This is a genomic window from Halomonas sp. GXIMD04776 (assembly GCF_049808615.1).
Taxonomy (GTDB): Bacteria; Pseudomonadota; Gammaproteobacteria; order Pseudomonadales; family Halomonadaceae; genus Modicisalibacter.
Window position 1 is genome coordinate 55,575 of the sequence record NZ_JBNCAN010000009.1, and the last position, 57,293, is coordinate 112,867.

The 57,293-nt window shown below is 58.5% G+C and carries 53 protein-coding genes (2 of these 53 cut by a window edge); 42 read left to right on the plus strand and 11 right to left on the minus strand.

Features of this window, described 5'->3' with window-relative positions:
* From ACPF7Z_RS07805 to ACPF7Z_RS07855, 11 genes are all read left to right on the plus strand, one after another.
* Positions 1-944, plus strand: partial view of a type I secretion system permease/ATPase gene (locus ACPF7Z_RS07805; RefSeq protein WP_425192708.1) — the 3' portion only. It extends 841 nt beyond the left edge of the window; the window shows 944 of its 1,785 coding nt (coding positions 842-1,785); its start codon lies off the left edge, out of view; it ends in the stop codon at positions 942-944.
* Positions 941-2,344, plus strand: a complete 1,404-nt coding sequence (locus ACPF7Z_RS07810; RefSeq protein ID WP_425192709.1) for an HlyD family type I secretion periplasmic adaptor subunit — start codon at positions 941-943, stop codon at positions 2,342-2,344. Before ACPF7Z_RS07805 ends, ACPF7Z_RS07810 begins: the two co-directional genes overlap by 4 nt.
* A gap of 4 nt (positions 2,345-2,348) precedes the next feature.
* Positions 2,349-3,866 (plus strand): TolC family outer membrane protein, encoded by a 1,518-nt coding sequence (locus ACPF7Z_RS07815; protein ID WP_425192710.1) that lies wholly within the window; start codon positions 2,349-2,351, stop codon positions 3,864-3,866.
* 112 nt (positions 3,867-3,978) lie between these two features.
* Positions 3,979-5,535, plus strand: coding sequence for a M14 family zinc carboxypeptidase (locus ACPF7Z_RS07820; RefSeq protein WP_425192711.1), 1,557 nt, complete (start codon positions 3,979-3,981; stop codon positions 5,533-5,535).
* A 162-nt stretch (positions 5,536-5,697) separates the two neighbouring features.
* Positions 5,698-5,961 (plus strand): DUF6506 family protein, encoded by a 264-nt coding sequence (locus tag ACPF7Z_RS07825; protein ID WP_425192712.1) that lies wholly within the window; start codon positions 5,698-5,700, stop codon positions 5,959-5,961.
* Between the two features lie 133 nt (positions 5,962-6,094).
* Entirely contained in the window at positions 6,095-6,886 is a 792-nt protein-coding gene (locus tag ACPF7Z_RS07830; protein WP_425192713.1) for a FadR/GntR family transcriptional regulator, read from the plus strand.
* Positions 6,887-6,899: 13 nt separating this feature from the next.
* Positions 6,900-7,916: a TRAP transporter substrate-binding protein gene (locus ACPF7Z_RS07835; protein WP_425192714.1), complete on the plus strand. Its 1,017-nt coding sequence runs from the start codon at positions 6,900-6,902 to the stop codon at positions 7,914-7,916.
* A 169-nt stretch (positions 7,917-8,085) separates the two neighbouring features.
* Positions 8,086-8,715, plus strand: a complete 630-nt coding sequence (locus ACPF7Z_RS07840) for a TRAP transporter small permease subunit (protein ID WP_425192715.1) — start codon at positions 8,086-8,088, stop codon at positions 8,713-8,715.
* On the plus strand, positions 8,715-10,016 hold the full coding sequence (locus ACPF7Z_RS07845; protein WP_425192716.1) for a TRAP transporter large permease: 1,302 nt from the start codon (positions 8,715-8,717) through the stop codon (positions 10,014-10,016). Before ACPF7Z_RS07840 ends, ACPF7Z_RS07845 begins: the two co-directional genes overlap by 1 nt.
* A gap of 15 nt (positions 10,017-10,031) precedes the next feature.
* Positions 10,032-10,718, plus strand: coding sequence for a 2-dehydro-3-deoxy-6-phosphogalactonate aldolase (locus tag ACPF7Z_RS07850; RefSeq protein ID WP_425192717.1), 687 nt, complete (start codon positions 10,032-10,034; stop codon positions 10,716-10,718).
* Positions 10,715-11,644 carry a 2-dehydro-3-deoxygalactonokinase gene (locus ACPF7Z_RS07855; RefSeq protein ID WP_425192718.1) on the plus strand — a complete coding sequence of 310 codons (930 nt, stop codon included), beginning with the start codon at positions 10,715-10,717 and terminating at the stop codon, positions 11,642-11,644. The genes ACPF7Z_RS07850 and ACPF7Z_RS07855 overlap by 4 nt, the downstream gene beginning before the upstream one ends.
* Here the strand turns inward: ACPF7Z_RS07855 and ACPF7Z_RS07860 are convergent.
* Together ACPF7Z_RS07860 and ACPF7Z_RS07865 are read right to left on the minus strand one after the other, a co-directional pair.
* Positions 11,637-12,152 (minus strand): gluconokinase, encoded by a 516-nt coding sequence (locus tag ACPF7Z_RS07860; protein WP_425192719.1) that lies wholly within the window; start codon positions 12,150-12,152, stop codon positions 11,637-11,639. The two genes, ACPF7Z_RS07855 and ACPF7Z_RS07860, sit on opposite strands and share 8 nt — an antisense overlap.
* Before the next feature lie 255 nt (positions 12,153-12,407).
* Positions 12,408-12,656 (minus strand): GlsB/YeaQ/YmgE family stress response membrane protein, encoded by a 249-nt coding sequence (locus ACPF7Z_RS07865; protein WP_425192720.1) that lies wholly within the window; start codon positions 12,654-12,656, stop codon positions 12,408-12,410.
* A 134-nt stretch (positions 12,657-12,790) separates the two neighbouring features.
* On the opposite strand from ACPF7Z_RS07865, the gene nrdR reads away from it, so the two are divergent.
* The 12 genes from nrdR (at position 12,791) to ACPF7Z_RS07925 (ending at position 26,801) form a co-directional block, all read left to right on the plus strand.
* Complete coding sequence (gene nrdR / locus ACPF7Z_RS07870) at positions 12,791-13,273, plus strand: transcriptional regulator NrdR (protein WP_425192721.1); 483 nt, start codon at positions 12,791-12,793, stop codon at positions 13,271-13,273.
* Between the two features lie 3 nt (positions 13,274-13,276).
* Positions 13,277-14,407: a bifunctional diaminohydroxyphosphoribosylaminopyrimidine deaminase/5-amino-6-(5-phosphoribosylamino)uracil reductase RibD gene (ribD, locus tag ACPF7Z_RS07875; RefSeq protein WP_425192722.1), complete on the plus strand. Its 1,131-nt coding sequence runs from the start codon at positions 13,277-13,279 to the stop codon at positions 14,405-14,407.
* A gap of 165 nt (positions 14,408-14,572) precedes the next feature.
* Entirely contained in the window at positions 14,573-15,772 is a 1,200-nt protein-coding gene (gene ribBA / locus ACPF7Z_RS07880) for a bifunctional 3,4-dihydroxy-2-butanone-4-phosphate synthase/GTP cyclohydrolase II (RefSeq protein WP_425192723.1), read from the plus strand.
* A 23-nt stretch (positions 15,773-15,795) separates the two neighbouring features.
* Entirely contained in the window at positions 15,796-16,278 is a 483-nt protein-coding gene (gene ribE, locus ACPF7Z_RS07885; RefSeq protein WP_425192724.1) for a 6,7-dimethyl-8-ribityllumazine synthase, read from the plus strand.
* Positions 16,275-16,775 (plus strand): transcription antitermination factor NusB, encoded by a 501-nt coding sequence (gene nusB, locus ACPF7Z_RS07890; RefSeq protein WP_425192725.1) that lies wholly within the window; start codon positions 16,275-16,277, stop codon positions 16,773-16,775. The genes ribE and nusB overlap by 4 nt, the downstream gene beginning before the upstream one ends.
* Positions 16,759-17,742, plus strand: a complete 984-nt coding sequence (gene thiL / locus ACPF7Z_RS07895) for a thiamine-phosphate kinase (protein WP_425192726.1) — start codon at positions 16,759-16,761, stop codon at positions 17,740-17,742. Before nusB ends, thiL begins: the two co-directional genes overlap by 17 nt.
* Positions 17,739-18,212: a phosphatidylglycerophosphatase A family protein gene (locus ACPF7Z_RS07900; protein ID WP_425192727.1), complete on the plus strand. Its 474-nt coding sequence runs from the start codon at positions 17,739-17,741 to the stop codon at positions 18,210-18,212. The genes thiL and ACPF7Z_RS07900 overlap by 4 nt, the downstream gene beginning before the upstream one ends.
* Before the next feature lie 19 nt (positions 18,213-18,231).
* Positions 18,232-19,536, plus strand: a complete 1,305-nt coding sequence (locus tag ACPF7Z_RS07905) for a DUF945 family protein (protein ID WP_425192728.1) — start codon at positions 18,232-18,234, stop codon at positions 19,534-19,536.
* A 103-nt stretch (positions 19,537-19,639) separates the two neighbouring features.
* A complete protein-coding gene (gene lon / locus ACPF7Z_RS07910) occupies positions 19,640-22,084 on the plus strand; it encodes an endopeptidase La (RefSeq protein WP_425192729.1) in 2,445 nt (814 codons plus the stop codon).
* 411 nt (positions 22,085-22,495) lie between these two features.
* Complete coding sequence (locus ACPF7Z_RS07915; RefSeq protein WP_425192730.1) at positions 22,496-23,896, plus strand: hypothetical protein; 1,401 nt, start codon at positions 22,496-22,498, stop codon at positions 23,894-23,896.
* A 207-nt stretch (positions 23,897-24,103) separates the two neighbouring features.
* The gene (locus ACPF7Z_RS07920) at positions 24,104-25,054 is read left to right on the plus strand and encodes a phosphoribosyltransferase (protein WP_425192731.1); all 951 of its coding nucleotides are present in this window, start codon (positions 24,104-24,106) and stop codon (positions 25,052-25,054) included.
* A 670-nt stretch (positions 25,055-25,724) separates the two neighbouring features.
* On the plus strand, positions 25,725-26,801 hold the full coding sequence (locus ACPF7Z_RS07925; protein ID WP_425192732.1) for an oxidoreductase: 1,077 nt from the start codon (positions 25,725-25,727) through the stop codon (positions 26,799-26,801).
* Positions 26,802-26,915: 114 nt separating this feature from the next.
* Here ACPF7Z_RS07925 and ACPF7Z_RS07930 read toward each other — a convergent pair whose 3' ends face one another.
* Together ACPF7Z_RS07930 and nudE are read right to left on the minus strand one after the other, a co-directional pair.
* Positions 26,916-27,242: a hypothetical protein gene (locus ACPF7Z_RS07930; protein WP_425192733.1), complete on the minus strand. Its 327-nt coding sequence runs from the start codon at positions 27,240-27,242 to the stop codon at positions 26,916-26,918.
* 115 nt (positions 27,243-27,357) lie between these two features.
* Positions 27,358-27,936 (minus strand): ADP compounds hydrolase NudE, encoded by a 579-nt coding sequence (gene nudE / locus ACPF7Z_RS07935; RefSeq protein ID WP_425192734.1) that lies wholly within the window; start codon positions 27,934-27,936, stop codon positions 27,358-27,360.
* A gap of 112 nt (positions 27,937-28,048) precedes the next feature.
* On the opposite strand from nudE, the gene ACPF7Z_RS07940 reads away from it, so the two are divergent.
* From ACPF7Z_RS07940 to msrB, 4 genes are all read left to right on the plus strand, one after another.
* Positions 28,049-28,438: an RNA-binding S4 domain-containing protein gene (locus ACPF7Z_RS07940; protein ID WP_425192735.1), complete on the plus strand. Its 390-nt coding sequence runs from the start codon at positions 28,049-28,051 to the stop codon at positions 28,436-28,438.
* A gap of 48 nt (positions 28,439-28,486) precedes the next feature.
* Positions 28,487-29,362, plus strand: a complete 876-nt coding sequence (gene hslO / locus ACPF7Z_RS07945; RefSeq protein ID WP_425192736.1) for an Hsp33 family molecular chaperone HslO — start codon at positions 28,487-28,489, stop codon at positions 29,360-29,362.
* Positions 29,363-29,606: 244 nt separating this feature from the next.
* The gene (locus ACPF7Z_RS07950; RefSeq protein WP_425192737.1) at positions 29,607-31,190 is read left to right on the plus strand and encodes a phosphoenolpyruvate carboxykinase; all 1,584 of its coding nucleotides are present in this window, start codon (positions 29,607-29,609) and stop codon (positions 31,188-31,190) included.
* Between the two features lie 131 nt (positions 31,191-31,321).
* Positions 31,322-31,819, plus strand: coding sequence for a peptide-methionine (R)-S-oxide reductase MsrB (gene msrB / locus ACPF7Z_RS07955; RefSeq protein WP_425192738.1), 498 nt, complete (start codon positions 31,322-31,324; stop codon positions 31,817-31,819).
* Between the two features lie 94 nt (positions 31,820-31,913).
* On the opposite strand, the gene ACPF7Z_RS07960 is transcribed toward msrB, so the two are convergent.
* A complete protein-coding gene (locus tag ACPF7Z_RS07960) occupies positions 31,914-33,599 on the minus strand; it encodes a methyl-accepting chemotaxis protein (protein ID WP_425192739.1) in 1,686 nt (561 codons plus the stop codon).
* Positions 33,600-33,847: 248 nt separating this feature from the next.
* Here ACPF7Z_RS07960 and ACPF7Z_RS07965 point away from each other — a divergent pair, with 248 nt between their 5' ends.
* The 4 genes from ACPF7Z_RS07965 to rsd all read left to right on the plus strand — a co-directional run bounded on the left by ACPF7Z_RS07965 (position 33,848) and on the right by rsd (position 39,188).
* Positions 33,848-36,223 carry a Tex family protein gene (locus ACPF7Z_RS07965; RefSeq protein ID WP_425192740.1) on the plus strand — a complete coding sequence of 792 codons (2,376 nt, stop codon included), beginning with the start codon at positions 33,848-33,850 and terminating at the stop codon, positions 36,221-36,223.
* 159 nt (positions 36,224-36,382) lie between these two features.
* On the plus strand, positions 36,383-37,948 hold the full coding sequence (gshA, locus tag ACPF7Z_RS07970; RefSeq protein ID WP_425192787.1) for a glutamate--cysteine ligase: 1,566 nt from the start codon (positions 36,383-36,385) through the stop codon (positions 37,946-37,948).
* A 15-nt stretch (positions 37,949-37,963) separates the two neighbouring features.
* Positions 37,964-38,497, plus strand: a complete 534-nt coding sequence (locus ACPF7Z_RS07975) for a disulfide bond formation protein B (RefSeq protein ID WP_425192741.1) — start codon at positions 37,964-37,966, stop codon at positions 38,495-38,497.
* A 187-nt stretch (positions 38,498-38,684) separates the two neighbouring features.
* Positions 38,685-39,188 carry a sigma D regulator gene (gene rsd / locus ACPF7Z_RS07980; protein ID WP_425192742.1) on the plus strand — a complete coding sequence of 168 codons (504 nt, stop codon included), beginning with the start codon at positions 38,685-38,687 and terminating at the stop codon, positions 39,186-39,188.
* A gap of 135 nt (positions 39,189-39,323) precedes the next feature.
* On the opposite strand, the gene ACPF7Z_RS07985 is transcribed toward rsd, so the two are convergent.
* The 3 genes from ACPF7Z_RS07985 to ACPF7Z_RS07995 all read right to left on the minus strand — a co-directional run bounded on the left by ACPF7Z_RS07985 (position 39,324) and on the right by ACPF7Z_RS07995 (position 44,309).
* Positions 39,324-42,407 (minus strand): efflux RND transporter permease subunit, encoded by a 3,084-nt coding sequence (locus ACPF7Z_RS07985; protein ID WP_425192743.1) that lies wholly within the window; start codon positions 42,405-42,407, stop codon positions 39,324-39,326.
* Between the two features lies 1 nt (position 42,408).
* On the minus strand, positions 42,409-43,497 hold the full coding sequence (locus ACPF7Z_RS07990; RefSeq protein WP_425192744.1) for an efflux RND transporter periplasmic adaptor subunit: 1,089 nt from the start codon (positions 43,495-43,497) through the stop codon (positions 42,409-42,411).
* A gap of 158 nt (positions 43,498-43,655) precedes the next feature.
* A complete protein-coding gene (locus tag ACPF7Z_RS07995) occupies positions 43,656-44,309 on the minus strand; it encodes an HAD family hydrolase (protein WP_425192745.1) in 654 nt (217 codons plus the stop codon).
* A 156-nt stretch (positions 44,310-44,465) separates the two neighbouring features.
* On the opposite strand from ACPF7Z_RS07995, the gene ACPF7Z_RS08000 reads away from it, so the two are divergent.
* Both ACPF7Z_RS08000 and ptsP read left to right on the plus strand, forming a co-directional pair.
* On the plus strand, positions 44,466-44,975 hold the full coding sequence (locus ACPF7Z_RS08000; protein WP_425192746.1) for an RNA pyrophosphohydrolase: 510 nt from the start codon (positions 44,466-44,468) through the stop codon (positions 44,973-44,975).
* A 60-nt stretch (positions 44,976-45,035) separates the two neighbouring features.
* Positions 45,036-47,306, plus strand: coding sequence for a phosphoenolpyruvate--protein phosphotransferase (gene ptsP, locus ACPF7Z_RS08005; protein ID WP_425192747.1), 2,271 nt, complete (start codon positions 45,036-45,038; stop codon positions 47,304-47,306).
* Between the two features lie 8 nt (positions 47,307-47,314).
* On the opposite strand, the gene ACPF7Z_RS08010 is transcribed toward ptsP, so the two are convergent.
* On the minus strand, positions 47,315-48,115 hold the full coding sequence (locus tag ACPF7Z_RS08010) for an NRDE family protein (protein ID WP_425192748.1): 801 nt from the start codon (positions 48,113-48,115) through the stop codon (positions 47,315-47,317).
* A 231-nt stretch (positions 48,116-48,346) separates the two neighbouring features.
* Between ACPF7Z_RS08010 and ACPF7Z_RS08015 the strand changes: the two genes are divergently transcribed.
* The 5 genes from ACPF7Z_RS08015 to ACPF7Z_RS08035 all read left to right on the plus strand — a co-directional run bounded on the left by ACPF7Z_RS08015 (position 48,347) and on the right by ACPF7Z_RS08035 (position 53,768).
* On the plus strand, positions 48,347-50,563 hold the full coding sequence (locus ACPF7Z_RS08015) for a response regulator (protein WP_425192749.1): 2,217 nt from the start codon (positions 48,347-48,349) through the stop codon (positions 50,561-50,563).
* Between the two features lie 60 nt (positions 50,564-50,623).
* Positions 50,624-51,451, plus strand: coding sequence for a prolipoprotein diacylglyceryl transferase (gene lgt / locus ACPF7Z_RS08020; RefSeq protein ID WP_425192750.1), 828 nt, complete (start codon positions 50,624-50,626; stop codon positions 51,449-51,451).
* Complete coding sequence (locus ACPF7Z_RS08025) at positions 51,448-52,287, plus strand: thymidylate synthase (protein ID WP_425192751.1); 840 nt, start codon at positions 51,448-51,450, stop codon at positions 52,285-52,287. The genes lgt and ACPF7Z_RS08025 overlap by 4 nt, the downstream gene beginning before the upstream one ends.
* A complete protein-coding gene (locus tag ACPF7Z_RS08030) occupies positions 52,284-52,835 on the plus strand; it encodes a dihydrofolate reductase (RefSeq protein ID WP_425192752.1) in 552 nt (183 codons plus the stop codon). Before ACPF7Z_RS08025 ends, ACPF7Z_RS08030 begins: the two co-directional genes overlap by 4 nt.
* A gap of 90 nt (positions 52,836-52,925) precedes the next feature.
* Positions 52,926-53,768 carry a ProQ/FINO family protein gene (locus tag ACPF7Z_RS08035; RefSeq protein ID WP_425192753.1) on the plus strand — a complete coding sequence of 281 codons (843 nt, stop codon included), beginning with the start codon at positions 52,926-52,928 and terminating at the stop codon, positions 53,766-53,768.
* Between the two features lie 221 nt (positions 53,769-53,989).
* Here ACPF7Z_RS08035 and ACPF7Z_RS08040 read toward each other — a convergent pair whose 3' ends face one another.
* Positions 53,990-54,220 (minus strand): hypothetical protein, encoded by a 231-nt coding sequence (locus ACPF7Z_RS08040; RefSeq protein ID WP_425192754.1) that lies wholly within the window; start codon positions 54,218-54,220, stop codon positions 53,990-53,992.
* Between the two features lie 73 nt (positions 54,221-54,293).
* Here ACPF7Z_RS08040 and ACPF7Z_RS08045 point away from each other — a divergent pair, with 73 nt between their 5' ends.
* The 3 genes from ACPF7Z_RS08045 (at position 54,294) to ACPF7Z_RS08055 (ending at position 56,281) form a co-directional block, all read left to right on the plus strand.
* Entirely contained in the window at positions 54,294-55,454 is a 1,161-nt protein-coding gene (locus tag ACPF7Z_RS08045) for a porin (protein WP_425192755.1), read from the plus strand.
* A gap of 191 nt (positions 55,455-55,645) precedes the next feature.
* Entirely contained in the window at positions 55,646-55,900 is a 255-nt protein-coding gene (locus ACPF7Z_RS08050) for a type II toxin-antitoxin system RelE family toxin (RefSeq protein ID WP_425192756.1), read from the plus strand.
* An 18-nt stretch (positions 55,901-55,918) separates the two neighbouring features.
* On the plus strand, positions 55,919-56,281 hold the full coding sequence (locus tag ACPF7Z_RS08055; RefSeq protein ID WP_425192757.1) for a helix-turn-helix domain-containing protein: 363 nt from the start codon (positions 55,919-55,921) through the stop codon (positions 56,279-56,281).
* 16 nt (positions 56,282-56,297) lie between these two features.
* Here ACPF7Z_RS08055 and ACPF7Z_RS08060 read toward each other — a convergent pair whose 3' ends face one another.
* On the minus strand, positions 56,298-56,657 hold the full coding sequence (locus ACPF7Z_RS08060; protein ID WP_425192758.1) for a DUF488 domain-containing protein: 360 nt from the start codon (positions 56,655-56,657) through the stop codon (positions 56,298-56,300).
* Between the two features lie 223 nt (positions 56,658-56,880).
* Between ACPF7Z_RS08060 and ACPF7Z_RS08065 the strand changes: the two genes are divergently transcribed.
* Positions 56,881-57,293, plus strand: the start of a protein-coding gene (locus ACPF7Z_RS08065) for a sensor domain-containing diguanylate cyclase (RefSeq protein WP_425192759.1). It continues 1,537 nt past the right edge of the window; 413 of the gene's 1,950 nt are visible here — the first part of the coding sequence; the start codon lies at positions 56,881-56,883; its stop codon lies beyond the right edge, outside the window.

Sequence of the window (57,293 nt, forward strand, 5' to 3'; positions counted from 1 at the left end):
GACGAGCACTGGCCCCCATCGATCAGATGATCGGCAGCTGGAAGGGGTTCGTCGGTTCGCGCAGCGCCTATCAGCGCTTGAATGAACTGCTCGAGCAGATTCCAGAAGAGAACCGGCGCATGTCGCTGCCAGCGCCGGATGGCGCCATGACTATCGAGTCCGTGGCGGCCGCGCCGCCCGGGGTGCGCATGGCGACCCTTCGCGGCGTCAACTTCACGGTGGCTAAAGGCGAGCATGTAGGCATCATCGGGCCCAGTGCGGCGGGGAAATCCACCTTGGCCAGGGTGCTGTTGGGCATCTGGCCTCCCCAGGTCGGGAAGGTGCGTCTGGATGGCGCTGATATCACTCAATGGAATCGCGATGAGTTGGGGCCCTACATCGGCTATCTGCCCCAGGATATCGAGCTGTTCGATGGCACTGTCAGCGAGAATATCGCGCGTTTCGGCAACGTCGATGCCATGAAGGTGGTCGGGGCTGCTCGCAAGGCCGGTGTACACGAGATGATCCTGCAGCTGCCCAACGGTTACGACACCGCTATTCGCGCGTCGAGTGGCGTGCTCTCCGGTGGTCAACGTCAACGAATAGGACTCGCTCGGGCGCTTTACGGCAATCCGGTCCTGGTGGTGCTGGACGAGCCCAATTCCAATCTCGATGACCGCGGCGAGCGGGCACTGGCCGAGGCGATCCGAACACTCAAGAGAGAGGGCGTCACGCTCTTCGTCATCAGCCATCGCACCAGCATCCTGAAGCATATGGATAACCTGCTGGTACTCAAGGATGGGCAGGTCAGCATGTATGGGCCGCGGGATCAGGTATTCGCGCAGTTCGCCAAGCAGAGCGCTGCCAACAAGAAGCAGGTCGGTCAGGCTCAGAGTGCGCGCCTGGCGGCCATTCGTGGCGGACAGGCAGGCAGAGGGTCGCAATCCGAGGAGCAGGGGCCATGACAGGGAATATGAAAGACGCTTCCAACCCTTCAGACAATCCCGAGCATCGCAGCATCGATGTCACACCCAGGCAAGCGCTGCCCGGTGACGCCTCGACAGCCCATGCAAGTCGCCTGCCTACCATGGACAAGGGGTATCGCCGTCTGGGCCTCGGGGTTCTGCTCCTCGCGTTCGGGGGGTTCGGTGGCTGGGCAGCCACGGCCGATCTTGCCGTCGCGGTAGTGGCCCCCGGGTCGGTCTCCGTAGAATCTTTCAAGAAGACGGTGCAGCATCTCGAGGGCGGCATCGCCAAGAAGATCCTCGTCGAGGACGGTGATCACGTCGAGGCGGGCGATCCACTGATCGTGCTGAATAATACTCAGGCGCTTTCCCGGCTGCAGATTGCACGCTCCCAGTACTTGATCAATCGCGCCGCCGAGGTGCGCTTGTTGGCCGAGCAGAAAGGGGCCGACTCGCTCACATTCCCCGATGAACTGCTCGAGAGTGACTCCCAGCGTGTCGAGGAAGTGCTGGCGGTACAGCGCGCGCTGTTCGCGGCCCGTCGTGATGCGCTCACGGGCACCCTCGATGCGCTCGATGAGCAGGTCGTGCAGATGCGCGAGCAGATCGAGGGGCTCGAGGCGATGATCGGCAATAATCGCTCACGCATGAATTCCCTGGCGGAGGAGGCCAGTGACTATCGCTCGCTGTTCAAGGAGGGGCTTGGTGACAATCAGCGCCTGCGCGAACTCGAACGCCAGATTCTGCAGTACGAGGGCGAAATCGCCCAGCATCGCTCCGAGATCGCGCGGTTGAAGTCCCAGATCAGCGAAAACGATGTCCAGAAGCAGGTCAAGCGCCAGGAGTTCCAGCAGGAAGTGGGCGAACAGCTACGCGAAGCTCAGGTGAGCATTGCCGATGCGGAGGAACGCATCATCGCCCTGGAAGATCAAGTGGGAAGGACCACGGTGGTGGCACCTGTCTCCGGCACCGTGGTCGGGCTGCAGATACACACCCTCGGGGCGGTCGTGAAACCGGGGGAGCCGATCATGGACGTGGTGCCCTCCGGGGATGGCTTTGTCGTCGAAGCCCGCATTCCGGATCGCGATGTGGACAATATCTACCGTGGTCAGGAAGCCGAGATACGCTTCAGCGCCTTCAATCAGCGCTTGAGTAATGTCATCGAGGGAGAGGTCGTTCACGTGAGTGCCGATACCTTCAAGGATGAGGCCACCGGTACCCATTATTACAAGGCGCGAATCAAGGTGACCGAGCAGGGCAGGCGTGACATGACCGACAGCATGCAGCTATTGGCGGGGATGCCCGCGGAAGTCATGATCCGTACCGGTGAGCGTACCTTCGCGAGTTACGTGGCAAAGCCCATTACCGACATGCTGGCGCGTGCCATGCGCGAGGAGTAGAGCCGTGGCAGCTTATGCAAAGACCACAAGCATGCAGCGTATTTCCCTTGCCGGCCTTCTGCTGGGGCTTCTTTTCACCCCGTCTGTTGGTGCTCGATCCATGACGGAACCGTCGGATTCCGCTGCTGAGGAAGCCGTCTCCCGAGGCGAGGTGTTCGGCGCCGAGGGCAGTAGCAATGTCTCGACCGCGCCCAACGCACTTCCTTCGTTGCCGGCACTCTTCGGTCAAGCATTGGAGCACGACGCCGAACTCGCCCGGCAGCGTTATGACATGCAGGCCACCGCCCAGCAGGTTCCCCAGGCCCAGGCGGGATTACGACCAAGGGTCGATGCCAGTGCCGGCTATACCTACCAGGACACGGACAATTACTACACCGGCAACCCTCAGTACGATCCCAGCAACGACTTGGTCGGCGATCCCGACAACGAAACACGGTTTGAAGGGCAAACCCGTGATACTACCTGGCAGGTGCAGTTGACCCAGCCGCTGTTCAGCCTCGAGCGCTGGCGCCAGGTCGATAAGGCCAAGGCCCAGCGTGACGCCGCGGAGCTGCAGGTTGCGGTGGCCGAGCGCGACCTGGCGCTGATGGTGTCCGAGGCCTATCTCGATGCCTATCTAGCCTCGCGTAAACTCGGCCTGCTCGATTCCAAGCGCGAAGCCCTTACCCTTCAGGTAAAGCAGGCGCAACGTGCCTACGATCTGGGGGTCGGCGATCGGATCAATCTGCTCGAGTCCCAGTCGCGCCGCGATCAGGCCGTCGCCGATCAGATTCGTGCGGAAAATGAACTGGACAACGCCCTGAGCGATCTGCAGCGTCTCACCGGCCAGCTACCGGCATTTTCCGGCGTCGCGCTGAACGATCTTTCGACGTTGAAGGTGAAAAGCGACTGGGGACAGGTGGACGAATGGCTGACGCGCACGCCGGGCAATATCGAGGTGCAACTGGCAAAGCAGAAGCAACAGGTGGCCCGCGAAGACACCAGTGTCCGTCGCGCCGGGCACTATCCGGAGCTGAATCTCAATCTGGGCTACGCGGACCGCGATTCCAACGATCCCTTCCGCGAGAATGAAAGTGCCTCGGCAGGCCTGGAGCTGAATGTTCCGATCTACCGCGGGGGGCTCACCACGGCAAGCGTGCGTCAGGGGGAATTGACCGTGCTGGCCAGCGAAGCGGCCTATACCAACAGTCTCAACCTGGCGCAGCAGGAAGTCCGCAAGCGCATGCGCAGCCTGAATGGCGATGTGCGCCAGATCGAGGCGCTCAAGCGCTCCATCGAGTCCAGCCGGCTTTTCCTGGAGGCCGCGGAAAAGGGTGAGCAACTCGGGCTGCGTGATCTGGTCGATGTGCTCGATGCTCGTGCCGAACTCTACGATCTGCGTATTCAGTTTGTTGAAGTCGCGCGGCAGTATCTGCTCGATACCTTGAACCTGGAAGCTGCGGTGGGTGATCTGGATACCCAGGACCTGCAGCAGGTCACCGCTTTGCTGTCGCGTATCTCCGGTGTCGAGCAGAGTGGTTGAACGGTTCACAAAAAACGCTGTTGAAAGGATGGCTTTCCAGCGCTTCTGCGCTACCCTTTTCGATATGCGCCGAGGGCAGGTGCATTCGCCTTTCGATCCGGAGTGAGTACTTATGGACAATAGCTTTGCCGAGCAGAAGGTTCAGGCGCTATATGCCGCCTATCTAGGGCAGCCCGCCGATCCTGTTGGCCAGCGTGCAGGAGCCTATTTACTCGACGAGGATATCCTCGATTTCGATGAGCTGGCGACAGGCTTTTCCTACTACAGCGATTTTCGCGCTAAAGGGGACAAACCCGATGATGAAGCACTGATCACCAACCTCTACGATGCCTTGTTCGAGCGTGAGCCGGATTCCGACGACCTGTCGTTCTGGACCGAGCAGCTGGACAGTGGCGCGTTACAGCGTGACGAGGTGGTGCCGGCGCTGCTCAGTAACGCAAGTCCTGCCGATCAGGAGGCGAGCTTCGCCAAGTTCTCCATCGCCGATTACTACGCAAGCAATGTCTCTCAGCGCGAGTTCGACAAGGACCAGCAGCTGACGTTGGATAACCTGCGCTCCAATGAACAACTCTACGCAGATCTCGAAGCGCTCGACGATGAGCGCGACGCCCTGAAACTGGACGTGGCCGGTGAATCCCTGGAAGGGCGACCGCTCTATCGGGCCGAGGTAGGGGAAGGCGACAAGACCATCATGATCGTTTCCCAGCAACACGGGGACGAACCATTGGGCACCGAGGCGCTGGTCGAGCTGCTCGATATTCTCAGTGCAGATACCGAGTACGCCGAGAACCTACGTGAAGAAGTGACCGTGGTGGCAATGCCGCGGGTCAATCCGGATGGGTTTGCGCGCTGGGAGCAACAGGCGGCCGGCGATCAGGACGTGCTCGACCCACGGCGCAACTCCGCGGATATGGACCTCAATCGCAGCTACGATGCCGCCAATCGTCCCGATCCGGAGACCATCCCCGAGGCGTTGGCGGTGCTCGAGGTGGTCGATGAATATGAGCCGGATCTGTTTCTGGATTATCACCACCAGAACAACTATCTCGGCGACGATGGTGAACTCGATACCATGTCGGTGCAGTGGGCAACCAATCCCGAGGTGGAACCCCAGGTATCGGAAACCGGCCAGCGTGCCGCGGTGGCGATCGCCAACCAGCTCGAGGATTTCGATCACAATCAGCTCTCTCTGTTTCCCGGAAGTGATACCCCGGCCATAGCGCGCAACGGTCTGGCGCTGGAGGGTACACCGACATTGCTGATCGAACAGCGCGGCTTGCAGGAGATGGATCAGATCGCTCAGGAAGGTCTCGATACCGATTACAGCGCCCTGGCCAGCGCCCTCACCGCCGAAGGCCTGCTGAGCATGCTGGGGGTCATCGAGGCCGTGGCGGATGACTCCTTTGATGAGCTCGATCCGGCAGAGGCATTGACGATAGCCGAGCGGGGTGAGCGACTCCCCTTCGAGGAGATCTACGCCACGGGTCAGCGCGATAGCCTGCAATGGGCAAGCGATGAGAACATGACCTTCGATGACCAGGCCATGGTCGCCGACGCAGCACCGGCTCAGAATGATTCGATGACTTCGGACCTGGGGCTCAGTGACGCTGGGGCGGCGTTGATGGGTATTCAGGAGAGCAGTGAAGCAACGGATTACACGATCGCGTAAACCCTGATAGACCAGCATATAAACGAGAGCACAGTGCGATTCGCGACGTCTGATCGCGGTCGCATTGTGAAATTCCTGTTTCGATGGTTGTGCTGAAGCGCTAGGATGCAAATCGTTACATACGTTTAAACTCGTTATCCAAGCGTTTCTGGAGTTTTTATCATGGCGTCTACTCAACATATGGCCTTCTTCATCCTGGTGCCTGCGCCAGGCAATACCTCACTGAGCAGCCAGAGCAGTAACGGCCATACCCTCAGCATTGCCACCTTGAGCGATATCGATGCCGCTAAGCGCTTGACACAAGAGCTCACCTCGCAAGGGGTCGATACGATCGAACTCAGCTCGAGCTTCGGTGAGCAAGGATTGAAGGCAGTGCGTGAGATGGCAGGAGGCAACGTCAAGGTAGGGCTCGTGCGCTTCGATTGATAGGATGCAGTTCCCATATCATGGCTTTGACGGAGCGCCTTTAAACTAAAGTTCAAAGGCGCTCTTTTCGTTATTATCCGATCCTATGTCGGACATAGCTAAACGCTGGTCCTACAAGCTCGGACACTATTTCATGAATCACGCTATCGCCACGGGTCGCTCCAGACGCCCCGACATCGCTGAATACCTGGCTGAAGCCATCTTCAGCGGTCGCTATGGACCGGGCGATTATGTGCCCCGCGAGATCGATTTGTGCGACCAGTTCGGTGTCAGCCGCAGTACGGTGCGTAGCGCCCTGCAGCTGCTGGTGGCGGCAGGCCTGCTGAAACGTATTTCCGGGCAAGGCACTCGGGTGCGTGAATTGGCCGAGTGGCACTTGCTCGACCCTCGGGTCAGTGCCTGGATGGCGCGTTTTGCCCAGCCCAATCCGAGTATTCAGCGCGAGATATTCGCCTTCCGCGTGGCCGTGGAGCCCTTCGTCGCGCGCCTGGCCGCAGAGCATGCCACCGCCGCCGATCTGTTGGCGATCGAAACCGCCTATGACGGCATGATCAATGCCCTTGAGCAAGATGATCTATGCTGGGGAGGGCGTAGCCACGATGAATACGATGTCGACTTTCACGAGGCGATCTTCACGGCTTCTCACAACCTTGTCTGGGCACAGATCAGCCATGTGTTGAAGCCTGCTATCGCACTTTTAGTGGAGAAATCCAACCATAGTGCCGATGAACTCCACGACAGCATGGAGCGTCATCGCCGCGTTATGGAAGCCATTCGCCTGCGTCAGCCCGACAAGGCCGCCCAGGCGGCCCTGGCGGTGCTGGATCGCACCGGGCGAGATCTGGGGCTTGAAGGGTTGCTTCCGGTGCTGCCTACCCTTGGGCCCCAAGCAGTAAATCACGAAGCTCAAACAACAGATGGATAAGGAAACGCTAAATATGTCACGCATTCCACTCAAGACGATTACCGCTGCCGTACTCGGTGCCATGGCGCTCAATGCTCAGGCCGCCGAATACGAGTGGACCTTCCAGACCTCGGAAACTTCCGGTGAGCCGCAGTACGAGATCAAGAAGGCCTGGGCCGATGAGGTCGAGGAAAAATCCGACGGTCGCATCCAGATCGAGATCCTGCCGGTCAATGCAGTGGTTCAGGCCAACCAGACCCTGCAGGCCGTCAAGTCCGGCACCCTTCAGGGCCATTTGACCGATCCCAGCTATTTCACCGGGCAGAACCCGGCCTTCGGCATGCTGGGCAACCTGGTCGGCGCCTGGGGCGATCCCAACGAGTTTCTCGATTACATGCGCAATGCCGGTGGCGAAGAACTCTACAACGAGCTGGTCGAACCTTACGGCCTGCATCTGATCGGTGCCGCGGCCACGGGCCTTGAAGCCTTGCCCTCCAAGCGGCCGATTCGCACCGTCGACGATCTCAAGGGACTGAAGCTGCGTGCCCCGGAAGGCATGGTCTACAACATCTTCGAGAAAGCCGGTGCCACCCCGGTGAACCTACCGGGTTCCGAGGTCTATACGGCGCTGGAAAAGGGCGTGATCGATGCGGCGGATTACACCGTCTTCGCCACCAATTACAAGCAAGGCCTGTATGAGTTTGCGCCTTATCCCAACTATCCGGGCTTTCACTCGCTTCCCATGGTGGCGGTATCCCTCAACAAGGAGATCTGGGATAGCCTGCCGGACGATTTGAAGAGCATGCTTGAAAGCACCGTCGACGACATGGCCGACGAGATGGTGGCCAAGCTCAAGGAACTCGACCAGGAAGCAGTAGAAGAGGTACGCCAGGACCCCGACATCGAGATTATCGATATGTCGGATGAGGAACGCGCCAAGTTCCGCAATATTGCCGAAGAGGAGTGGGCTGTCTGGGCCGAGAAGAACGACATGACCCAGAAGGTCTATGACTCGGTGGTGGCTTATCTCAAGGAAAACAACCTGATGTAAGCGTGGCTTGTTGACTAGGGTCACCTAAAAAAGCCGACGGTCTTGCTTGTTGGTAGGAGCTTGCTTCAGCAAGCGATAGGGGTATCCCCATCGCCCGATGAATCGGGTTCCCGAGAACACTGAAGGAATCTGCCCGGATTCCTTCTGTTTTTTGTTTAGAGGAGAGGTCATGTCACCACACCCACCCCCCAACGACGGTTCTCCGGAGCCTGGAGAAGACGAGCTCGCCGGCCCGACCTCCGGAGAAACCACGACGCAACCCGACCCCGTCAGAAGCACGTTCGACAAGGGGATAGCCTGGTGCGGACGAGGCGCTGCCTGGCTGATATTCATCGCCATGGCGATCAGCGTCTACGAAGTCATCATGCGCTACGGCTTCGATTCGCCTACCTCCTGGGTGCACGAGTCCGTGGTCATGCTGGTGGCGGTGAGTTTCTCTCTTGGTGGCCCTGTAGCCCTGGCCAGCAATCGCCATATTCGTGTGCGGGTGCTTTACGATACGGTTGGCCCGCGTTTCAAGCTATGGCTCGATCGCTTCAATGATCTGGTGACCCTGGGCTTCTGCCTGGGCATGAGCTATGCCGCCTATGTCATGTTCTGGGACGCCTCCCACAACCCCCTTGGAGAGTGGCAACTGGAGCGCTCCGGTACCTCCTGGAACCCGCCTTTCCCGGCACTGGTCAAGGGCATGATCATGCTGGCGCTGATCATCATGTGCGTGCAGTCGCTGATTCATCTCGTTCAGTCGCTAAGGGCGCGACCCGATGACCGTGCCGAAGGTGCAGGGGAGGCACGCTGATGGAAATCGCAGACGGAACGCTGCTACTCGTTGGGGCAATCTTCGCCCTGCTGGTGACCGGCCTGCCTCTGGCCTTCGTCACGGGGCTGGTGGCCCTGGCCTTCACCTTCGGTTGGTTCGGCCCCAATGCGCTGCCCCTGGTGACCAGCCGGGTGTATGGCTTCGTCACCGAGTACTCCCTGGTGGCGGTGCCGATGTTCGTGTTGATGGCCTCGTTACTCGATCGATCGGGGATCGCCAAGGATCTGTTCAACGCCATGCGGGTCTTCGCTGGCCGCTTGCCTGGCGGTGTCGCCATTCAGACCGTGGTGGTGGCGTTCTTCCTGGCGGCGCTATCCGGAATCATCGGCGGTGAAATCGTACTGCTGGGAATTCTCGCCTTGCCGCAGATGTTGCGGCTGGGCTACGACAAGCATCTTTCCATCGGGGTAGTATGTGCCGGCGGCTCCCTGGGCACCATGATGCCGCCCTCCATCGTCTTGATCATCTACGGCCTGATCGCCAGCGAGTCCATCGCCGACCTATTCACCGCGGCGATTACCCCGGCCATGATCCTGATGGGCAGCTACATCGCTTATATTCTGGTGCGCTGCTTGAAAAATCCCAAACTGGGGCCGCCCATGACCGAGGCGGATCGTCAGGAAGGGTTTGCCAACAAGGGACAGGCGTTCAAGGCGATCATCGTGCCGGGCCTGATCGCCTTCATGGTGCTGGGGTCGATCTATGGCGGCGTGGCCTCGGTGACCGAAGCAGCGGCAATGGGAGTGTTTGGCGTGCTGTTGGCGGTGGTCGGACGCGGCGAGTTCTCCTTCAAGACCCTGCACGCGAGCCTGAGTCAAACCCTGACCACTTGCGGCATGATCATCTGGATCGGCATCGGTGCGGCGGCCCTGGTGGGGGTCTACAATCTGATGGGCGGTAACCGCTTTATCTCGCAGTTGATCCTGGGGCTGGAGGTCGAGCCGATCGTGATCATCCTGGTGATGATGGGCATTCTGCTGATGCTGGGCATGTTCCTCGACTGGATCGGGGTGGCGATGCTGACCCTGCCGATCTTCGTGCCCATCGTCGAGCAGTTGGGCTACAGCCCGATCTGGTTCGGCATCCTGTTCGCGGTCAACATGCAGGTATCGTTCCTGTCGCCACCGTTCGGTCCCGCCGCCTTCTATCTCAAGGGCGTGGCGCCGCCGAACATCAGCCTCAAGGACATCTTCGTATCCTTGTTACCATTCATCGCAATTCAGCTGTGCGTGTTGATGGCACTACTGGTGTGGCCGAACCTTGCGATGTGGTTGGTTTAAGAATAGGAGTCGAGCATGAACGAAACACGCCGGGCTGCATTGGATGCGGCCCTCGAGCATTTGCCTCTGGTCGCCATCCTGCGCGGGGTGCGGCCCCAGGAAATCGATGACATCTTCGATGCGCTGGTCAATGTTGGTTTCAAGATGATTGAAATCCCGCTTAACTCACCTTCTGCTTTCGAGAGTATCGAGCGTATTGCCAAGCGTTGCCCGGAGGACGTGGTGATCGGGGCCGGGACGGTGCTCGATCCCGGGGCCTGTCATCAACTGGCCGCTCTCGATGCGCCGATCGTCATCACGCCCAATACCGACGAGGCGGTGATCAGCGAGGCGGTGGCCCAGGGCCTGGCGCCGATGATCGGTTGCATGACCCCGAGCGAAGCATTGGCAGCAGTGGCCGCCGGGGCTACCACCCTAAAGCTGTTTCCCGCGGCACGCCTGGGAATCGGTTACTTCAAGGACCTCAAGGCAGTTCTGCCGCCGGAGCTACCGATCTTCGCCGTAGGTGGCATCGATAAAAGCAACATGAGCGAATGGATGAATGCCGGTATCGATGGTTTCGGCTTCGGTGGCAGTGTCTATCGTCCTGGCTGGTCGGCGGCACAGGTAGAGCAGCACGGTCGAGAACTGATCGCCGAGTGGCGCCGTGTCCGGGAAGCGCTGATCCAGGCAGAGTATTTCGAGCGCGAGGCGGATGCATGAGTCACGCTCCAGGACGATTGATCGTCATCGACTGGGGGACCAGCAATTTCCGCGCTTTCCTGGTCGATGCCGAGAGCGGTAAACGTCTGGAGAGCCGGCGTTCCGAGGCGGGGCTGCGCTCATTGAGCAGTGCGGAGTTTCCGCATTATTGCGCCGCACAGATTGGCGATTGGCGTGAAGGTGATGACCCCCCTCCTGTTTATCTTGCCGGCATGGTCGGCTCGGCCCGGGGCTGGCGCGAGGCACCACAGCTCGATCTCCCGGTGAGTGCAAACGATCTGGCAGATCATGTCGTGGCGGCGCCAGGGCTCGATAACGCCTGGATAGTGCCCGGTGTCAAGGTGGTGACATCCGATCAGGTGGATGTCATGCGCGGCGAGGAAATCCAGGCCTTCGGCGCCCTCGCCATGATCGGTGATGACACGGCGCTGTGCTGCCTGCCGGGTACCCACAGTAAATGGGTGCGCCTGGAAGCGGGGCGGATGATCGATTTCACGACGCTGATGACCGGCGAGCTTTATCATGCGGTGCGCTTCCATACGCTGCCTGGTGAACCCGATCGGGGCAGAGAGGCGTTCGATGCCGAGGGTTTCGAGCAGGGCATGCAGGCGGCGCACCACCCCGCCGGTCCATTGCATGCTCTGTTCGAAGCGCGCAGCCGTCATCTACATGCCGGTCTTGCCGCGGCCCAGGTAGGCAGCTTCATCTCGGGGGTGCTGGTCGGTCACGAAGCCCGCACCCAGCGGACGCTGTTTTCCGGTCCCCAGAGGGTGTTGCTGGTCGGGTCCAGTGCACTCAATGCACTTTATCGGTGCGCCCTGGAAAAGGTGGGGTTCGAGGTTCAGGAAATCGACAGCGATCAAGCTATTCTGGCGGGGGTGTGTGCCCTGGCGCGGCGACATCGCGACGATTCAGCGCTTACTTAGCTTGTTCGAGTTGGGCGAGGAAGCGCTCGACGATAACCGCGGGGGGATGGCGAACATCCAGGCAAATGGCTTCATCGTCGGTCGGCGGCTCCAGGGTTTGCAGCTGGCTGTCGAGCATACGCTCGCCGGCGAAGAAGTGCGCGCTGCGAGTGTTCAGTCGCTCGAGCAGCACGTCGCGGCTTCCTTGCAGATAGAGAATGATCAGGTCCGGCGCCCCTTCACGCAGCACCTCACGGTAGCGATGCTTGAGGGCCGAACAGCCGATCACCACATCGCGACCTTGTAGACGGTGATTGCGGAAGAGCTCACTCAGGGTGAACAGCCAGCCCTTGCGATCTTCGTCGTCAAGCGGCTCTCCTCGCGCCATCTTGGCCACACTGAGGGCGCTGTGATGATCATCTGCGTCAATGAAGTCGGCACCCATGGCGGCGGCGATATCACGACCGATATGCGATTTCCCCGACCCCGAAACTCCCATCACCAGGATACAGCGCGCTAAATCGTTCATTGAATCTCATCCATGACATAGCTCTTTGAAAAGCCAACTAGAATAACAGGACGATCGCACGGGAAGAATATTTCTCGATAGACAAGGCCACTGGTTTCGTAGGCGCTCGATTTATCGGGCGATGGTGATACGCGATCTCCTGTAGGCTCTTGGACGAAGCGATGATGAGATATCTGGTTTGCGGTGTACCTCCCCGCCTCTGCACGACTCGTGCCGATTTGCAGTATCGTGTCAGGGCGGGGAGATCAAGAGACGTTACTTCTTCACCATACGATAAATGACCAGCAGTACGATGGCGCCTAGCACGGCAATGACAAAGCTACCCAGGTTGAAGCCGGTCACCGAGCCGAAGCCCAGGGCAGAGCCGATCCAGCCGCCAACCACGGCGCCCAGGATGCCGATGATGATGGTGACGATGAAGCCACCGGGATCTTTGCCGGGCATGATGAGCTTGGCAATGATACCGGCGATGAGGCCGAAGACGATCCAGGCGAGAAACCCCATGGTGTTTCCTTACATTTGGGAATGAGCCTTTATCATGGCGGCAATGATCGGATACGACAAGGCGTCTGCGTCTTGCGTGATAACCAGGCCGAGCCGGTACAATTACCTAAAATGCACTCGTCGGATGCTTGCCCATGCACTGTCCTTTTTGTGGTTCTCACGACACCCGGGTGTCCGATTCGCGCCTGGTTGCCGAAGGCGATCAGGTTCGCCGCCGTCGGCAGTGCGCGAATTGCAATGAACGCTTTACCACCTATGAAACCGCCGAGTTGATCATGCCGCGGGTCATCAAGGCGGACGGTTCTCGGGAGAGCTTCAATGAAAGCAAACTGCGAGCCGGCATGCTTCGGGCGCTGGAGAAACGTCCGGTGAGCGCCGAATCCATCGAGGCGGCGGTGGAGCGTATTCGCCAGCGCCTGCGGGCTCGCGGTGAGCGCGAGGTCGAGGCTCGGGAGATCGGCGAAGAAGTGATGCGCGCCCTCAAGCGGCTCGACCAGGTCGCCTACATTCGCTTTGCGTCGGTCTATCGTCGTTTCCAGGATCTCGATGAGTTCCGTGCCGAGATCGATCGCCTGGCTCAGGAGCCTGGGTTTTCTTCTCCGGAGGATGAACAGTAGGCCATGACCACTGCAACCCACGAAAGTTGGATGGCCCGCGCCCTGATACTGGCCCGGCGCGGTCTTTACACTACCGATCCCAATCCGCGAGTCGGCTGCGTGCTGGTCAAGAATGGCCAGTTGGTAGGAGAGGGCTGGCATCAATACGCCGGCGAGCCCCATGCCGAGGTCAATGCGCTTCGCAATGCCGGCGAGGCTGCCCGAGGCGCGACCGCCTACGTCACTCTGGAACCCTGTTCGCACCAAGGACGCACCGGTCCCTGTAGCCAGGCGTTGATCGAGGCCGGTGTCGCCCGGGTGATCATCGCCATGCAAGACCCTAATCCCTTGGTGGCCGGGCGCGGTGTCGCCATGCTCGAGGAGGCGGGTGTCGAGGCCGAGCTTGGCCTGCTAGAAGATCAGGCGCGGGCTCTGAATCCGGGATTCATTGCGCGCATGGAGCGCAAACGTCCGTTTGTGCGCCTGAAGATGGCCATGAGTCTCGATGGGCGAACCGCCATGGCAAGCGGCGAATCCCAGTGGATCACCGGTCCGGCGGCGCGCACCGAGGTGCAACGGTTGCGCGCGCGTTCCAGTGCGGTGATGACCGGCGTCGAGTCGATCATCTTCGACAACTCGCGACTCACGGTGCGCCCCGAGCAATTGAATCTCGAGCAAGGCGAGGCCATCGCCGCTCGCCAGCCATTGCGCGTGGTGGTCGATTCGCACTTGCGTCTGCCGTTGGCGGCGGTGTGCCTGCGCGAGCCGGGGCGTACCTTGATTGCCACCTGCAATGATGACGAGACACGTCGCGAAGCGCTGGAACAGGCCGGGGCCCAGGTGATCATGCTCGCCTGCGATCGACAGGGGCGGGTCGATCTGGAGGCGCTGCTACATCATCTGGCGCTTCAGGAGAGCTGCAACGAAGTGCTGCTGGAAACCGGCGCCACCCTGGCCGGGGCCATGCTCGATGCGGATCTGATCGACGAGATGCATCTGTTCGTGGCGCCTACCCTATTGGGGAGCGAAGCACGTCCGCTATTCGCCCTGGGGGGAATGGAGCGCATGGCCCAGCAACGTGCGTTGCAGATCGACGACATTCGCGCGATCGGGCATGATTGGCGTATTATTGCTCGCCCCAAGCGACGGTGCTGAACAGGATAACGGCGCCATGCTCGGCATCGTTGCGGGGGAGGGGCTGGCGCCGATGCCTGGGTGCAGGTACCCTGAGCCCGATTTGATTCGTGGCTGTTGTTCGATCAGGCATGACGTTGTCGTTATTCACCGACGAGTCCATCAGTAACGCTTCCTGGAGAATGCATGTTGCCTTCCTCTTTCCAGCCCCCCGGCGAGGGCGCTTCAAAGGATTCGCCTGGCCCGGCGCTGGCTGGCATCGAAGAACTGGTCGAAGAGATCCGCCAGGGCCGGATGGTGATTCTCATGGATGATGAGGATCGTGAGAACGAAGGCGATATCATCATGGCTGCGGAGAAAGTCGAGGCAGCGCACATCAATTTCATGGCGCGTCATGCCCGGGGCCTGATTTGCCTGCCGATGACCCGAGAGCGTTGCGAGCGCCTCAATCTGCCCTTGATGGTGCGCGATAACAATTCTGGTTTCGGCACCAAGTTCACCCTCTCCATAGAAGCCGCCCAGGGTGTGACCACCGGTATTTCCGCGGCGGACCGGGCGCGAACCGTGCGTGCCGCGGTGGCGCGAGACGCCAAGGCGGCCGACATCGTGCAGCCGGGGCATATCTTCCCGTTGATGGCCGAGCCGGGGGGCGTATTGCGTCGTGCCGGTCATACCGAAGCGGCCTGCGACCTGGCCGCCATGGCGGGTCTCGATCCCAGCGGTGTGATCTGCGAGGTCATGAACGAAGACGGCAGCATGGCGCGCCGCGCCGAACTCGAGCGTTTTGCCGCCGAGCATGATGTGAAGATGGGCACCATTGCCGATCTGATTCATTATCGTATTCACAACGAGCAGACCGTCGAGCTCACGGAGCAAGTTCCGGTTCATACCGCCGTCGGCGATCTGACCCTGCATGTCTTTCGCGATCGTATTCAGGGCGCGCACCATCTGGCACTGGTCAAGGGTCAACCCCGCCCGGAAGCGCCGACCACGGTAAGGGTGCATCTGGCCGATACCCTGCGCGATGTGTTGATGCTGCAGCGCCCGGAAGGCGGAAGTTGGACCGCTCATGCCGCCCTGGCCCAGATCGCCGGAGCAGAGGCAGGCGTGCTGGTGCTGCTCGATGATGGCCGAGGGCCCCTGGATTTCAAGACACAGTTGGATGTCTTTTTGGGCCGCACGCGGATGCCTCGCTCGACGGATTCAGATGGTTCGGGCAATTACCTGATGATCGGTACCGGTTCCCAGATATTGCGCCAGCTCGGGGTGGGCAAGATGCGTTTGCTCAGTTCGCCCTGGAAGTTCTCGGCACTTTCCGGTTTCGATCTCGAAGTGGTCGAGCTGCTGGGCGGCGATACCCTCGAGGCCAACGAGTCAGTAAAATAGCTCCTTTTTTGCCAGGATTGACTATGCAACCGATCGCCCAAGTCGAAGGTTCCTTTACCGATGTCGATGGCCGTTATGTCATCGTTGTCGGTCGTTTCAATCATCATGTGGTCGATAGCCTGGTGGAAGGCGCCGTCGACAGCCTGGTGCGCCACGGGGTCGATGAAGACAACATCGACATCGTGCATGTGCCCGGTGCCTGGGAGTTGCCGTTAGCGGTCAAGCGGGCCCTGCGCCTGATCAAACCGGAAGCGGTCATCGCCCTGGGGGCGGTGATTCGTGGCGGCACACCGCATTTCGAGTATGTTGCCGGCGGCTGTAACGCTGCCCTGGGCAATCTGCAGCTGGAGTTCGAAACCCCTATCGCCAACGGGGTGCTCACCGTCAACTCCATCGAACAGGCCATCGAGCGCGCGGGCACCAAGGCCGGCAACAAGGGCGCCGAGGCGGCCATGGCTGCCATGGAGATGGTGTCGCTGATGAGGCGTCTGGGAGGTAAGGAATGAGTGCCGCCAGGCGTGCCACGGTCAATGCCGGTCAGGCCCGTCACGCAGCACGGGAGCTAACGGTGCAGGGGTTGTATCAGTGGCAACTCAACGGCAAGTCGGCCACTGCCCTGGAAGCCGAATTCCGTACTCAGGTGGCCGATGATGACCTCGCGGACCACGAGAACTGGTCCAAGGTCATGGAAATCGCCGATCTGGCCTTGTTTCATGAGCTGCTGCACAACGTGATACGCGATCGTGCCGATCTGGATGCCTCGATTGCGCCGCTGCTTGATCGGCGCATCGTAGACCTGGACCCTATCGAGCTTGCCATCCTGCGTCTGGGCGCCTACGAGCTGGCAAAGCGCCCCGAGGTGCCTTACCGGGTGGTAATCAACGAAGGCGTCGAGCTGGCCAAGGCCTTTGGCGCCACCGATGGCCACAAGTATGTCAATGGCATTCTTGACAAACTTTCCGCACGGCTCAGAAATGCCGAGGTCAATGCCCGGCGTCGCTGACAGGCCAGGTCGCGAGCCAGGTGAGTTCGAGCTTATCGCTCGTTACTTCCTGCGCCGCGATGAAGGCGAGGCGACCGGTCTGGTGCTGGGGCCCGGGGATGACTGCGCGCTGTTGTCGCCCAGCCCGGGCCAGCACCTGGCGGTGAGTGTCGACACCTCGGTAGTCGACGTGCACTTTCCCGCCACGGCTCCTGCCTGGGCGGTGGGGCATCGAGCCTTGGCCGTCGCCTTGAGCGATCTTGCCGCCATGGGGGCGCGAGCGCGCTGGTGCACCATGGCGCTGGCGATTCCTCGAATGGATGAGGCGTGGATCGCCGCCTTTAGCGACGGCTTTCATGCGCTTTGCCAAGACAGCGGCGTGGCCTTGGTCGGGGGCGACGTAACCCGCGGGCAATTAAGCATCAGCGTCACCGTTCAGGGCGAAGTACCGCCGGATAAAGCGCTGCGGCGCAGTGGAGGACAAGCCGGCGATCTATTGGCGGTTACCGGTACGCTGGGCGGTGGATTGGGAGGATTGAAAGCCTGGCAGGCGGGTGAACGCGATCTCGAGCATGATCTGCTCAAGGCGTATCTGCTGCCTCGACCTCGGCTCGCCGCGGGCTTGGCATTGCGTGATCTGGCGCATTGCGCTATCGATGTCTCCGATGGTCTGCTGGCGGACCTGGGACATCTTTGTCGTGCCAGTGGCGTAGGCGCCGAACTCGAACTTGAACAATTGCCTTTGGCCGTGGGGTTGGAAGCAGCGCTGGGGCTCGACGCTGCGCAACGTGCGGCACTGACCGGTGGTGATGACTACGAACTGCTATTCAGTTTGCCGGCTTCGGCGGTCGACACCGCCCGCCAGCGGTTGGCAGCGAGTGGCGATACCTTGATCGTGATCGGACGGTTGAGCGAATCGCCGGGCATCGTCGGAGTTGGTGACGAACGAGTGGCTGGCTGGCAGCACTTTCCGGGAGGATCGTCATGAATCGTGCGCCTCCCAGCGTCTGGCGACGCCCCACCCATTTCTTTGCCTTCGGTCTGGGCAGTGGTGCAGTCCCTTTCGCTCCGGGTACCTTCGGTACTCTGGCAGCGATTCCCTTCTATTGGTTGATGTCCGATTTGCCACTGGTCTGGTATCTGGGATTGGTATTGTTCGCCAGTCTGGTGGGCATCTGGTTATGCGACAAGACCTCTCATGACCTGGGTGTCCACGATCATTCCGGCATCGTCTGGGATGAGTTCGTCGGCTACTGGATCACCATGGCGGCGGTGCCGTTCTCCTGGGAGTCGGCCTTATGGGGCTTCGTCGTATTTCGGGTATTCGATATCATCAAACCCTGGCCGATTCGGTGGGTCGATCGGCGCGTGGCCGGCGGTTTCGGCATCATGCTGGATGACATCCTGGCCGGGGTGTTGGCCTGGAGCGTGATGCATCTGTGGTTCTGGTTACATTGAACTGGCTCAAGAGGACATCATGCGCAAGGTTTGGTTTGCCGTTGCCACCGTTGTGGTGCTCGGAGCGGGATATCTGGGTGCCCAGGCCTACTCCAGTCATGTCTTCGAGCGAGAGCTCAGCCGTACGCTCGAACACGCGCGCGCCAATCCTCAATGGCAAGTAACCCGCGATGAGGTTGAGCGCGGTTGGTTCCATTCCCGGGGACGTTTGCAGCTCAGTCACATCGATAACGCGCAGTGGCGCTTGAGCCTGCCTTACGATGCTCGTCATGGTCTGTTGAGTACGCGGATCAGTGGTGCCTTGCAGGGCTATCGGCATGAGGCGTCAAACACAAGCGGTGAAGGTCGGAACGATTCGGTCGAGAGTCCAGTACAAGGTCGTACCGCGCTGTTCGGTGATATATTGGATTCGGCGGAGCCGCGCTGGGTGACCACCCTGCATACCCTCGATCGACGTGCAAAAGGGCGTCTCGATATTCCGTCTTTCACATTGAGCCGGGAAGAGGGGCAGCTTTCATCGGAGGGTGCTGAGTTCACGCTTGATGGTCACGTGAGTGATATCAGTATCAAGGGGTCGATTGCGCCGCTGAAGCTACGCAGTGAAGCCGCGAAGATCGTCACGGGGCCGCTGAGTATCGACAGTCGTTATCAGGTGGCGGATGGCGGTAAGTCTCTGTTTCAGCACAGCGAGCTGAGCCTCGACCGGCTGCACTATACTAATCGGCAGCAAGCGCCGATTACACTCCTGGGGCTGAGCTATGAGGGCGACTCCCGGCTTGATGATCAGTTGACGATCAACGCCAGTATCGCCTTGGACGAAGCCCGGGTCGCCGGTGAGGCGATGCTCTCCGGCCGCCTTGACGTCAGGCTCGACCGTTTGAATGGAAATGCCGTGCGACGTCTGCAGTCACAGTCCGCTCAATTGATCGAGGAGCAGGGCGGCGATTTCTGGTCACTCAGTGACGCTCAGCGCAAGACGCTGATTCGACGTCTCGAATCGTCCTTGCTGGCGACCCTGGTCGATTCGCCTCGCTTCAATCTCGAAGGCATTACCTTGCAGAGCGCTCTGTTCGGGGTGGATGTCCGCGGCCATGGTGAGCTGATCTTCGAGGGTGATGACAGCCAGGCATTGGATATCGAGGCGTTGCTGAACGGCAATGCACAGGCCTGGCGCGAACACTTGAACGGCGGTTTCAGCTGGCAGGGAGTGCCGCCGCTGGTGGCCTTGCAGCTCGGTCTGCCCCCGGGTACTCGCCAGGTCGATATGCAGATCGAGCGGGGCAACGTGCTGGTCAACGGTCGTCCATTACCGCCTTCATTGTAGTGCCGGGAGGATAATAGAACCCGCCTGGCTCTTGAACTTGCCTGTCGTCGCCCGCATTGCATGAGACATATTGGCAAACCGGCCTAGGAATGCAGGGTGGATGATGAGCGAACACAATCAAGACGATCAGGACTTACTTACCGAAGAGTTCAACGAAGAGCAATCGAGCCACTCCGGGGCTCAATCAGAAGCTCAACCCGGGACTAGCTCGGGGGCTATGATAACGACCCAGGAGTACCTGCCCGAGCGTATTTATCTGTTACCCATTCACAATCGGCCTTTCTTTCCCGCCCAGGTGCAGCCGCTGGTCATTCATCGTGAGCGCTGGGAGGAGACCATACAGCGTATCGCCGATACGCCGCATCACACTGTTGGTCTGGCGTTTGTCGGCGATGTCGAGGTGGGCGAACTCGATTACGCGCATTTCCCCAGCATCGGTACGGCGGTCAAGGTCCACAAGGCGCAGGGTGAGGATCAGCAGATTCAGTTCATCGCTCAGGGCATGCGCCGTTTTCGTATCCAGCGCTGGTTGTCGAAGAAGCCGCCGTATCTGGTCGAAGTGAGCTACCCGAAGGAGCCTGTCGACAAGGAGACCGATGAAACTCGCGCCTATGCCATGGCATTGATCAATGGCATCAAGGAGCTGTTGCCGATCAACCCGCTCTACGGCGAAGAGCTCAAGCAGTACCTCAATCGCTTCAGCCCCCATGAGCCGGGGCCGTTGACGGATTTCGCCGCCGCCATCACTTCCGCCAAGGGGCCAGAACTGCAGGGTATTCTCGAGACCCTGCCGGTGATGACACGCATGCAGAAGGTATTGCCGCTGTTGCGCAAGGAGATCGATGTCGCTCAGCTGCAGACCGAAATCAGCGAACAGGTCAATGCCCAGATGCAGGATCGCCAGCGCGAGTTCTTCCTGCGCGAGCAGCTCAAGGTGATCCAGAAAGAGCTGGGCATTTCCAAGGACGATCGCGAGAATGACGTCGATACCTTCCGTGCGCGCCTGGAAAATCTGACGGTCCCCGAGCGGGTCATGGGGCGCATCGACGACGAGCTCGACAAACTCTCGGTACTCGAGACCGGCTCGCCGGAATACGGCACCACGCGCAACTACCTGGATTGGCTCACTTCGCTACCCTGGGGCGTGACTTCCGATGATCAACTCGACCTCAATCATGCCCGCACGGTGCTCGATCGCGACCATGATGGCTTGAAGGACGTCAAGGAACGCATCATCGAGTTCCTCGCCGAAGGCACCTTCAAGGGGGACGTGGGTGGTTCCATTGTCATGCTGGTCGGCCCGCCCGGGGTGGGCAAGACCTCGGTGGGGCGCTCCATCGCCGAGGCCCTGGGGCGCAAGTTCTACCGTTTCTCGGTGGGTGGCATGCGTGACGAGGCGGAGATCAAGGGACATCGGCGCACCTATATCGGCGCCATGCCCGGTAAGCTGGTACAGGCTCTGAAGGAGGTCGAGGTCGAGAATCCGGTGATCATGCTCGACGAGATCGACAAGATGGGGCAATCGTTCCAGGGCGATCCTGCCTCGGCGCTGCTCGAGGTGCTCGACCCGGAGCAGAACGTCGACTTCCTCGATCATTACCTCGATGTGCGCCTGGACCTCTCCAAGGTATTGTTCGTGTGCACCGCCAACCAGCTCGACACCATTCCGCCGGCGCTGCTCGACCGCATGGAGCAGATTCGTCTCTCCGGCTATATCGCCGAAGAGAAGATGGCCATCGCCAAGCATCATCTGTGGCCTAAGCTGCTCAAGCGCGACAAGATTCCCAAGAAGCGCATCAATCTCACCGATGCTGCCCTGCGCCAGGTCATTGAAGGCTACGCTCGGGAGGCCGGGGTACGCCAATTGGAGAAACAGCTGCACCGTATCGTGCGCAAGGCAGCGGTCAAGTTGCTGGAGAGCGAGCAGAAGAGCGTCAAGATCTCGGTCAAGAACCTGGAGGAGTATCTTGGTGCACCGCTGTTCCGTCGAGAGAATGTGCTTCAGGGCGTGGGTGTGGTGACCGGCCTGGCCTGGACCTCCATGGGCGGCGCCACGCTGCCCATCGAAGCGTCCAAGGTGCATGCATTGACGCGGGGCTTCAAGCTCACCGGCAAGCTGGGGGATGTCATGCAGGAGTCCGCCAATATCGCCTACAGCTATGTGCTGGGGCATCTTGGTGAATACGGCGCCGATGCGGATTTCTTCAACGAGGCGTTCGTACACCTGCACGTCCCCGAGGGGGCGACGCCCAAGGACGGGCCTTCCGCCGGGGTAACCATGGCCACGGCACTGATTTCCCTCGCCAAGAACCAGGATATCGATCGCCCGATGGCGATGACCGGTGAGTTGACCTTGACCGGGCAGGTGCTGCCGGTGGGTGGTATCCGCGAAAAGGTGATCGCTGCGCGCAGAAGCGATATTTTTGAGCTGATCCTGCCCGATGCCAATCGCAGGGATTATGAGGAGTTGCCGGATCATCTCAAGCAGGGCATGACCGTGCATTTCGCCAAGCAGTATCAAGACGTGGCCAAGGTGGTTTTCGGCTAGGGTCGTGGCGAGAAGCCTTCAGATAGTGGCCGACCGGCAGCCCGTTCGATAGCGATGGGTGGCCGGCGGTTACGACCTATTAAACTATTGAAAGCCAATTGTTGGGAAGTTCGAGAAGAGAGCCATCACGTTCCTCGCTTCATGGCGCTTCGCATATTGGCTGTCAATGTTGAAACAAAATGCATCAATGCATCGTTTGCGAGACTTTCTTTCTCGAAGGTATACAATATGCCAATATGCACCGGCCAGGTACCAGAGGCGCTTGCGGCGTCACGATGAGTTTGACCGTTGAGTGTTTCGATACGGCCCAATTCTGGTTCGGCGCGGTTACGGTGGTGAAGCCTTGCTCCAGCAGATTCTGAGCCATTGGCAGTGATGCTGCAGTCACTCTACGAACCTTGGGTATAAAGCATGTTAGACGCTAAAAATAACTTCGTCATCGGATCCAAGCCAGTATTTGAAAATTACGGCTGGAAACATAAGGATTTGGGTGATCAGGTTATTTTATCCTATTCGCATGACTCGGATATCATTTTTGGACAATTATCGGATGGCCATGTTTTTGCCCTAATCGGGTTTGCTGTTTCAGTATTGAATGATGATCCTGCCAGTATTCTCAGCAGAAATGAAATAACAAGCATAGATCGCGATGCAGCATATCTATCTGGTCGATGGGCAGTCCTGACATATAAAAAATGCATCTCTGATGCATCTGGTCTGATGAGCCTTTTCTATAGAGACATATTAGGCCATGTATGGATTTCCAGCTCTCCTTCCATACTCGGAAAATACATTGGAAATAAAACCAAGCGTATAGATTGGAATGTTGTCCACAGATCCGGAATCGACTGGGTTCCAGCACCGTACACGACGAGAGAAGAGGTATACCGTCTACTTCCACAAAGGTCTATCAAGCCCATAACAGGAGACATAGATATCCAGTCACCTGATTTAGAAACGGGTCCCGACCTGATAGATTCCTTATCCAACGCCATGACTCAATGGAAAAAGCATAATGAAAATACATGGCTGCCATTGACGGCAGGGATAGACACCCGAACCTTATTAGCTATCGCCAAATATACCGGAAATGATTTTAAAACTTATACTAGTAAATATAAAAATTTACCCAAAAAAGATCTAAAATTCCCCCCTAAAATAGCTAATCTAGCAGGGTTTCATCACGAATTTTGGGTTCCTAAAAAAGTGAATTCTGAAAAAAGAAGATGTGAACTATTAGAAGCATCCGATAACTCCCTTATTAATGGTGAGCATAGCTATATTTTTGGGATGGGAGAGAATCAGTTCAACACTGGCGATGCGGTGCTTCACGGTACTGGATTCGAGGTGGGAAGATGTTACTATTGGGGGAAGTTGTCTTCAAATAAGCCCAAAGATGCGCACGAAATACTGGATCCAATGGATGGTATAGAACGAACCAATGATTGGTATGATGCAATTAATTGCTATATCAAATCTTTAGATGAAAAAATGCCTTTAGACATGGATTGGCGAGACAGATTCTATTTGGATCAAAGGGTGGGGTCGTTTGGGGCAGGCCACCATTTTTATAGTGATTACCAAGGGCTGAAAAGAATTGATATAGCTAATTCCTTTTGGATCATGAAGCTGCTGCTTGAGTATGGACCTGAAGATAGAAAAAAAGGGGCGGCTCAGATCAGTATTATCCAACAAGCGGATCCAAACCTTCTTTCGATTCCAATCAATCCTGAAAACAAGATTGTTAATTTCATTAAAGGGAAAATCCCTGTTTCTGTAAAGGCAGAAATGCATAAATTACTCAAGAGGTGATTTTGTATAGAAAAATGGCGATTGTTTGACAGAGATACTCTGCTTTAGATAGCGCTGTATTCGATACGCCTTTTGATGTGACGTTTTGGTATTGCTACCGAACGGCTGCATTTAGCAATAAGAAAGCTCATGGAAAAGAGTGGATTAGATATATCTTATTCGCGCAAGGACGATACTTAAAAACTTGATAATAATCATGGCAAAAAAATGAACTTCAAGTCCTATGCCGAGCTTAGCAACGATATTTTTAGCAATATCGATAAGGTGCAGTCTCAAGGCTACGAATTGGTGGTAGCCATTCCACGAAGCGGTGTGATTCCTGCCTATATGTTAAGTCTTTTGCTTAACATAGATTGTACGAATCTGCATGATTTTATTAAAAATAATAGCCTTGTAAAAGGCAACACAAGAAGGACCAGAAGGGCAATGCGCAACGCATGGGACGCCAAAAAAGTATTGATTGTCGATGACAGTGTAAATACCGGCGCTTCCATGGTAGACGTGCTTAGCCAGATACCCAAGGACTGCCCCTGCGAAATAACCACCCTGGCGATATACGGTAATACTATCGGTATTCCTAAAGTGGATGTGTGTTTAAAATACCTGGCGTCACCCCGGGTATTTCAATGGAATATGTGGCATTGCGTAGTCATGCAGCGAGCTTGCGTTACCTTGGATGGTGTGATTTTAAACTGGCATGCAGAGGAAAATGGCAAGGGGCAAGATGCCGTGAATTTCGTTGAAAGCATCAAGCCAATTGTCCTGCCCTCCTATCGGATTCATTCGCTGATAACCAAGCAGCCCGAGCATTCTCGAAAAGCAATCGAGAGTTGGCTTTCACATCACAACGTAAACTATGACAATCTGGTCATGGCGCAGTCATGTGATAAAAATGTCGTTTGTGACGAACAAAAATATTGCGATCTGAAGGTGGATTGGTATAAAGGCAACCCGGAGCTCAGCTTTTTTTTAGAACATGATTTTGATCATGCGTTACGTATCGCCAAAGCGACGGGAAAGCCGGTTTTTTGCACGCAAACCAATGATGTGGTGAGGCCTTCCGTCGAGGCAGTCATTAAACATGGTAAGGCGCATTTTGTTAGGATCAACTTCGCAAGAATGAAGAAGTTAGTGAAAAAATGGCGTCCCATAGTATAAAGAAAGTGTGTGAGGAAATCTCGTGCAGGGCTCGTGCAGGGAGAATATTCGCTCGACATAGGCCCCGTGGCCTCCTCCCGTTGTAGTCAAGCAGGTCGAATAGAGTTTAGTAATGTTTTCGGTAATCATCCTGGAGTCTTTTTTTAGTGTTTTGATGAGACTTCCATGAAGACGGTTAGAGTGCCATACCCTTGATGTTACTCCCTGGGTAGGGCTGTTTCGCGTTGCAGTGATCCAGCCGCCAGTTCAGCGATGGGTAGCCGGTGCCTCTAACAGCAACAGGATGTTGTGAACGAATTCAAAAGCTAAGGCCCGCACAAAGCGGGCCTTAATGATTCGGACGATCTATCGTCGCAGTTTCGATCACTTGCATCTGCCTGATTCAGCCGATCAGGCGGCTTCCCGCAGCGGTTCGATGGTATAGTCTTCAAATGCTTCTAGTTCACACTCCAGGATGTACCATATTTCTAGCATTTCAAGACTTTCTTCGGAGCAACACATACGCTATTCCTCCAATGCCAATGGATCTTTCGTTCAACCAGTATGGAGCATGACAGATTTAGACCAAAGTCGATATGATGATTTTCGACCTTTTTTTGATATGGATCAATCTTTTGAGCATAACGACGCATAAGGTCGCTTGCAAAGTGGGCAGGGTAAAGGAGAACGCATGAAGGAAACCTATAATGTAGGCCTAGTCGGCTATGGAATGGCCAGCAAGACCTTCCACGCACCGTTGATCGCGGCGACTCCAGGGCTTGAGGTCGTGGCAGTATCAAGCAGCGATGCCGACAAGGTACTCGCCGACTTACCCCGAGTGGAGGTAATGGCGACGCCTCAGGCATTGTTCGCACGTCCGGATATTGATCTGGTTGTCATCCCCACCCCCAACGATACCCATTTCCCTTTAGCCAAGGCGGCACTGGCGGCGGGCAAGCATGTCATCGTGGACAAGCCTTTTACCGTAACCTTGGGTGAAGGGCGGCTACTCAAAGGATATGCGGAGGAGGCGGGCAAGTTGCTGTCGGTGTTTCACAATCGCCGGTGGGACAGTGACTTTCTAACGGTTCGCGCACTGGTCGAGGCACGTACCCTGGGGCGGTTGGTGCATTTCGAGTCGCACTTCGATCGTTTTCGTCCCGATGTCGGGCAGCGCTGGCGCGAGCAACCCAAGCCCGGTGCTGGCCTGTGGTACGATCTCGGCCCGCACCTGCTCGATCAGGCGCGACAGATTTTCGGCATGCCCCGGGCCATATTGCTCAATCTTGCCAAGCGTCGTGATGGTGCTCAGGTCGACGATGACTTTCATGCCTTGCTGGATTACGACGGGCTGCGAGTCGTGCTCTGTGCCAGCACGCTGGTCGCGGCGGAGTCACCGCGCTTTATTCTGCACGGTACCCAGGGTAGCTATGTCAAGCATGGACTCGATCCCCAGGAGGCCTGGCTCAAGGAAGGACAAACACCAACCCCTCAATGGGGCGTGGATAGTCGCGACGGAGAGCTGATGCTGCAGGAAACTGACAGCGAGGAGGCGTCGTTGGTGGCGCATGCCTGTGGCACCTTGCCCGGTGATTATCTGGCCTATTATATCGGGATACACGACGCCCTGGCTGGCGAAGGGACCAATCCGGTTTCCGTGGACGATGCCCTGGCAGTGATGCAGTTGCTTGAGACAGGACTGGACAGTGCTCGTCAGGAGCGTTGGGTGAAGCTCAAGGAGCTTGGTGGGCTACGGCGCAAGTACTGATTCGTTCCCGTCAGATGTAAATTCAACACATGCTAAATGACACAACCTCGACCGAAGTCGAGGTTGTGACTCATTCAATCTGTATACCGATAGACGTAACGAGCGTTGCCGATATCAGTTGCCGGATTTATCACTACCGGTTTCTACATCATTCGCGGAATCCACGCCACTGTTGGGCGCCAGGTCGTCCTGATCCAATTGCTGAGTGCTCCCCTGATTTGAAGAGGGGTCCACATTTTCACCGGAATCGATGCCGCTGTTGGGAGCCAGGTCGTCTTGCTTGACCGATCCGTCAGTTTGGCTGTCCGGCGTTGGGTTTACATCCTGGGCTGAGTCGACGCCACTATTGGAGTCTGTCGGCGATGATTCCTGAGCGATGGCGGCGGTAGAAAATGCCATCATGGATGCCAATAAAGCTGCTGATAATGTCAGTCCTTTCATGCTCATACTCCTTTTAACCTTGAAGGTTGTACAGAGGCTATACGAGATGTCGTTGATTTGCAAATAGTTCGCGGATATAGCGTTTCTGGCGCGTCCAGCACGGACACGTTGCGCCTTACCACCACGCATTGCCGCTTTGCGTTGCCTTGATGCGCTCGCGGGCGATGAACAAGGCGGCAATGGCCCGTGCTTCGTGAAAATCTTCCCGCGCCAACAGGGCGGGAAGATCATCGAGGGCATGGGTTTCCACCACCAGCGGTTCCGGTTCATCCCCGGGCAGACGCTTTTCGTAGAGATCGCTGGCCAGCAGTACATGCATGCGATGATTCATGTAGTTGGGGGCCAACGATAGTTCGACCAGGGGTTCGATATTGCGGGCGCCCATGCCGCACTCCTCCATCAGTTCACGATTGGCCGCAGTGACGATATCTTCACCAGGATCGACCAGGCCCTTGGGCAACGTCAGGGCATAGTCATCGAATCCCGCCGCATACTCATGAATCAGCAATACATGATCCGGATCCGGCATGGCCACGATCATGACTGCCCCACGGCTCGTGCCCTTGAGACGCTCGAAGCTGCGCTCGGCACCGTTGGAAAAGCGCAGATCGAGTCGCTCGATGGTAAAGAGTCGGCTGTGGGCGACTTCCTCGCGGTTGAGAACATTGGGTTTGGGAGGGGGCATTGGCGGCATGGTGAATGTATCCAGTACAATAAAGGCAATATCGAATCCTCTTTTACCACTGCCCGATAGCGCCTGGCCAACGATGAATTGCCTGTCAGAGCAGGGTCGAACATGGAGAATCATGGAGAACGTACGAATCGACAAGTGGCTATGGGCCGCGCGTTTTTTCAAGACCCGGGCCTTGGCCAAGAAAGCAATTGAGGGTGGCAAGGTCGAATACAATGGTGCGCGGGTCAAGACCAGCAAAAGCGTCGAAGCTGGGGCCTTGATCAAGGTACCTCAGGGCTGGGATACCTGGGAGGTCGAAGTGCTGGCGGTGACCGATCAGCGTCGCGGCGCGCCCGAGGCCCGGGAGCTGTATCGCGAGACATCGCAAAGTCAGGCACGACGCGAGCGGGAGACGGAGGCCCGGCGCCTGGCCAATCGTAGCGTGATGGCACCGCGCGGACGTCCCGACAAGAAGCAGCGACGCGATATTCAGCGTTTTCAACGCCAGCGCCCTGATGAGTGAGGGCGACTTTCTTATCATTTTCATACCTTTGAGCTTTGAGACCCGCCAATGAACGATCAGATTCAGCGCTTTCTTTTCGATGACACTAACGTTCGTGGCGAGATCGTCACTCTTGAAAACGCCTATGCCGAGGTGCTCGACAAGCACGCTTATCCCGCGGCGGTGGAGCGCCAACTGGGCGAGTTGCTTGCGGCGGCGGCGCTACTGACGGAAACCATCAAGCTGGACGGCACCCTGAGTCTAGAGGTGCGAGGTAATGGCGTGCTCAGCCTATTGGTGGCGGAGTCCAATCCTGGTGGCGAGCTGCGCGCCGTTGCACGACTCGACGATACGGTGGCGCTGCCCACGGACGAGGCCTCGTTCAAGGAGCTGGTAGGGGATGGCCGGCTGGTCATTACCCTGGATCCGCAAGAAGGCAATCGTTATCAGGGCATCGTCGAACTCAAGGCCGATGATCTGGCGGGCTGCCTCGAGGAATACTTCGAGCGCTCCGAGCAGCTCGCCACACGGTTATGGCTGAGTGCCGATGGACAGCGCGCAGCGGGACTCCTGCTTCAGCAGTTGCCGGGTGACGATAGCCATCGCGATGCGGATGCCTGGTATCGGCTGGTGACGCTGGCAAGTACGGTATCCAACGATGAGCTGCTGGCGCTTGAGCAACGCGATTTGCTCTATCGACTTTATCATGAGGAAGCCACCCGGGTTTTCGATCCTAAACGTCTGCACTTTGGCTGCAGTTGTTCCCGGGAACGTATCGCCCATGCACTCCTTAATCTGGGCGCTGCGGAACTGCGCACCATTCTCGAAGAACAACAGGCCATCGATACTCAATGCCATTTTTGCCATACCCACTATCACTTTAGTGCCGCTCAGATAGAGGCATTAATCGAATCTCCTGATGCTGGCTCTCCGATACTGCACTAATAGCCTTGGAACGCTGAGTGTTCTCATCGTTGGCATGGGGAAAAAGCAGCGTTTGCCGGGCGGTGGCTTTTTGCAATAATGTCGCCCTGTAACGCGATACGCTCGAAATGTTATATGAAGCTATAAAAGCGGATATCAGAGAAGAGTGTATTCATGTAGGGACGGTGACACGTCCGTGGACGGCGCGATGAACAGTCCGCGTTTTGGATAATGAGAGGAGCGGCCCAAGGGCCATGAACCAACGATGACCACTACCCAAGCAGATCGTCAGATAGCAGCCGAGAGTCGCGCCACGCGCAACCACCTCAATTTGAGTGCCGCTGAGCTCGTCGAGCGTGCCGTCTCGCGCAATGAGGGACATCTGGCCGACAACGGTGCTCTGGTAGTGAATACCGGTGCCCGTACTGGCCGTTCGCCCGCGGACCGCTTCATCGTCGATGAGCCCTCCACCTCAGAATTGATTGACTGGGGGAGTGTCAACCAGCCTTTCGATGCCGAGCGTTTCGATGCCTTGTGGGAGCGAGTCGAGGACTATCTTGCCGAAGGCGAGAGTTTCGAATCCGAACTGCATGTCGGTGCCGATCCCGAGTATTATCTGCCGATCCGCGTCACTACCGAGACGGCCTGGCATAATCTCTTCGGGCGAATCATGTTCGTGCGGCCCGAGACGTTCAATCCCAAGGGCAAGAGTGAGTGGAGTATCCTCAACGCCCCTCATTTTGTCTGCGAGCCCGAGCGGGATGGCACCAATTCCGAGGGCACCGTGATTATCAACTTTGCCCGTCGTCGGGTATTGATCGCAGGAATGCGCTATGCCGGTGAGATGAAGAAGGCGATGTTCTCCGTGCAGAACTTCCTGCTGCCCGAGAAGGATGTATTGCCGATGCATTGCAGTGCCAATGTCGGCGACGATGGCGAGACCACTTTGTTCTTCGGGCTGTCCGGCACCGGCAAGACGACACTGTCCGCTGATCCGGCACGTTATCTGATCGGGGACGACGAGCATGGCTGGGGCGAGGACACGGTGTTCAACATCGAAGGCGGCTGCTATGCCAAGTGCATCGACCTTTCCCAAAAGAACGAGCCGGTCATCTGGGATGCCATCAAGTTCGGCACGGTACTCGAAAACGTGACGCTCGACGACCAGCGCCATGCGGATTACGGTAATGACAGCCTGACCCAGAACAGCCGCGCCGCTTACCCCCGGGAGCACATCGAGAAACGCATCGAGGAAAACCGCGCCGGCGAGCCCAATGCCATCATCTTCCTGACCTGCGACATGAGCGGTGTATTGCCGCCGGTGTCTCTGCTGTCGAAGGAGGCCGCGGCGTATCACTTTCTGTCCGGGTACACCGCCAAGGTGGGCTCCACCGAGATGGGCTCGTCCGCGGGGCTAGAGGCGACCTTCTCGACCTGTTTCGGGGCACCTTTCTTCCCACGCCCCGCACGGGAATACGCCGATCTTCTGATCAAGCGTATCGAAGGTTTCGGTTCCCGCGTCTATCTGGTCAATACTGGCTGGACCGGAGGCAGCTTCGGCCAAGGAGGCAGTCGATTCAGCATTCCCACGACCCGAGCCATCATTGCGGCGATTCAATCCGGAGAACTCAAGGATGCGGAAACCCGGCACATCGATGAGCTCAATTTGGATATTCCGAAAGAGGTATCCGGTGTCGACTCGACGCTGCTCGACCCGCGTGACACCTGGCAGGACAAGGACGCTTACCAGGAACAGATGACGCAGTTGGTAAGCAAGTTCGTCAATAATTTCAAGAAATTCGAGGGTGTCGACGACGCCATCGTTCAGGCCGGCCCTACACTCGATTGATCGAACCTTTACCGTCCATTCGCATCCAAGGGAGAGCCGCAAGGGTTCTCCTTTTTTTATGGGAGCAACAACATCGCATCGAAGGCAGATGATTGAAACGCAGGTAATTGGAAGGGTCGAGGAGTATCATTATGCAACGACGTCATTTTCTGGGATTGCTGGGGGCTGGCGGTCTCGCGGGCTTATTGCCGGGTCTTGCCCGGGCGCGCCCCAAACTGGAGCTCGAACGGGCGGCGGACATCGAACCGTTGGAGTTGAGCGAAGAGCAGTGGCGCGAACGGCTCACCGAGGAGCAGTTCAATATTCTGCGGGAGGCGGGCACCGAGCGTGCCGGCAGCAGCCCGCTCAATGACGAGAAGCGCCCAGGCACGTTCCACTGCGCGGGCTGCGACTTGCCGCTGTTTTCAAGCGAAGCAAAATATGAATCTGGTACCGGCTGGCCGAGTTTCTATACGCATATCGAAGGCCATTTGCTCACAGAGCTGGACTTCGTCATGTTGTTCCCGCGTACCGAGTATCACTGCGCTCGCTGTGGTGGCCATCAAGGGCATGTGTTCGAGGATGGACCGAAACCCACGGGACTGCGCTGGTGCAATAACGGCTTGGCGCTCAAGTTCGTTCCTGCCTGATTGGGATAGCCTCGTTCTTTTTCGATAGATGAAAACGATCACGGCCAGGTCGTCAGACCTGGCCGTGATCGGTGGCGTCTTGTGCCATTGAACGCTAGAACTCTTCCCACTCATCAGCCGTTGCCTTTTGAGAGGACGGCGATTGCTTGATGGTCTTGGGAGAAGCCTTCGATGAAGAGAGAGTCTTGCCCGGCGTTGTCGCTTTGGAGGCGGAGGGTAGGCTTGCGCTCATATCGTTGCCCAGTCGGAACGAGGCAATCAATTGGTTGAGGCGTTCGGCCTGCTCGCGCATTTCCCCTGCGGCGGCATTGGTCTGTTCGACCATGGCAGCATTCTGCTGCGTCATGGCATCGAGTTCGCCGACCGCCGTATTGACCTGACCGATACCCAGGCTCTGCTCCTTCGCTCCGGCACTGATTTCACCGATCACATCGGTGACCCGGCCGATGCTGTTCACGATTTCCTGCATGGTCTTGCCGGTGCTCTTGACCAGCTCGGCACCGGAATGTGTACGCGCGACGGAGGTGTCGATCAATTCGCGGATATTCTTCGAGGCATCGCCGGAGCGACTGGCCAGGGTGCGCACTTCCTGGGCCACCACGGCGAAACCGCGGCCATGTTCACCGGCGCGGGCCGCCTCGACCGAGGCATTGAGCGCCAGGATGTTGGTCTGAAAGGCGATGCCATCGATCAGGGTGATGATCTCGTTGATCTGCGCCGCGGAGGCACTGATCTCATCCATGGTCTTTTCGACCTGTCCCATGGCCTCTTGGCCTTGACGCGCCACATCCGCCGTCGACTGGACGAGCTGGTTGGCCTGCTGGGCCGACTCCGCTGTGTTGTTCACCGTGGCGGTGATCTCTTCCATGGAAGCGGAGGTTTCCTGAAGATTGGAAGCCGCCTGTTCGCTGCGTGAAGACAGATCCTGGCTGCTCTTGGCAATCTCATCTGCGGCGTGATGCACACCATGGGTACTGGCGCGCACGGATTGCAGGGTCTGATCGACACGCGTGACGAAGGCATTGAATTGGCCCGCCAGCTCACCGATCTCGTCCTTGCGCTTGGAGTCGATGCGAGCGGTCAGGTCGCCATCACCTTCGGCAATTTCCTTGATGCGATGAGTGATCTGACGAATCGCGCGGGACATCATCAGCGGGCCGCCTAGCGCAATGGCCACGGCAGCTATGAACACCAGCAGGGTGAAGATAATGACGGAATACTGCTGCGTTTTGATCTTCTTGAGCGTGGCGGCCTCGAGCTCGTCGACCTTCGCAGCGGCCGCTTCACCACCGGCGTCATAAACGTCACGCAGGGTGTCGAACGCCTTGCTCGCCGGTCCTTCGAGCTGGGCCTTTGCCTCGCCCAATCGATTGCTGTCGTGCAAGGAGAACACAAGATCAGCCTGCTGGGACCAATTCTGGTAGAGCGTTTCGAAAGCGCTCAGCTTGGCGACGATGTCAGGATATCCCGCCAGCAAGCGAGCAAAGTTCTGCATGCGCTCATAGGCTTGCTCGGCGTTGTCGCGATAATCGGCAAGTTGCGTCTGGGCTTTCTCCGTACCCGGCTCTTCGCTCAGGTATTCCAGGGTGGCGACATGGGCCTGATACAGATCGCGGTCGGCATTGAGTACTGCTGAAGTGGCCTTGTTGAAGGTGCCGCTGAATTCCGTCATGCGCTCCTTGACGGAACCGACCAGGAAGAAGTCGATCGTTACCACTGCCATCAGTGAGAGTGCCACGCCGATGAAGGCGATGGCGTATTTCACGCTTATCTTGTTCATATTTTTAATCATTTTCTTGGTATCCCAGCGTCGATACAAAGGGGTGGTGGAGGTGATTACACTCTTTACATAGTCTTTATATCGGCAGGCCGGGCCTTGGCTGAAGAGCTCTCCCGGCGAGAAAACGAACTTTCAACCCTTGTGCCCATGTCCGTTCGCGGCGTGCTTTATGATACCTTGTCGCCATTTCGTCGCGCCGATGTTGGTTGCTTCTGCGTGACAAGATTCGGACAGACGCCAAGGATCCCATGGACGTACAGACCCAGATTACCCAGCGCCTCGCCACGGAACTCGCTGTTCGCCCCCAGCAGGTGGCCGCCGCCGTGGAACTGCTAGATGGCGGTGCTACCGTGCCTTTCATCTCTCGTTATCGTAAGGAGGTCACCGGCGGCCTCGACGATGGTCAACTGCGTTCTCTGGAAGAGCGGTTGCGCTATCTGCGTGAACTTGAGGAGCGCCGTGAGGCGGTGCTGGCCAGCATCGATGAACAGGGTAAGTTGACCGATGAGTTGACTGCGCAGATTCGCGAGGCGGATACCAAGCAGCGCCTGGAAGACCTTTACCTGCCCTACAAGAAAAAGCGTCGTACCAAGGCGCAGATCGCCCGCGAGGCCGGTTTGGAACCGCTGGCCGAAGCATTGCTAAGCGATCCGAGCCTCGATCCTCAAGTGACCGCGGCGGACTACGTGGACGCGGACAAGGGTGTGGAGGACGCCAAGGCGGCATTGGATGGCGCCAAGCAGATCCTCATGGAGCGCTTCGCCGAGGATGCGGAGCTGGTGGGTCGCCTGCGGGATCGATTGTGGCAGGAGGGCGAGCTCTGTGCCCGGGTAATCGAGGGCAAGCAGCAGGAAGGGGCCAAGTTCTCGGATTATTTCGAGCATGACGAGCGCCTGGCCAAGGTGCCTTCGCATCGTGCCCTGGCGATGTTCCGTGGACGCAACGAGGGGGTGCTGGGGCTTGCACTCAAGCTTCCGGGGGAAGACGAAGCAGCGATTCATCCTGCCGAGGTCGTCATCGCCCGGCATTTCGACATCGATCTTTCAGGCAAGGACCAAGGCCGGCCGGCGGATCGCTGGCTGCGCGAGGTGGTGCGCTGGACCTGGCGGGTCAAGCTCTATACCCATCTCGAGACCGAGCTGTTCGGGCGACTGCGCGAGCGCGCCGAGCATGAGGCCATCGATGTGTTTGCCGCCAACCTCAAGGATTTACTGCTGGCCGCTCCGGCCGGCCCCAAGGCGACCCTGGCCCTCGACCCCGGGCTGCGCACCGGCTGCAAGGTCGCGGTGGTGGATTCAACCGGCCAGTTTCTCGATCACGACGTCATTTATCCCCATGCGCCGCAGAAACGCTGGGATGACGCCCTGGCAACCCTGGCCCGGCTGGTCGAGAAGCATGACGTCACGCTGATCGCCATCGGTAACGGCACCGCCAGCCGTGAAACCGACAAGCTGGCCGGCGAGCTGGTCAAGCGTTTCGCCGCAGCCAGTCCGCCACGCAGGTTGGCCAAGGTCATGGTCAGCGAGGCCGGTGCCTCGGTCTATTCCGCCTCCGAGATCGCTGCCCGGGAATTCCCCGAACTCGATGTGACCATTCGCGGTGCGGTCTCCATCGCCCGCCGTCTGCAGGACCCGCTGGCGGAACTGGTCAAGATCGAGCCCAAGTCGATCGGCGTCGGGCAATACCAGCATGATGTCTCCCAGGTGCAGCTCTCGCGGAGCCTGGAGACGGTGATCGAGGACTGCGTCAACGCCGTCGGCGTCGACCTCAATACTGCCTCGAGCGCGCTGCTTGCGAGAGTGTCGGGACTCAATCCCGGCCTGGCGGATAATATCGTGCTGCGGCGCAATGCCGAAGGACCGTTTCGCAACCGCCGCGAGTTGCTCGAGGTCGGGCGCCTGGGGCCGCGCACGTACGAGCAGTGCGCCGGTTTCCTGCGCATCATGAACGGCGACAATCCCCTGGACGCCAGTGCCGTGCACCCGGAGGCCTATCCGCTGGTATCCCGCATCGCCGAGCGCGGCGGGCGTGAACTGGCCAGCCTGATCGGGGATGGTGCCTATCTCAAGCGTCTGAAACCCGCTGACTATACCGATGATAAGTTCGGGGTGCCGACGGTGACCGACATCCTCAAGGAGCTCGACAAGCCCGGACGCGACCCACGCCCGGAGTTTCGTGCCGCTGAGTTCCGGGAGGGGGTGGAGCAGATCAAGGACCTCGAGCGCGGCATGATTCTCGAGGGGACCGTAACCAACGTTACCCACTTTGGCGCCTTCGTCGATATTGGCGTACACCAGGATGGTCTGGTGCATATCTCGGCACTTTCTGACACCTTCGTCGAGGATCCGCGTCAGGTGGTCAAGGCCGGTGATATCGTCAAGGTCAAGGTCATGGCAGTGGATGTCGAGCGCAAACGTATCGGTCTCTCCATGCGCATGCACGATCAGCCCGGCGATGCTTCTGACGAGGGCAGGCCTTCTAGAAGCCAGCGTCGTGGCAATGAGGCAGGCAAGCCGCGAGGGCAATCGGCACAGCGGGGAAACCAAGAGCGCAGCGGCGTGTCTCAAGGCGGACAGATGGGCGCCCTGGGTGAGGCATTGCTCAAGGCGAGAAAGCGGAAATGATGTCGTTAGGGTTGAAAGGATCGCGTCTGCCATCATAATCGCAGGTTGATAGTGCCGGACCGTGAATCGGCGCATTGCCTTCAAAAAGGGGTATTCATCTTGTCCGAGCAACTAGACAACGCTATCGCAGGGCTAACAGGAGTGGCTCGCCAGGGGCGCATGGGACGTCTGCGCCGCGGCGTCGAAAAGGAAGGGTTGCGAACCGACCGACAAGGGAATATCGCCCAGACGCCCCATCCGTATGCGCTGGGGTCGAAGCTGGCGCATCCTTACATCACCACCGATTATTCCGAGTCGCTGCTGGAGTACGTCACGCCGGTACATTGCCGGCCCGGTGACACGCTGGCGTTTCTCGCCGATCTGCATCGCTTCAGTTATCGTCGTCTGGGGGATGAACTGATCTGGCCGGCCAGTATGCCGTGCCGCTTGCAGGGCAACGACAGCGTGCCGATTGCCGATTATGGCAGCTCCAACTCCGGCACGATGAAGCATATCTATCGGCGTGGATTGGATGCCCGCTACGGGCGCATCATGCAGTCGATCGCCGGCATTCACTACAACGTGTCGTTACCCGAGCAGCTCTGGCCCGTGCTTCAGGAGTTGGAGGGCGCTCAAGACAAGCCCCTCAAGGCCTATCAATCCGGACGCTACTTCGACCTGATTCGGCACTTCCGGCGCAATAGCTGGTTGTTGTTGTATCTGTTCGGCGCCTCACCGGCGCTGGATAGAAGTTTTCTCACCGGGGCGGTACCGGACAAGCTGCGTGCCCATGCTCGCGAGACGCTGGTCGCGCCTTATGCCACCAGCCTGCGCATGTCCGATATGGGCTATCAGAACAAGGTCCAGGCGCAGCTCAAGATCTGTTTCAATTCCTTGTCCAACTACGTGGGCACGCTGCGTAATGCCATTGCCACGCCCTGGCCGGCCTACGAGCGCATCGGGGTGGACGAGAACGGTGACTGGCGGCAGCTCAACGCCAATATTCTGCAGATCGAGAACGAGTATTACAGCGACATTCGTCCCAAGCGAGTCACGGGACAGGGCGAAACACCGACTCAGGCCCTCGAAGCGCGAGGGGTGGAGTATATCGAGGTCCGCTGTCTTGATCTCAATCCTTTTCTGGCGCTGGGTATCGACGAAACCCAGATGCGCTTTCTGGATACCTTTCTGATGTGGTGCCTGCTCTCCGAAGCGCCCTGGATATCCGATGAGGAGTGCGATCATCTCGACGACAATAGGGGGCTGGTCTCGGGGCGTGGTCGCGATCCCTCGCTGCGTCTGTCGATCGACGGGCAGGAACGTCGGCTCGCCGAGCGTGGCGAGGCCATTTTTGCAGAGCTTTACAAGGTGGCCGAGCTGCTCGATATCGGCGAAAAAGAGCCTTACCATCGAGAAGCGATCAAGGCGCTGGAACCCCGGTTGAATCATCCCGAACTGACGCCCTCCGGCCGATTGCTTGCCGTTCTCGAGGAGAGTGGCGACGAGTTCGTGGATCACATCGCCGGGCTTGCGCGGGCCCAGGCAGCTCAGCTGCGCGAGGAGCCCATGGATCGTGCTCACGATGCCTTGTTTACTCAACTCACCGAGACGTCGCATCAGCAGCAGCGCGAGATCGAGGAAGCGGACACCGAGCCCTTCGACGATTTCATTGCCGCTTATTTTGCACGGGCGCGGGAGTCCGTCACGTCATCCATCCTCGATGATTCCACGGTCAGTGGCGAATAGTGTGGTCAATAACGTATGCATCTTGATTTGAACATTCGGCAATGGAGCCTGGTGGGCCTGGCATTCTGCGCCCTGATGATGGGCGTCGCCCTGGCCTTGCAGTACGTGGCCGGACTGACGCCCTGTCCGCTCTGTATCCTGCAGCGCATTGCCGTGCTTGCCGCGGCCCTGGTGTTTCTGGTGGCAGCCATCCATGGCCCGCAGGGCAAGGGAGGCCTCGTCTATGGTGTGATGGGTCTCGCGGCTGCCGGAGCAGGCGCTGCAGTGGCGGGGCGTCACGTCTGGTTGCAGTCATTGCCCCCCAGTGAGGTACCAAGCTGTGGCCCCGGGCTCGATTATATGATGGAAGTACTGCCATTATGGGATGTGCTGTCTCGCGTTCTTTCGGGCTCCGGTGAGTGCGCAGAAATCGATGGGCTTTGGTGGGGCTTGACCCTGCCTCAATGGACACTGCTGGGGTTTGTTGGCCTGGCACTCATTCCACTGGCCATGGTGATCAAAAGCCTGCGTGGATCGCACCGAGGTCAGGGGTCGCATACGCCTGCGTGAGTTGTTCAGGGTTGGATGAACGCTGCTTAATGGACGTTAGATTAGCGAACAGTGCTTTCTAATGCCCGCCTTAATGCAATTGAAACAAGACGTTGTCATCTTTTTCCATGGATAGGATTGACACCCGTGGCGCTTGGGGTGACGCTTAAGGTCCGCAGGCGACAGGCTGATCAAGGAGGGGCTGCCCATGCTGGAAAACTGCAGAACCGCGCAGGAACGCTGGGGAGGCGTGCACCAGATGATCGATCGCTGGTTCGAGGCGCGCCGGGAAATGCTGGTCGCGTTCATGGATCTGAAGGAGGCGTGCGATAGCGACCCCGAGGCCGTGGCCAAGGCGCGTATCGATCATTTCAGCGAAGCGCTGATGGATTACATCAGTGCCGGACACTTCGAAATCTACCCACAGCTGCGTCAGGAAGCCGAGCACTTCAACGATCAAGAGGCATTGACTGTGGCGGACAAACTGCTTGAGCGCCTCGAAATGTCCACGCAGTTGGTATTGGAATTCGATCAGGATTACTCGACGCCGACGCGTTGTCAGCACTATTTGTCTCGCTTGCCGGCCTGGCTTGATCGTCTGGGTCGGGGATTGACCGAACGTTTTGCCTTGGAAGATCAACTGATCGGTCGGCTGCATGCCTCGCATTCACCGCCACCAGAGTCGCAGGCAGCTTCTCGCGCCACGCTGTAAATACTCTATTCGATATTCATGCCCCGCCAGGCTATGGCGGAGCATATTGTCGTCCAGCGACTGTGTTGGGAGATCGCTTTAGCGATCGATTGACGCTGTTGCACTGAGTCTAGGCAGCGTCAGGTCTAGGTAGTGTCAGCCGTTGCGCACGGATCTGAAACGCCGCGCGACGCGCTCACTGACATGAGCGCCCAGCAATAACATGCAAGGGGTCAACAGCAGAGTCAGACCGGTGGCGAAGCCCAATCCCCCGGCGATGGCGCTGGAGAGCTGCGTCCACCACTGGGTCGAAGGCGCACCCCAGCCCAGGCTCGGCGCCAGCAGATCGACGTTGACCCCCAGGACCATCGGCATCAGCCCGAGGATGGTGGTGATCGCCGTGAGCAGCACCGGACGCAGGCGATGGCTGCCGGCTTCGAGGGCGGCGGCGTAGGCGGACAAACCTTCGCCACGCAGTTGGTTGTAGGTGTCGATCAGCACGATGTTGTTGTTCACCACGATACCTGCCAACGCGATGATGCCCATCCCCACCATGACGATGCCGAAGGGTTGCCCGTTGAGCAGCAGGCCAAGCAGCACGCCGCCGGTCGAGAAGACAATTGCCGATAACACCAGGAAAGCCTGATAAAGGCTGTTGAACTGGGTCACCATGATGATCATCATCAGGAAGAGGGCAACGCCAAACGCAATACTCAGGAATTGGCTGGTCTCTGCCTGATCCTCTTGTTCACCGGCAAAGCCGACGCGTACGCCCTCGGGCAAGTTCTCCAGCGTATCGCTCAAGGCCTTCAGGCGCTCATCGACCTGGCGTCCGGGATCGACGTCCGCCTCGAGGGTAATCGCGCGTTGCCCATCGACTCGGTGAAGGGTGCCTACCTTGGGCGCTGGCTCCAGACGCACGAAGTGACTGATCGGTACCTGACCGCGAGCGGTGTTGATGGTCAGGCGTTCGAGCTGATCGAGGCTGCGCTGGGCACCGGGCAGGCGCACGCGAATGTCCACTTCGTCGTTGGCATCCTGGGGTCGGTAGGTGGCGAGCTGCAGGCCGGTGGTCACCAGTTGCACGGCGCTGCCAATGGTCGAGACGTCCGCATCGAAACGGGCCGCTGCCTCACGGTCGACCTGCAAGCGCCACTCCACGCCGGGCAGACTGCGGTTATCCTCGACGGCGCGAAAGCCCCCCAAGCGCTGCATGGCGCTGCGCAACTGCTCCACGGCGCGTTCGGCCTGAGCGGGATCGTTGGCGCTCAGTTCGATCTGGATCGGTTTGCCGCTGGTCGGTCCTTGTTCCTGTTCCCGGGTTTCCAGACGAATACCCGGAATGTCTCGAGTGCGCTCGAGCATGTCAGCGAGAATCTTGGTGGCAGGCCGGCGTTCAGACCAGTCGATGAGCTGGAAGGAGAGCTGACCGATGACGTCTTCTCCTATCTCGCGATCCGGCGTGGCATAGGAACGGGCGTAGAGCGATTTCACCTCGCTCATGCCCTGCAAGCGCGCCTCTACGCGCCGTACCACGGCATCCTTCTCCTCGACCGAGAGATCGCCCCGGGCATGTATCAGCAATTGAGCACTATCGGGTTCCACGGAGGGAAAGAATTCCACCCCATGATTGAATCGAGCATAGCCGGCATAGAGCAAGGCCATCACAATCAAGGCCCCGATCAGCGTCCAGGCGGGATGATTCAACAGACGCGTCAGGGTTCGCCGATACAGACGCCCGCCTTTGCTGACCCGCTGATCATCAAGATGCTGGCCGGAGCTGAACAGATTGCCCAGGGTGGGCATGAAGATCAGAGCCATGGCCAAAGAGGCGAGCAGGCACAGGATGACCGTTGCCGGCAGGTATTTCATGAATTCGCCCACCACGCCGGGCCAGAACAGCAGCGGCAGAAAGACGGCCAGGGTCGTCGCGGTGGAGGTGATGACCGGCCAGGCCATACGGCTGGCGGCGCCGGCCCAGGCGTCGTGCGATGAATGCCCCTCGGCGAAGTAGCGGTCCGCCTGTTCGCCCACCACGATGGCGCCGTCCACCAGCATGCCGGCGACTAGAATGAGCGCGAACAGGACGACGATGTTGAGGGTGTAGCCCACCGCCCAGATCAGCAGAATACCGGTGAGAAAGGCGCCGGGAATGGTCATGCCGATCAATAGTGCTGCGCGAGGACCCATGGTGGCGAGAATCACGATCAGGACCAGGACGACGGCGGCGAGCACGTTGTTCAGAAGCTCGCTGAGCATGTCCTCGACGTCCGTCGATTGGTCCATGATGACGTTCACTTTGAGCGCCTCGGGCAGGAGTGGCTTGGCCTCTTCGAGCAGCGCCTTGATGCTGTCGATGGTGGCGATGATGTTGGCGCCGGTGCGCTTGGAAATTTCCAGTACCACCGCCGGTTGGTCATTGATACGGGCATAGCCGTCCGGATCCTTGAAGGTGCGCTGGATGCGTGCCACCTCGCCGAAGGTGATCACCCGATCGCCATCGACCTTGACCGGTGTGTTCATGACGTCCTGGACATTCTCGATGACGCCGGGCACCTTGATCGACATGCGCCCCGCACCGTTGTCCAGGCTGCCGGCGGCGACCAGTCGGTTATTGTTCGACACCAGGTTGAACAGGGTGTCGAAATCGACGCCGTAGCTGTCGAGCACCAAGGGGTCGACCACGATCTCCATGAGATCCTCGCGCTCCCCGGCGATATCGACCTCGAGTACGCTGGGAATACCTTCGATTCTCTCCTTCAGCTCCCGGGCTACCGCCATCAGTTCGCTGGGGGATAGTGGTCCGGAGAGCCCCACGGACATGACTGGGAAGAGGCTGACGTTGACTTCGAGAACGCGGGGTTCCTCTGCTTCGTCGGGTAATGAGCTGCGTGCGATGTCGACTTTTTCGCGCACGTCCGCCAGGGCGCGTCGGGAATCGAAGCCGGCATCGAACTCGAGTGTGATCGAGGCAATGCCCTCGCTGGATTGCGACGTCATCTTGTTGACGCCCTCGATGGTGCGAAGCTCCTGCTCCATGGGGCGCACCAGCAAGCGCTCGCCATCCTCGGGGCTGACGCCTTCGAGCATCAGCGAGACGTAGATCATCGGAATGGCGACGTCGGGATTGGACTCCTTCGGGATAGCCTGATAGGCCATCAGCCCCGCCAGGACCAGAAACAGCAGCAGCAGCAAGGTCGTACGGCTGCGGTTCAGCGCGGCATGAATCAGAGTGCGCATGTCAGGACTCTTGCTCGCTGTCGATGGACACCGGCTCGACCCGTTCACCCGTGTCGACATAGCCACCCCCCAGGGTGACCAGACGCACCGTCTCGGGAAGCCCGGTGACCCAGGTCTGGGTGGCATCGGCGGTGAGTAGCGTCACCGACGAGAAGCGTACCGTATCGTTGTCGTCGACATACTTGACGCCAAGGTGCCCCTGCTCGTCGAGAATCAACAGTGCCGGTGACAGGGCATGGGCCTGACGAGCGGGAAGGGCGATTTCAAGGGTGGCACTGGCGCCGGCGATGCGCAGACGCTCGGGATTGGCAAGATTTGCTTCGAGGGCGTAGCTGCGGGTTGCATTATCGGCGCTGCTGGCGACATAGCTAAGCTCCCCCTCGAGTTGATCGCCACTCAGCAGGGTAGCAGTGACCGGCAGACCGGGATGAAGTCCCGGAGCACGTCGCTGGGGTGCTCGAGCGGTGGCGAGCAGACGCTCGATCTCGACCAGCTTGCCGAGATCCTCCCCGGGTTGAACGAAGTCACCCAGTTCGACATCCAGACGATCGAGCACTCCCGCGAAAGGGGCCTTGAATCGGGCGTCGGCCTTGAGTTGGCGCAGTCGGGCAAGCTCCGCGCGAGCTTCTGCCACATCGCGTTCCAGGCGCAGCACCTCGTTGTCGGAAATCAGGTTCTTGCCCTCCAGGCGACGCCCTCCCTTCCGCTCCGAAAGCGCCAGTTTCAATGCCGCCTCGGCCTGAGCCAGCTGTTCGGGTAAATCCTCCTCATCGAGTTGCAACAGAATGTCGTCCTTCTCGACCCGATCGCCCTGGGAATGTGGCAGCGCGGCCACGGTGCCGGTGCGACGAGGGCGCAGGATGACATCGCGCTTGGGCTCGAGCTGGCCCTGCAGGGTCAGTGTCGGTGTGTGACGCCGTGCGTGGGACGTTCTTACCTCGACCCGGGTCAAGGTGGATTGCTTCGGCCCGCTGTCGGCGGGTGGCTCGGCACGAAAGCGCTGCATGTCGCCGAGCGCCAGCCAGATCAGCAGAGCAATACCTAAAATCAAGGCGAGGGGGGCAGACAATGAAGCAAATCGAAGACGCATCAGGCCATCCGGTGATAGGCAGGGAACACCGCGATCATCAAGATATCGTCAGGATATCGTCAAGATAGGTGAGTTGCCTTTGAGCAAAGAAATCGAAACAGGTTCCACGGGGCGATGATTAGCTTATCAAATAAAAAAGGCTTATACCGGCTGCTTTATCAACGTAGGCTAATAATGCGCCAGTCACGCTGCATCGCGACCTCGCGCAGGATGTCGTCCGGATCGACGGCGACGGGATTATCGATTTTCTCGAGCAGTGGCAGATCGTTATGCGAATCGCTGTAGAACCAGGCATCGTCGAGGGTAACGCTTTGGTCTTTCAACCACTCCTCCAGGCGCAGAACCTTGCCGTGCTGGAAGCTCGGGGTGCCGCTGACCCGACCGGTATAGCAGTCATCGATGATTTCCGGTTCGACGGCGATCAAGGCCTCCACTCCCAGCCGTTCGGCAATCGGTGCGGTGATGAAGCGGTTGGTGGCGGTGATGATCAACAAGGTGTCTCCCTGAGCACGATGCTCCGCCAGTAACTCTTCCCCTTTGACGAGAATGTTGGGTTCGATCTTGCTGATCATGAATTGCTGATGCCAGGCGGCCAGTTGCTCCGGCGTGTTCTTTACCAGCGGCTCGAGGGCCACCGCCAGATAGTCGTGAATGTTCAGGGTGCCGTCCTGGTATTGCTGATAAAAGCGTTCGTTCGCCTCGCGATAGTGCTCGGGATCGACGGCGCCCTGTTCGACCAGGAACTCTCCCCAGGCATGATCGCTGTCGATGGCAAGCAGTGTGTTGTCCAGATCGAAGATGGCCAGACTCACGGAGGCGCTCCTTGGATAAACGTGGATGATGCAAAAATGTAAGCGATTATTACAGAACTGACGACGCATTCACACCACGGTATCCACATGTGTGTTGATGCACTTTCGAGCTTTGTGGAAGAATGGTCTTAATTATGGATGTATAAGGTGAAGCCCGTGATCGACGCCGACGGCTTTCGCCCGAATGTTGGCATTATCATTGTCAACCGTGAGGGCCAGCTGCTTTGGGCGCGTCGGGTGGGACAGAACGCGTGGCAATTTCCTCAGGGAGGCATAAAGTCCGACGAGACTCCACAACAGGCGCTCTACCGGGAGCTCGAAGAAGAGATCGGTTTGACGCCCACCGATGTCGAGGTGTTGGCCTGTACCCGAGGATGGCTACGTTACCGTCTGCCCCGACGCATGGTACGCACACAATCGAGGCCGATATGCATTGGCCAGAAACAGAAGTGGTTTCTGCTTCGCATTCGCTGTCAGGACAGCAGAATATGCATGGACGCCACTCCCAAGCCGGAATTTGATGGCTGGCGCTGGGTAAGTTATTGGTACCCGCTGGGACAGGTGGTGCCATTCAAGCGTGAAGTCTATCGGCGCGCTCTGCGGGAACTGGCGCCGAGAGTGCAACACCTGGCACGACAGGGCGATGGCCTGTCGCTACCCCCTTAGGGGCAGCGTTGAGGCTCCTTTACCCACTGCAAGCTCATTATCATTAAAAGAAGAATGCCCATGCTCGATGTCCTACGTCGCATCGTCCAGGAGGTCAACGGAGCTCGTAGCCTCGAGGCTGCGTTGGCTACCGTGGTGCGGCGTGTACGCAAGGCAATGCGCACCGATGTCTGCTCCATCTATCTATACGACCCTGTGCGGGAGCGGTTGGTGCTCAAGGACACCATCGGTCTGCGTACCCAGGCGATCGGGTTGGTGGCATTGCGTCTGGGCGAGGGGCTGGTAGGACTTGTCGGTCAGCGCGAGGAAACTCTCAACCTCGAAGATGCCCCGGCCCACCCTTATTTCCGCTACTTCAAGGAGACCGGTGAAGAGCGTTTTTCCAGTTTTCTGGGTGTGCCGATCATTCACCAGCGGCGCATGCTCGGTGTGCTGGTCGTGCAACAGAAGGGCAAGCGTCGCTACGACGAAGGCGATGAAGCGTTCTTGATCACCATGGCGGCGCAGCTTGCCGGTGTGCTCGCTCATGCCATCGCCACCGGAACGCTCAACCAACCCACGCGTGCCGATGGCATGGCCATGTTCAAGGGGGTTGCCGCTTCGCCGGGCATGGTCATCGGCGAGGCGCTGGTCATCGCGCCCTTGGCCGATCTGGATAACGTGCCGGATTTGCTCCCCACGGATACCGAGGGTGAGATCCGGCGCTTGCGAGAGGCGATCGACCGGGTGCGCGGTGAGATGCGTCGTACCGGTGAGCGTCTGGCCAACCGGATATCCGCGCAGGAACTCGCGCTTTTCGATGCCTACGAGCAGATGCTGGCGGATACCGCGCTGGGGCAGGAGGTAGAGAAGCGCATCCTGGAGGGGCAGTGGGCCCCCGGCGCATTGGCGGATGTCGTGCGCCGCCATGTCCATTACCTGGAGCGAGTGGACGACGACTATCTGCGGGAACGATCCGCGGACATTCGCGATCTGGGCCGACGAGTGCTGACCTATTTGCAGGAGGAGAGTCCGCGCACCATCGACACCATCCCGCAGCGGTGCATTCTCGTGGCCGAGCAGATCGATGTGGCGATGCTCGGTGAGCTACCCCGGGAGAGGCTCGTGGGTCTGGTATCGATCAGCGGTTCGAGTACTTCTCATGTCGCGATCCTGGCCCGTGCGATGGGCATTCCGACCATATTGGGCATGGTCGACCTCCCCTTGCAACGGCTCAACGATGCACCGGTGATCCTCGATGGGCATCGTGGTCGCTTGTTCGTCCGTCCGGATAACGAGCTGGTGAGTCAGTATCAAGAACAGATTGCCGAGGAACAGGCACTGGCCGAGGTGCTCGAACATGAGCAGCATCTACCCAGCGAGACTCCGGATCGCCATGCCATGGCCCTGATGGTCAATACCGGCCTGGCAGTCGATGCGGTCGCACAGCTCAAGCCGCGCATTGCTGGAGTGGGGCTTTACCGTACCGAGGTGCCCTTCATGATCACCGAACGCTTTCCCAGCGAGCAGGAGCAGGAAAGACTGTATCGCGAACAATTGGAAAGCTTTGCTCCATTACCGGTGACCATGCGTACCCTGGATATCGGCGGTGATAAGGATTTGCCCTATTTTCCCATTCAAGAGGCCAACCCCTTTCTCGGCTGGCGCGGCATTCGCGTGACTCTGGATCACCCCGAGGTACTGATGGTGCAGTTGCGCGCCATGCTGCGGGCCTCCGTGGGAAGCGATAATCTGCATATCCTGCTGCCCATGATCACCAATATTGACGAGGTCGATACCGCGCTGCGGCTTCTCAATCGTGCCCTGGTCGAGTTGGGTGAAGAGGGCGTGACGATTACGCGGCCTCGGGTGGGGGTCATGCTGGAGGTGCCGGCGACGCTCTATCAGCTCGATGCCTTGGCGGCTCGGGTCGATTTTTTCTCGGTAGGCAGCAACGATCTGACCCAGTACCTGCTGGCGGTGGATCGCAACAACCCGCGCGTCGCGGAGCTCTATGACGCCTGTCATCCTGCGGTGCTGGCGGCCCTGGCGCGTTTGGCCGATGAAACCGCACAGTTGCAGATGCCCACGACGGTATGTGGCGAATTGGCGGGCGATCCGGGGGGCGCACTGCTCCTGATGGGCATGGGCTTCGAGGTGCTGTCCATGAACGCGCCCAGCCTGCCCAAGGTACGTGCCGCCATTCGCCGCGTCACCCTGACCCAGGCGCGCACGCTGGTCGAGGAGACCTTGCAGTTGCCCACGCCTATAGCGGTTCGGGCGCATCTGACGACGCGCTTCAATGAATGGGGATTGGCACATCTGTTGCCGCCCGAGGATTATCGCAAGTGAACCACTGTCTAAATGGGCAGAAGGGGCATCGCGAGGCGCTCTCGACGCTCATCGAGCAGGCGACCCAGCGGGCCGAAGGAGCGCTCGCCGATGGTCAGATTGCCCTCCGCCTGCCAGCTCACCCAGGTGCTGGCGCGAGTGCCGTATTCCTCACCTACTATGAACGGTGCCGAGAGAAAGCGCTCGAGGTCCAGACTCACGCCGGTATCAGGCAAGCGGGCATCCTCCGCGGGCCGCTCATCTGCCATCAACGACCAGGCCTTGGCGGCAAAGGTGTCATCGTCATCCGCCGCGACATCGGCGATCACGTTGGCAAGACGCTCACGACTGCAAAGTAGCTTTGGCCAGGGCGTGTCGAGGCTGGCATTGGACAGGCCATGTACGCCGGGGGCAACCTCAAGCAGCCTGGTGGCCGAGGGGCCGTGATGCAGGTGCCATAATGTATCGCCGTCGCTTACCAGCAGATTGAAGCCGGCGTAGCGGCGTGCCCTGGTCTGGGTCAACTCCGCAAGCCAACTCTTCAAGGTGGCACATTCCAGGGCTTGGCGGACCAACTCGCCTCGGCTGGGGCCATCGGCGGGCGCTTCGAACGCCGGAGCGCGGACGTTGGTCACGGCCGCCAGGCGGCCACGCCCATGGGCCGCCAGCCAGGTGCCGCCGGCACGTAGATCGCGCCCGCCCAGAATGTCGGGCTTATCCTTCCAGCGCTGAAGTGCGGCGGTCGGGCGGGCGTGAAACTCATCACGATTGGCGGCAAGCCGCAAGGGCGTTTCGCTGCCAGGGCGCCAATCAAATACGATCAGACACATGGAGACTCCATTTATTAAAAAAGCGTTCAGAAAGCACTGAATAAATGCCTGCGCGACTCAATCACTGCGTTACGCGGTACGCGGAATCCTCACATATACCCCATATGCTCCGGTTCCTGTGCTCCGGGCGCCTTGTGCTTGAACCGCTCGTCGATTTATTCAGCGTTTCCTTCGTGGTAGCCAATTAATGAAACCAGTAGACTCGCTTCATTGTTGACGACAGAGGTCACGATGCAAGGCATTGCAGCACGGAAAAATAGCCGGAATGTCCTGCGGCAACGCCTGGCGCGCGCCGCGCTACCCGTGTTGGTGGCAGAAATCTGCTTCTTCTTGATATGCCTGGGGGTTGGGGTGTGGCTATGGCAGGATATCGAACAGCGCGAACGTCAGGAACACCAGCGCAGCCTGCTCCAAACCCAGGTGCTACAGACTCGCCTGATCGATCAACACCTGATCGAGCAACAACGCCATCTTCGTCAATTGGGTCTCGCGGTACGACGAGCACTGCAAACCGAAGTGACGCCAAGCGCCCCGACCGCCATGCAAGCCGATGTGCCTTATCATATGGCGCCCAGCGGCACGATGATGCTGTTCGGTGAAGCGCTTCAGTCAACAGGGGAGCGTTTGAAGACGCTGCTTCCCCAGCTTTATCTGCTCGAACCATCGCTGGATGGACTGTATCAGAGCGATACCTTGATCAAGCGCATCGTCGTCAGTTTGCCACAGGGATTGTCCGCGCTGGTACCGGCCAATGCGGTACCGGCAAACATCGATGAACTGGATTGGCCTTATCCGCCGATCGAAGCAGGCAGCGTCGATGGCAATGCGTCGCCGCTAGGCTGGCATGCCCAGAGGGCGGCCTCGATGAAAGAAATGCGCATCGCCGCGCATTATGACGTCACTGATCTTCAAGGCGAGGCATTGGCTCGGCTGTGGCTGGAACTGGATGTCCAGTATCTGGCTCAGCTTCTACAGGAGTCCCTGGGACCGGGCATTCAGGCCTGGTTGGTCGATGAACAGGACAAGGGACTGCTGAGGGCGGCACCTGTCGACTTGCCCGACGATGCCGGACGACGCGGTATTGTCTCCTTGAAGGATGACGACCTGCCAATAGGTGAAAAGACCCCTGCGCAGCTGATCTGGACGACGTTGCCCACGAACGGCTGGCGCTTGGTCAGTGTGCAGCATTCAAGCCCCACCGCTCATGCCGGAGGGAATGAACTTTTCTGGCTTGCCCTGATCTGGAGCCTGGGTAGTCTGCTGCTGCTCGGTGTGCTCTCCGTGTTGATGAACCGATCATTGAGGCGTTGGGACAACGAATTAAAAGCACCGGTCGAGCGTATTGCGACGCTCAGACAGCGGGTTGCAGGCTGGGCGCCGGCCTGGTCGCCGCCCTTGCCGCCCCCGGAACGGAAGATATCCGAGGCATCCGCGCGTGGGTTGCCGGACGAACTCCCTCAAGAGCTCGATGCTCTGGAGTCCACGCTGGATGCGCTCAAACGCCAGCCTCAACTGGGCGATCTGCTCGAAACACTGGCCATGCCTGCGGCGCTGACCCTTGATGATCTCCTGATGGTCGTCAATCCGGCGTTCGAGAGGCTTGTGGGCCACTCTCAGCGCGAGTTGCAGGGGCTCAATGACTCCCTGTTTCTGATTCCGAATGAGGATGACGACGGCTATGTACGGGTCAAGGGGCGAGATGATACCTGGCGAGTGATGCAGCGCGTCACGAGCGATGACGGGTATGGCTATAGCTTGATCCTACTGATCGACGAGTCCAAGTCCCGACATCAGATGCGCCAGCTCTCCCTGGCGCGTGAGCTGGCGCAACAGGATGCGCAGCTCAAGTCGCATTACCTGGCGCTGCTGCGCCGCGAATTGAAAATATTGTCGGAAGAGCTTGGCAAGAGCGCCGAACCGGATGTCGGTCTACGCGAACATGGCTCGATGATGATGGAGCTGCTCGACAACCTGAATGAGGAAAACGACGCTCTATTCAGACAGGTAACGCCCAAGCCACCTTCATCTCAGCGAGGACGCTCGGCGCGCATATTGATCGTCGATGACGGCCCGGTGAATACCGTGTTGGCTCGGGATGTGCTTTCACGCAAGGGGCTTGTGGTGGACACCGCCGGCGGGGGCGATGAAGCGCTCGCGCTCATGGAGCAGCATTTTTACGATCTTGTATTCATGGATATTTTCATGCCGGCACCGGACGGCGTCGAAACCACCCGACGCTGGCGCGAACGAGAACAGGAACAAGAACGAAAACAGCCAGGGCAAGGAGAGCGGCGCAGCGTGCTGGTCGCACTGACCGCCAACGCCAGCGAGCGCGATCGTGAGCGTTTTTTCGCCGCCGGTATGGATGATTATGTCGCCAAGCCCTATCGACCTCAGGCGCTAATCGATATGATTCGGCGCTGGTTGCCGGACGTCACTATTGCCTGATGCTGAGTTTCATTGATCCTTGGCATTCGTTGTCAGTCGTTTAACTAGCTTGAGAGTTCCATGCTTGAATACCCGCAGATAGATCCCGTTGCCATCGCCCTTGGCCCGCTGAAGATCCATTGGTACGGCCTGATGTACGTGGTCGGTTTCGTGGGGGCCTGGTGGCTGGGGCGCAAACGCGCGCATCGCCTTGGGCTCACCCATGAGGACATCGGCGATATGCTCTTCTACGGCGCGCTCGGCGTGGTGTTGGGCGGGCGTATCGGCTATGCGCTGTTCTACGGCTTCGACCGACTGCTGGACAATCCGCTGTGGCTGTTCCAGATATGGGATGGCGGCATGAGTTTCCACGGTGGCCTGATCGGCGTGCTGATCGCTGCCTGGCTGTTCGCCCGCAAGCATCGGTTGGCCTTCTTCCAACTGACCGACTTCATCGCCCCCTTGGTGCCCATTGGCCTGGGGGCAGGGCGGATCGGTAATTTCCTCAATGCGGAGCTGCCCGGGCGTGTGAGTAGCCTGCCCTGGGCCATGCCGTTCCCCGGGATGGGGCCGGAACCGCGTCATCCATCTTCGCTTTACGAGTTCCTGCTGGAAGGCGTGGTGCTGTTCGCCATTCTCTGGTGGGTGTCGCGTCACCCGCGCCACCGAGGTATGATTTCCGGTCTGTTTCTGGTGTGCTACGGGGTCTTTCGCTTCATCGTGGAATTCGTGCGGCTACCGGACCCGCAATTGGGTTTCATCGCCTTCGGCTGGTTGACCATGGGCATGTTGTTGACGCTACCGATGATCGCCGCCGGCCTGGGCCTGATCGCCTGGTCTCGCCGTCAGCCGGTGGACGGAGCCGCTACTCCTGACGCCACTCAACGCAAGCAAGCCAAACGCTCATGACCATTGCCCCCCAACAACCCTATTTAGAGCAGCCCGCCCTCGAACAGCCGTATCTGGACCTGATGCAGCGCGTGTTCGAGTCCGGGGTCGAAAAGACCGATCGCACCGGGGTCGGAACCAGAAGCCTCTTCGGCCACCAGATGCGCTTCGATCTGAGTCGAGGCTTTCCGCTGGTCACCACCAAGAAATTGCATCTGCGCTCGATCATTCACGAACTGCTGTGGTTCCTGCAGGGGGACACCAACATCGCCTACCTCAAGAAGCATGGGGTGCGCATCTGGGATGAGTGGGCCGACGAGGCGGGGGAGCTGGGGCCGGTCTACGGCTATCAATGGCGCAGCTGGCCGCATCCTGATGGCGGCCATGTGGATCAGATCGCCAATGTCGTGGATCAGATCAAGCGCAATCCGGATTCGCGTCGTCTCATCGTGTCGGCCTGGAATCCCGCGCTGATCGATGACATGGCGCTGCCACCGTGCCACGCCCTGTTCCAGTTCTACGTCGCCGACGGGAGGCTTTCCTGTCAGCTTTATCAGCGCAGCGCGGATATCTTCCTCGGCGTGCCCTTCAATATCGCAAGCTACGCGCTATTGACTCGGATGATCGCCCAGGCCTGCGATCTGGCGCCGGGGGAGTTCATTCATACCCTGGGCGATGCCCATCTATATGTGAATCATCTCGAACAGGCCGAATTGCAGCTGTCGCGCACTCCGCGGGCGGCGCCGCAACTGAGGCTCAACCCAGAGATCAAGGATCTGTTCGCCTTTCGCTTCGAGGATATCGCCATCGAGGATTATGATCCTCATCCCCATATCAAGGCCGAGGTCGCGGTATGAGTTCGACATCCAGAGAGTCCCGGGTCGAGGTGGTGATGGTCGCTGCACTTACCCGCAACGGGGTGATCGGTATCGACAATCAATTGCCCTGGCACTTGCCGGAGGATCTCAAGTTCTTCAAGCGCACTACCCTGGGCAAGCCGCTGATCATGGGGCGCAAGACCTTCGAGTCCATCGGTCGGCCATTGCCGGGTCGCCTCAACATCGTCGTGACCCGGGATGCCTCCTTTCGCCCCGACGGGGTGCGGGTATGCCACGATCTGGCGAATGCCCTGGCGGTGGCCGAGTGCCAGGCGAGCGAAGACGGCGCCACGGAGATTGCCGTGATCGGCGGCGGCGAGATATTCACCCAGGCCATGCCCCAGGCCACGCGGCTCTATCTCACCGAGATAGATACACATCTTGAGGGCGATACCTACTTCCCCGAACTGGACGACGGTCAATGGCGTGAAGTGTCGCGCCTGCCGGCATCGACCAACGCCGACAATGCTGCCAAGGGCGGCGAGTCGTGCCCGAATTACGCCTTCGTCGTCTATGAACGCCGCTGAATGGGCGGATTTGACATTATGGGTGATCAACGCTGGTATTGATCACATGACTCGAGATCAGGCCAGACACCAGACAAAAGGAGGCCGCCCTTGTTGACGGATCGCGCAGCCGCGCTCTTGGACACCCTGGAACATCAGGCACAGTGGAGCCTGGATGAGATAACCCGTTTGCGTCGCCGCCTTGCGGAGCTCGAAGCGGAAAACGTCCAGTTGCGCGATACCTTGCAGCAACGTGAAACCACCCTTGCCCAGGCGGCGGTGCCGCGCAGCGCCGCCGAGCGGGGTTATCCGTTGCCAAGGCGGTCCATGCCGGAACAAAGAGCGGAAACGAGAGCGTCGCAAGGAGCGGAAACAACAAGAGCGGAATTGGCAGCGAAATCGATAGCACAGAAGCAAGCGCCGCAAAGCGAATCTCAGGCGCCGCTGCCAGAGTCCGCAACGCAAGCCTCCCCAGCCTTTTCCGATGGCGAAACGCCAGTACGCCCAACGGCAACGGCTCTCCCCGATGATCAGCCATCAGCCTCTGGCGATGAGTGGCCGTCGCCTCAAGCGCTACTCGATGAATGGTACCGCCGCTATACCGATACCTTCTTCAAGGGCCATACCCGCCCGCTCAAGGTCGGCGTACACGAGGATCTGATGCAGCGCGAGCCCTGGCCGGACAAGCTGGTGCGTCGAGCCCTGGCATGCTATGTGCATTTGCCGCGCTATCTCAAGGCGGTACGTATCGGCGCCGAACGGGTCGATCTGGAAGGGCAGCCCGCGGGGCTGGTGACCGAAGGCGAGGCGCGTCACGCGCGCAAGCAGCTCGAATCCTTGCAGGCCCAGCAACGCGAGCGCGATGCGGCCAACAAGCGCAATCCGGAAACCCGCAAGAACGCCCGCCTGGATAACAAGCTGAGCGAGCTGCTGGCCAAGCACAGTCGGCACTGACGCCAGCAGTCTGCGAAAAGATCACGACCCAGCCCTGCTGAGCAAGAGTCATCAAGGCCGGGTCGTTTGGTTTTCAAGGCTGCCGCAACCCGCTCTCAACGCGAAGAACGCAAATAGAGCGGCGACAAGGCATCGCTCTTTTGATCTAAGTCATCTTTCTGCACGATACGGGCTTGAAACTTCTTGCCAGCCTGCCATCATGAACACTGTTCGCGCTAAACTCATCCAAGCACATGCCGATGATGAAGTGCGATGGAAAGCCCCGAATGTAGGCTGCTGGCGGCATTCGGATCAGGGGAGATGGCGGCGTATGGGTGAGCCAGGAAGAATTTTAGCAAAAAGATTAAAAACACTGTTTTTTTCTTGTTGCGTTCCTGAAAGACCCAGTATAAGGTTCTCCCTGCGAGCATTGGATAATAACAAGGCTTGACTAAGGCAACCTCTTCGAACACAGCGAGGCGCCTGGCAAGCTGGCTGCATAAGCAGATAACGATCGAACAGTAAGCAAGTTAAGGAACTAATACGATGAAAAAGACGCTCTTAGCAACTGCCATTGCCGGCGCCATCGGTGCCTCCACTGCTGCACAGGCCGCGACTATCTATAATCAGGACGGCACACAGCTCGACCTGTACGGCAATCTGCAGATCGCCTATGCCAGTCAAAATGATGATGAAGGTGAACGTCGGGATGAAATCCTGGATAACGGTTCTACCTTCGGTGTTACCGGTCAGCACGTCATCAACCCGGGCCTGACCGGATACTTCAAGGCGGAGTGGGAATTCAACGCCGATGAAGCCAAGGGAAGCAATCAGGAAGACGGCATTTCCCGCGGCGACCAAGCCTACATGGGCCTAAAGGGTAATTTTGGTGATACCCGCCTGGGTTCCTGGGACCGCCTGATGGACGACTGGATCCAGGATCCGGTGACCAACAACGAATACTTCGATCTCTCCGATGGTCCGATTGCCGGAGATGATGGTGCCAACACCCAGAACTCGGCCAACGATAACGAAGGCGACAAGCTTCAGTACATGTCTCCGTCTTTCGGTGGTCTGCAGTTCGCTGTCGGTACCCAGTACAAGGGTGATGGCGAAGCCGAGAACGTTACCGATTCCGGTAACGCCTCCTTCTTCGGTGGTCTGAAGTATACCGCGGGCGCTTTCTCCGTGGCCGGTGTCTACGACAACCTTGACAACCTCGAGGGTGATGTCACTGGCGATGAATTTCTTGCTCAGTTTGATGAAGATGGCAATGTCATTAATCCAGGCGGCGAATTTGATGCCGGTGAGCAGTACGGTGTGACTTTCCAGTACACCATCGACGCTCTGCGTATGGCGCTCAAGTACGAGCGTTATGAGTCTGGCGACGAAACCTATATTGAATCTGAAAACCGCTATGGTATCGGTGCTCGCTATGGTTACGGCATGGGCGACATCTACGGTGCCTACCAGTATGTCGACGTGGGCGGCTCCGACTTCGGTGATACTGTGGGCGACCTGACCAGCGATGGTGATCTGCCGACCGATACCAACGAAGCTCGCGACAGCGAGTCTCGTAACGAGATCGTACTGGGTGCCACCTACAACATCTCCTCTGCCATGTACACCTTCATCGAAGGTGCCTGGTATGATGACCAGAATGATCGTAAAGACGGCGTAGCAGTGGGTGCGGTCTACGCCTTCTAAGTGACGCAATACCCGATCACAGCTTTGTGATAACGAAGCCGGCCTCAGGGCCGGCTTTTTCGTGGGCGATAGATATGGCATAAGCAAGAAATTCCAGTACCTATCTGATGGTTGCTCGCGATGCGTTACTTGAATTATAGCTATAAGCTAAATATATTTGCGTTTTTTTAGCCAATAGTCATAATTGGTCTATGAAGACGATCACCTACCGCAAGAGTGCCTTGAAAGCCTTGCAACGCATGCCGCGCCAGGAAGCCCGTCGTATCCGTAGTAAGATCGTGGCCTATGCCGAGAACCCGGTGGCCCAGCGCAACAACGTCAAGGCGCTAATGGGTAGCGATTATATCCGGCTGCGGGTCGGTGACTGGCGAGTAATCATGGACGATCAGGGCGATGTACTGGATGTCGTCAAGATTGGCGCTCGAGGCGCTATCTATCGTAAATGAATCAGGAGGGTAGGCATCATGGGAACACCGCAATTCATCCAAACCACCACCGGCGAGCGGATGGTGGTGCTGAGCGAGCGGGATTACACCACGCTGCTCGAGCAGGCTGAGGATTATCGCGATATTCAGGCTGCGGACGCGGTCCGCAACCGGGGTGAGGAAACGTTCCCTGGGAGCGTTCTCGATGCGCTGCTTGATGGTGTGCCCCCGGTGCGGGTATACCGCGAGTTTCGCGGCATGCGTTCGGGTGAGTTGGCAGAAAAGGCGGGCATCAGTCAGGGGTACCTATCGGAAATCGAGGCGGGCAAGAAAACTGGCTCGGTAGCCGTCTTGACTCGCCTCGCCGAGGCGCTGGGTATGGAGTTGAGTGATCTGATCTGAAACTGGCACCTTTCAATCAACTGTTCTTCTGCAGTACGTGCTTGAGCGCCACGGCGTTATTGTGCTTTTCGTCCTTGGCCGCGAATACCAGCGTCACGCGCCCGTTTTTGTGATACTCCCGCAGTTTCTTCATCGCATCCGGACTGTTCTTCAGTTCCTCCTTGTAGCGCCGCTGGAATTCCTCCCATTTATCGGGGTCGTGCCCGAACCATTGGCGCAATTCCTTGCTCGGCGCCAGTGCCTTCAGCCACTCATCGATATCGGCCTCTTCCTTCTTGACCCCTCGGGGCCACATGCCATCCACCAGTATGCGCTTGCCGTCATTGTCGGCAGGGGTGTCGTAGGCACGTTTGAGGCGAATGTCTCCTTGGCTCATGGCGTCCTCCCATTCGAATGTATCGCATCAGAATAGACGTCTTTTCGGCGCTTGGTAAATGTTGATCCGGGTTAATGTAGGCAGACGAAGAAATAATGGAACGTTCAGGCGACAGGTCAATCATGCATACCCAGGTTCAGGCGCTCTCGGAGAACGCGGAGTGAAATGGCGGAAATCGCTGAGGCTTAAAGCAATCGGCTTTCTGACGTTTGGCATCAGGTCGATGCATAAACGGCTGCTGCTCATGCTGGCGTTCGGCTGGCTCGTGGTGGTGGCCGTTATTTTGACGTCTACCTGGCATTCGGGGCAGGCATTGATTCGCGAAGTGGCCAATGAACATCTCGAATACGAAGCGCGCATGATCGCGGGAGAAATCGATCAGGAGGTGCAGCTACGCTTCGATGCATTACAGCGGCTGGCGTCCCAACTGGGTGTTCCTGGATCACGTGCATCCATGGCGCTGTCCAGCGAATTGAAACGTAACGATGCCTTGCTGTCACTCTTCGATGGCCTGGTGGTGATCAGCAGTGAGGGGAGAGTGCTCGCCGATTGGCCCAAGGTAGATGGCCGCGAGGGATTGAGCGTCCTTGAATCCGAATATTTCCAATTCCAGCGTCATGTTGCTCGTCCCTATGT

Coding starts and splice junctions, on each gene's coding strand:
- ACPF7Z_RS07855 (WP_425192718.1), top strand. CDS start 10,715: ATGAGTCACGCTCCAGGACGATTGATCGTCATCGACTGGGGGACCAGC.
- ACPF7Z_RS07925 (WP_425192732.1), top strand. CDS start 25,725: ATGAAGGAAACCTATAATGTAGGCCTAGTCGGCTATGGAATGGCCAGC.
- gshA (WP_425192787.1), top strand. CDS start 36,383: ATGGGACGTCTGCGCCGCGGCGTCGAAAAGGAAGGGTTGCGAACCGAC.
- msrB (WP_425192738.1), top strand. CDS start 31,322: ATGCAACGACGTCATTTTCTGGGATTGCTGGGGGCTGGCGGTCTCGCG.
- ACPF7Z_RS07810 (WP_425192709.1), top strand. CDS start 941: ATGACAGGGAATATGAAAGACGCTTCCAACCCTTCAGACAATCCCGAG.
- lgt (WP_425192750.1), top strand. CDS start 50,624: ATGCTTGAATACCCGCAGATAGATCCCGTTGCCATCGCCCTTGGCCCG.
- nrdR (WP_425192721.1), top strand. CDS start 12,791: ATGCACTGTCCTTTTTGTGGTTCTCACGACACCCGGGTGTCCGATTCG.
- ACPF7Z_RS07960 (WP_425192739.1), bottom strand. CDS start 33,599: ATGAACAAGATAAGCGTGAAATACGCCATCGCCTTCATCGGCGTGGCA.
- ptsP (WP_425192747.1), top strand. CDS start 45,036: ATGCTCGATGTCCTACGTCGCATCGTCCAGGAGGTCAACGGAGCTCGT.
- ACPF7Z_RS07985 (WP_425192743.1), bottom strand. CDS start 42,407: ATGCGCACTCTGATTCATGCCGCGCTGAACCGCAGCCGTACGACCTTG.
- ribD (WP_425192722.1), top strand. CDS start 13,277: ATGACCACTGCAACCCACGAAAGTTGGATGGCCCGCGCCCTGATACTG.
- ACPF7Z_RS07915 (WP_425192730.1), top strand. CDS start 22,496: ATGTTAGACGCTAAAAATAACTTCGTCATCGGATCCAAGCCAGTATTT.
- ACPF7Z_RS07830 (WP_425192713.1), top strand. CDS start 6,095: ATGAATCACGCTATCGCCACGGGTCGCTCCAGACGCCCCGACATCGCT.
- ACPF7Z_RS08030 (WP_425192752.1), top strand. CDS start 52,284: ATGAGTTCGACATCCAGAGAGTCCCGGGTCGAGGTGGTGATGGTCGCT.
- ACPF7Z_RS07905 (WP_425192728.1), top strand. CDS start 18,232: ATGCGCAAGGTTTGGTTTGCCGTTGCCACCGTTGTGGTGCTCGGAGCG.
- ACPF7Z_RS08050 (WP_425192756.1), top strand. CDS start 55,646: ATGAAGACGATCACCTACCGCAAGAGTGCCTTGAAAGCCTTGCAACGC.
- ribBA (WP_425192723.1), top strand. CDS start 14,573: ATGTTGCCTTCCTCTTTCCAGCCCCCCGGCGAGGGCGCTTCAAAGGAT.
- rsd (WP_425192742.1), top strand. CDS start 38,685: ATGCTGGAAAACTGCAGAACCGCGCAGGAACGCTGGGGAGGCGTGCAC.
- ribE (WP_425192724.1), top strand. CDS start 15,796: ATGCAACCGATCGCCCAAGTCGAAGGTTCCTTTACCGATGTCGATGGC.
- ACPF7Z_RS07940 (WP_425192735.1), top strand. CDS start 28,049: ATGGAGAACGTACGAATCGACAAGTGGCTATGGGCCGCGCGTTTTTTC.
- ACPF7Z_RS07950 (WP_425192737.1), top strand. CDS start 29,607: ATGACCACTACCCAAGCAGATCGTCAGATAGCAGCCGAGAGTCGCGCC.
- ACPF7Z_RS07930 (WP_425192733.1), bottom strand. CDS start 27,242: ATGAAAGGACTGACATTATCAGCAGCTTTATTGGCATCCATGATGGCA.
- ACPF7Z_RS07975 (WP_425192741.1), top strand. CDS start 37,964: ATGCATCTTGATTTGAACATTCGGCAATGGAGCCTGGTGGGCCTGGCA.
- ACPF7Z_RS07840 (WP_425192715.1), top strand. CDS start 8,086: ATGTCACCACACCCACCCCCCAACGACGGTTCTCCGGAGCCTGGAGAA.
- lon (WP_425192729.1), top strand. CDS start 19,640: ATGAGCGAACACAATCAAGACGATCAGGACTTACTTACCGAAGAGTTC.
- ACPF7Z_RS07860 (WP_425192719.1), bottom strand. CDS start 12,152: ATGAACGATTTAGCGCGCTGTATCCTGGTGATGGGAGTTTCGGGGTCG.
- ACPF7Z_RS07820 (WP_425192711.1), top strand. CDS start 3,979: ATGGACAATAGCTTTGCCGAGCAGAAGGTTCAGGCGCTATATGCCGCC.
- thiL (WP_425192726.1), top strand. CDS start 16,759: ATGCCCGGCGTCGCTGACAGGCCAGGTCGCGAGCCAGGTGAGTTCGAG.
- ACPF7Z_RS07990 (WP_425192744.1), bottom strand. CDS start 43,497: ATGCGTCTTCGATTTGCTTCATTGTCTGCCCCCCTCGCCTTGATTTTA.
- nudE (WP_425192734.1), bottom strand. CDS start 27,936: ATGCCGCCAATGCCCCCTCCCAAACCCAATGTTCTCAACCGCGAGGAA.
- ACPF7Z_RS08010 (WP_425192748.1), bottom strand. CDS start 48,115: ATGTGTCTGATCGTATTTGATTGGCGCCCTGGCAGCGAAACGCCCTTG.
- nusB (WP_425192725.1), top strand. CDS start 16,275: ATGAGTGCCGCCAGGCGTGCCACGGTCAATGCCGGTCAGGCCCGTCAC.
- ACPF7Z_RS07845 (WP_425192716.1), top strand. CDS start 8,715: ATGGAAATCGCAGACGGAACGCTGCTACTCGTTGGGGCAATCTTCGCC.
- ACPF7Z_RS07850 (WP_425192717.1), top strand. CDS start 10,032: ATGAACGAAACACGCCGGGCTGCATTGGATGCGGCCCTCGAGCATTTG.
- ACPF7Z_RS08015 (WP_425192749.1), top strand. CDS start 48,347: ATGCAAGGCATTGCAGCACGGAAAAATAGCCGGAATGTCCTGCGGCAA.
- ACPF7Z_RS08055 (WP_425192757.1), top strand. CDS start 55,919: ATGGGAACACCGCAATTCATCCAAACCACCACCGGCGAGCGGATGGTG.
- ACPF7Z_RS07825 (WP_425192712.1), top strand. CDS start 5,698: ATGGCGTCTACTCAACATATGGCCTTCTTCATCCTGGTGCCTGCGCCA.
- hslO (WP_425192736.1), top strand. CDS start 28,487: ATGAACGATCAGATTCAGCGCTTTCTTTTCGATGACACTAACGTTCGT.
- ACPF7Z_RS07920 (WP_425192731.1), top strand. CDS start 24,104: ATGAACTTCAAGTCCTATGCCGAGCTTAGCAACGATATTTTTAGCAAT.
- ACPF7Z_RS08045 (WP_425192755.1), top strand. CDS start 54,294: ATGAAAAAGACGCTCTTAGCAACTGCCATTGCCGGCGCCATCGGTGCC.
- ACPF7Z_RS08060 (WP_425192758.1), bottom strand. CDS start 56,657: ATGAGCCAAGGAGACATTCGCCTCAAACGTGCCTACGACACCCCTGCC.
- ACPF7Z_RS07965 (WP_425192740.1), top strand. CDS start 33,848: ATGGACGTACAGACCCAGATTACCCAGCGCCTCGCCACGGAACTCGCT.
- ACPF7Z_RS07835 (WP_425192714.1), top strand. CDS start 6,900: ATGTCACGCATTCCACTCAAGACGATTACCGCTGCCGTACTCGGTGCC.
- ACPF7Z_RS08025 (WP_425192751.1), top strand. CDS start 51,448: ATGACCATTGCCCCCCAACAACCCTATTTAGAGCAGCCCGCCCTCGAA.
- ACPF7Z_RS07900 (WP_425192727.1), top strand. CDS start 17,739: ATGAATCGTGCGCCTCCCAGCGTCTGGCGACGCCCCACCCATTTCTTT.
- ACPF7Z_RS07865 (WP_425192720.1), bottom strand. CDS start 12,656: ATGGGGTTTCTCGCCTGGATCGTCTTCGGCCTCATCGCCGGTATCATT.